This window comes from Noviherbaspirillum soli (genome assembly GCF_015352955.1).
Lineage (GTDB): Bacteria > Pseudomonadota > Gammaproteobacteria > Burkholderiales > Burkholderiaceae_D > Noviherbaspirillum_A > Noviherbaspirillum_A soli.
In genome coordinates, this window is sequence record NZ_JACYOX010000026.1 from 1 (window position 1) to 57,671 (window position 57,671).

Consider the following 57,671-nt stretch of genomic DNA (forward strand, 5'->3'; position numbering starts at 1 on the left):
TAGCCGCGCCCCGCTCCGGGTACCGCTGACACGGGAACCCCGCGCAGCGGGGCGCGATCACCGGGTCGCCTTTTTTTGGTTACTTTTTTTGGCGAAGCAAAAAAAGTGACCCGGCCGCCGGGACGGACTCCCGGCTTGCCTCCACGGCAGTGCAAGCGTGTTGCGTCATCCGGCAACGCCCGGGCAGCACTGTCGGTTTTGTCGTTCAACGTGTTTTAAGCAAAACCCTTAACGTCAAAATCAACTGCTGCTTCGCAGTGACGCTTTACCCCTGGTGACCCAAGGCGACAGCCCTGCCGTCATGACCAGGCCGGGTGTTCGCCCCGGCGGGCGAGTCACTTTTTTTGCTTCGCCAAAAAAAGTAACCAAAAAAAGGCGACCCCGACTGTGCCGCCCCGCTGCGCGGGGTTCCCGTGCCGGCGATGCCCGGAGCGGGGCGCGGCTAAACTCGCTGCGCTGCGCTGCGCTGCGCTCAGACAGACGCCGCACCTTTTCCCGCTCCGGGCATCGCCGACACGGCGGTACACAGACGGGGACCCTAACCGCAACTGCAACGGCCACTTCAAAAGCAACTGCAACGGCAACGGCAACTGCAACTGCAACTGCAACTGCAACTGCAACTGCAACTGCATCATGCCCCGATGCCCCCCATCTCCCCTCCCCCTGCGCCACCCGCGCCAGACTGCTATAGTCTCCCCCTCCCCCATCCCGTACCCTACGCAACATCCATGACCATCAAGCTCAAGAACGACAAGCAGATCGCCCAATTGCGCGTCGCCGGAAAACTCGCCGCCGAAGTGCTGGCCATGATCAAGCCCCATGTGGTGCCGGGCGTGACCACGGAAGAACTGGACCGGCGCTGCCATGACTACATCCGCCAGGTACAGAAAGCCACGCCGGCCAATGTCGGCTACCACGGCTTTCCCAAGACGCTGTGCACCTCGGTCAATGGCGTGGTCTGCCACGGCATACCGAACAGCCGCGAGGAATTGAAGGACGGCGACATCATCAATATCGATGTCACCGTGATCAAGGATGGCTGGCATGGCGACACCAGCCGCATGTTCCATGTCGGCCAGCCCGGCGAGGCGCAAGCGCGGCTGGTGCAGACCACCTATGAAGCCATGATGGCCGGCATCGCGGCGGTGCGTCCCGGCGCGCGGCTGGGCGATGTCGGCCACGCAATCCAGACGCTGGCGGAAGCGGCCGGCTATACGGTGGTCAGGGAATACTGCGGCCACGGCATCGGCCGGGTGTATCACGAGGAACCGCAGGTGTTGCACTACGGCCGGCCCAACACCGGCCTGCTGCTGAAGAAGGGCATGACCTTCACCATCGAGCCGATGATCAATGCCGGCGCCGCCGGCGTGCGCCAGCTCGGCGACGGCTGGACCGTGGTCACCGCGGACGGCTCGCTGTCGGCGCAATGGGAGCACATGATCGCCGTGACCGACGACGGCGCCGAGATTCTCACTCCCTGGCCGGACGCGGCATAAGCCCGCCGCCAGCGCCCCCACACTCTTACGCCTGCCACCATGATCACACTGCACCACCTCGAAACCTCGCGCTCCCAGCGCGTGCTCTGGCTGCTCGAAGAAATGGGCCTTCCGTATGAGATGGTGCGCTACCAGCGCGACTCGAAGACGCGCCTGGCGCCGCCGGCGCTGAAGGCGATCCACCCGCTGGGCAAGTCGCCGGTGATTACCGACGGCGGCATCACGGTGGCGGAATCGGGCGCGATACTGGAATACCTGGCTGAAACCTATGGCGCCGAGGCGGCCGCCACGTTGCCGGGCCTGCTGCCGCGCCCCGGCACGCCGGAACACCGCCAGTGCCGTTTCTGGATGCACTATGCCGAGGGCTCGCTGATGAACTGGCTGGTGATGAAGCTGGTCTTCACCACCATCCCCACGCAGCCCATGCCTTTCTTCGTGCGCCCCATCGCCCGCGCGCTGTGCGGCAAGGTACAGGCCGCCCTGATCGACCCCAACCTGAGCACCGCGCTGGACTTCATGGAACAGCACCTGGCGCACCATGCCTGGTTCGCCGGCGACCAGCTTACGCTCGCGGATTTCCAGATGAGCTTCGCGGTGGAGGCAGCGCTGTCGCGTGCATCGGGCATGGGCAGCCATCCCCATCTGCAGGCCTGGCGCGACAAGGTGACGGCGCGGCCGGCATGGCAGCGGGCGCTGGACAAGGGCGGCCCGGTGATCATGCAATAAGCCAGATGCCAGGATGGAAATGTTAAAAAAGCACGTTCAAAAAGTTATTTTCCTCAAAGAAATTTAGCGCTACAATTTCCACATGGAAATTTAGCGCTGCCGGATCCCTGGCTGCGCTGCAACCGCAACAGAGATCCGAACGTGAATTCCCTTCATTCCCATGCGGGCGCCCTGCCCGCCCTGCGCCTTGCCGCGATCACCGCTGCCGTCCTGCTTCTCGCCTCCTGCGGCGGTGGCGGAGGCGGCGATTCCCAGACCAGCGTCGCCAGCGGTTCCGTGGCCAACATCGGCAACAGCATCAGCAGCAGCGGCGGTACCAGCGGCCTGCTCGTCGCCGCCCCGGCCGCCGCCGACGGCTGGACACAGTGCGCCGCCGAAGGCGAAGTCTGCACCGTGCCCGGTGCGCGCCAGGTGCGCTACGGCATCGACGGCAGCTATACCTATCAGAACGTCACCGCCGACATCCCGTGCAACAACGCCACTTTTGACGATCCTGCACCGGGCGCCGGCAAGTCCTGCCAGTACGCGCCGGCGGGCGTGACGGTGGCCGGCCGGGTCTACAGCCGCGCGGTTTCCGGCCGCACGCTGTCGGTCGGCCCCGGCCGCGACTATGCGCGGCCCTGCGACGCGCTCAGGGCGGCTGGAAATGGCGACCTGGTGGAAATCGACGCCGCCGGCAGCCGCACCTATGACGGCGACACCTGCGCCTTCCATGCCAGCGACCTGACCATACGCGGCATCAACGGCCGACCCAAGATCGGCGCGTTCGGCAATTACGCCTGGGGCAAGGGCACCTGGGTGATTACCGGCAGCCGGGTGGTGGTCGACAATGTCGAGCTGTGGGGCGCCCAGGTCCCGGACGGCAACGGCTCGGCGATCCGCCTGGACGGCAAGCACCTGACGGTGAAGAACAGCTTCATCCATGACAATGAAAGCGGCATCCTGACCAGCAACGACGGCGAGAGCGATATCCTGATCGAGAACACCGAGTTCGGCCACAACGGCAACGACGGCGGCGGCACCCACAACCTGTATGTCGGCCGCGTCGCCAGCCTGACCTTCCGTTCGAGTTATTCCCATGACGCCCGGGTCGGCCACAACCTGAAGTCGCGGGCGCGGGTCAACAACATCAGCTACAGCCGCTTCTCCAGCACGCCGCCGGGCCAGTTCGAGACCACAGCGCCGGCCCAGCCGAGCTACGAGATCGACCTGCCCAACGCCGGCACCGCCTACCTGATCGGCAACGTGATCGAGCAGCCGTCGGCCAACCAGAATTCCAACATGGTGTCCTATGGCGTGGAAGGCGCGACCAACCCCGGCAAGCACCTGTACGTGGTCAACAATACCTTCCTCAACGATGACAGCAGCAACGGCATGTTCATCCTGGTCGGCTCCGACGTGACCACGCCGCTGCTGGCGCAGAACAACATCTTCGCCGGCACCGGCAGCCTTACCGGCCAGGGCAACGCGCTGCTGCAGACGAATTACCGCTCGCTCGCGCCGGCCTTCGTCAACCGCGCCGCCTACGACCTGCGGCCTGCCGCCGGCGCGCCCTTCATCGGCGCCGGCAGCGCGGCCGGCTTCAGCCCGAGCGGCGTGGCGCTGACGTCGCTGCGGGAGTATGTGCATATCGCGGGCAACCGGCCGCGCAACGGCGGCGCGCTGGATATCGGCGCCTATTCGGCGCAGTAAAACTGGCGCGACCAGGCCGGCGATGCAACGGCGACGGCTTGCCGCGGCGCCTGCGCCAAGGCGCTTGCTGCATTGCGGGATTGCTCGCGATCCATGATCCTGCCTGGCGCCGTCCATGGCCGGGCGCGGGATGTGCTACACACAAGGCCTGTCCCTTCGCATCGCACAGCCATCATGAAATCCCTGCCCAAGACCGCTGCCAGCATCGCACCCGCTCCCTCGGAGGACGCGCCGGCGGTTGCCCGGAAAGTCGGCCTGCGCTATGTCGACGACGGCAAGCCCGGCATCACCCGCCGCAAGGCCCGCGCCGGCTTCCGTTATGCCGGGCCGGATGGCAGGCCGGTGCGCGACGAGGAGACGCTCAAGCGGATCCGCGCGCTGGCCATCCCGCCGGCCTGGACCGAGGTATGGATCTGCCCGCTTGCCAACGGCCATATCCAGGCCACCGGCCGCGACGCGAAACGGCGCAAGCAATACCGTTATCACGCGCAATGGCGCAGCGTGCGCGACGAATCCAAGTACGAAAGAATGCTCAGCTTTGGCCGCGCGCTGCCGCGCATCCGCGCCAGGGTCAATGAAGACCTGGCGCGGCCGGGGCTGCCGCGCGAGAAGGTGCTTGCGACCGTGGTGCAGCTGCTGCAGGACACGATGATCCGCATCGGCAACGAGGAATATGCGCGCACCAACAAGTCGTTCGGACTGACTACGCTGCGCAACCGGCATGTCGACATCAGCGGGCGCGAGGTGGAGTTTCATTTCCGCGGCAAGAGCGGCGTCGAGCACACGATACGGCTGCGCGACCCCAGGCTGGCGCGCATCATCAAGCGCATCCGCGACCTGCCCGGCCAGGAACTGTTCCAGTACATCGGCGAGGATGGCGAGCGCCACACCATCGACTCGGCCGACGTCAACGACTACCTGCGCAGCCTGACCGACGCGGACTATACGGCCAAGGATTTCCGCACCTGGTCGGGCACCATGCTGGCGGCGCTGGAACTGCAGGGGCTGCGCGCGGCGGAGTCCGAGGCCGACGCGAAGAAGAACATCGTGCAGGCCATTTCCAGCGTCTCCAAGCGGCTCGGCAATACGCCCGCGGTCTGCCGCAAATGCTATGTGCATCCGGCGGTGCTGGACTGCTACCTGCAGGGCATCATGCATGAAACCTGGGACGAGCTGATGAAGTCGATGAAGGCGCCGGCTGATGATCCGCATGCGCTGAAGATGGAAGAGCTGGCGGTGCTGGCGCTGCTGGAAAGCCGGCGCGAGGCGGCGTAGGGTGCAATCCCCGAAGGGCATTGCACCACGGGTCGCAGACCGGGCGGCCGATACCGGCTGATGCCTTCATCGACGGCCTGGCGCAATGCCCCTCCGGGGTATTGCGCCCTACGAATCTTGCAGTTGGAATGGGCTTTGGGCCCGCCATTCAAGCAAAAGGCGCCGACCGCGCACCACCACCTAGAACGTCCCGCTGTAGACCGCGCAGCTGCTGCACACCTGCGGCGGCATGTCCGAAGACAGTGCCTTGCGGAAGGCGGCATAGGCCGCATTGTTCCAGATCGCCGCCACGCCTTCCTCGGCCATGTTGCCGAAGTGGATGCGGTCCGGCGTGGCCACCATGCAGCAGGGCATGGCGCGGCCGTCGTAGCTGATGTAGGCGCCGCGCCAGGGCCAGTCGCAGCGTTTCCTGCCCGGCACGTCGGAGGCTTGGCGGCGCGGTGTCAGGTTGGGCAGGCGCAGCGCGACACCCAGCCGTTCGGCCACGGCGCGGGCCACGGCGAATACCGCATCAACCCTGGCCCGTTCATTCCCAACAGCGTCTGGCCATTGATGAAGGCGCGCATCGGCTGATACTGCGCCGGCGGGCTGTCCTCGCCGAAGTCATGGCACCGATGCTGCACCGACAGGCTCTCCACGCCCTCGTCGCCAGCCAGCCGCACTAGGGCCGGCAACTCGTCCAGGTCCAGGTTCATGCGCATCACCACCGCCACCAGCTTCACCTGCGGCAGCATGCCCCCGGCTGCCCGCCGGGCCGACATCAGCCGCCGCAGGTTGCACATCACCTTGTCGAACGAGGCCCGCAGGCGGATCGCCGCCGGCTACGGCATATCGGCCGGCGCAGCTTTTGCTATTGAGCAGGCAGGGTCACCGGCACTGCCCGGCTGGCGTAAAAAAACACCATTTCCACTGAACTGATTGAAAAAGATGATTAAAATCAGTGCATTCCGCACCAAAAAATTGCATTTGACCCTGCCATGCACTGCCCTGGCGCTGCTTGCCACGCCCGCCATGGCGCATGACGGCATGCATGCCGCGGGATTGCTGGCCGGCCTGCTGCATCCGCTTTCCGGAGCAGACCATCTGCTGGCCATGCTGGCGGTCGGCCTGTGGGCAGCGGCGCAGAACCCGACCGCCAGGCGCTGTCTGCCGGGGCTGTTTCCGCTGGCCATGCTCATGGGCGCGCTGGCAGCCGCCGGCGGCGTGGCACTGGCCGGCATGGAAAGCCTGATCGGCCTGTCCGTGATCGCCCTGGGCATGCTGACCGTGTTTTCAGTGCGCATGCCGGCGTGGGCCGGCGGCCTGCTGCTGGCCGCGTTTGCGCTGGCCCATGGCCAGGCGCATGGCCTGGAAATGCCGGCCGATGGCTCCGCCCTTGCCTACTTCCTGGGTTTTTCCGCGGTCACCGCCCTGCTCCACCTGGCCGGCATGCTGGCCGCCAACCGCGCCGGCCAGTTCGCCAGCCGTGCCGCCGGACTGGGCATTGCGCTGGCGGGAACGTGGATGATGCTGGCCTGAGGCCAGGCCCATGCAGCTGGCGGCGCCGGCGATGGGTACGGAATGTATCCGGGAATTCACTGGCCGGATGATTGATCCCGGCCGCACCTGAACCAGTCTGACCGGAAGTCCTCTCCTTCCGCAACAGCCGCAGCAATCTCAGCACCCGCGGCAGACCGGCCGGGCCCGGCGTCAGCAATACATGCCCTCGTTGCCTGATTCCCGTCACGGGCATGCCGCTTCCGGCTTTCCCTGCAGCGACCAACTGATATGGCAGCACTATTGCAGACGCCAGGGCATGCCGAGAAATCTTCCCCTGTAGGAAAACTCCCACAGGCGTATGCGGCCCCCGCCGATAGCGAAGTGGCAATATTCTCAATAGAGTGGCGAGTCTGCCAGGCATACGACCGATATCAACAAGCGGCCAACCGCCACCTGCCGGCAACCATTCAATCAACCAAGGGGAGTCACATGGGGAGAGCGCGGGTCTTGCTCGTTGCATCGGAAGCGGTACCGCTGGTCAAGACCGGCGGCCTGGCGGACGTGATCACGGCGCTTGGCGCCGTGCTGATCGAACACGGCGTGGACGCTACCATCCTGATGCCCGGCTATCCGGCTGCGCTTGCCAGTGCGATCGGCCTGCGCCAGATCGGCCCCGTGCTCGACGACCTGCCCGGCGGCGCCGGCCGGCTGCTGCTGGGCCGCATGCCCGGCGCCAATGTCCCGGTGCTGCTGCTCGACACCGAGCGCTTCCGAAGCCGCAGCGGCGACCCCTATGTGAATGACGACGGCCTCGAATATGACGACAATGCGCTGGCATTCGGCGACCTCGCCCATGCCGCCGCGCGCATCTGCGCCGGCCGGACCATGCTGCCCGCGCCGCATGTGGTGCATGCCAACGACTGGCATGCCGGCCTGATTCCGCTGCTGCTCAAGACGCAGGGCATCGATAGCGTCGGCTCGGCGCTGACCATCCACAATCTCGCCTTCCAGGGCAATGTCGACATGACGCACGCCGACAGGCTGGGCGTGCCGGCCGACATGCTGCATGCCGACGGCGTGGAGTTCTGGGGCAAGCTGAGCTTCATGAAGGCCGGCATCCTGTGCGCCGACCGCATTACCGCCGTCAGCGACACCTATGCGCAGGAAATCCTGACGCCGCGCTTCGGCCACGGCCTGGACGGCCTGCTGAATGCGCGGCGCGACGCGCTGCTGGCCATACCCAACGGCGTCGACACCGGCGCCTGGAACCCGGCGCACGACCCGCTTGCGGCACGCGCATTCAGCGTCGACGACCTGGCCGGCAAGGCCGCCTGCAAGCGCGACCTGCAGCGGCTGTGCGGCCTGCCGGTCGAACCGTTCGCGCCGCTGGTGGCGCTGGGCAGCCGCATCACCCACCAGAAGATGGCCGACGTGGCGCTCGATGCCCTGCCGCGCCTCCTGGCCGACCACAGCCGGCTGCAGGTGGTGGTGCTGGGACGCGGCGACCATGCCTATGAAGCGCGCTTCCGCCAGCTGGCGGCCGATTGGCCGGGCCGGGTGGCGGTGCAGATCGGCTATGACGAGAAAATGGCCCATGCGCTGCATGCCGGCGCCGACATGCTGCTGCATGGCACCCGCTTCGAACCCTTTGGCCTGACGCCAATCTATGCGATGCTGTACGGCACCATCCCGGTGGCATCCAGGGTGGGCGGCCTGTGCGACACCGTGTCCGACGCCGGCGAGCCGGATGCGCCGCATGAGCTGGCCAACGGCGTGCTGTTCGACGGCGAAAGCGCAGACGACATGGTGCGGGCGATGGAACGCGCGCTTGCGCTGTACGGCCAGGGCAGTTGCTGGCAGCGCCTGCAGCGCAATGCGATGCAGGCCGACTTTTCCTGGTACGGCCCGGTGCGCAAGTACATCCGCATGTATGCCGACATCGCGCCCGGCCATGCCCGCGCACTCTTTGAGAACACCTTGCTGCCGCGCAGTGCGGCCGCCGGTGAAGCGGCGACGCTGTACAAGCGGGCCTGAAGGGGAAGCGCATGGCGCCATCGCATCCGCATGCCGGTGGCCCGGTTTTTGCGACGCAGCAACCAGATCATGTCGAGGAATTCATGCAGCAAGAAATTGAACAGGAAAGGCGGGCCGCGGTGCCGCCTGCCGAAAACCGCATTCCTACCCATCTGATCGATGCGCTGGCCGAAGGCCGGCTGCAGGACCCGTTCTCCTTGCTCGGCCCGCACCAGGTCGGGCGCCGGCTGCAGATCCGCACCTGGCAGCCGGGCGCGCTGCGGGTGCAGGCGATCGGCCTGCGCGGCGGCCTGCTGGCCGACTTCACCCAGGTCGATGCGCGCGGCATGTTCGTCGGCACGCCGGCCCGCATGCGGCCGGGGCAGGCCTACCGGCTGCGCATCTGGTGGCCGGATGCCAGCGGCAATGAAACCGTGTTCGAGACCGAGGACCCGTATTCCTTCGGTCTCTTGCTGTCCGACCATGAACTCGGCCTGCTTTCCGGCGGCGTGCATTACCGCCTGGGCCGCTGCCTGGGCGCGCAGCCGATGACGGTCAACGGCGTGGCCGGCACCCGCTTCGCGGTCTGGGCGCCGAGCGCGCAGCGGGTATCGGTGGTGGGCGACTTCAATTTATGGGACGGCCGCCGCCATCCGATGCGGCTGCGCCATGAGGCCGGCGTGTGGGAACTGTTCATTCCGCGCATCGGCGTCGGCGAGCGCTACAAGTACGAGCTGCTGTCGGCCTCCGGCCACCTGCTGCCGCAGAAGGCCGACCCGGTCGCCCGCGCCACCGAGGTGCCGCCGTCCACCGCGTCCATCGTCGCGCCGCTGCAGGTGCATGTGTGGAACGACGAGGCCTGGATGGCCTCCCGCGCCAGCCGCGACACCCCCGACACGCCGATCTCCATCTATGAAATGCATGCCGGCTCCTGGCAGCGCGACGCCAATGAGTCCAACCGCAGCCTGACCTGGGACGAACTGGGCGACCGCCTGATCCCGTACGTCACCGACCTCGGCTTCACCCATGTGCAGATGCTGCCCGTGATGGAGCATCCGTTCGGCGGCTCCTGGGGCTACCAGCCGCTGGCGCAATATGCGCCGACCGCGCGCTTCGGCCCGCCGGAAGCCTTCGCCCGCTTCGTCGACCGCTGCCACGCGGCCGGCCTGGGCGTGCTGCTGGACTGGGTGCCGGCGCACTTCCCGTCGGATGCCCACGGCATTGCCCGCTTCGACGGCAGCGCGCAGTACGAGCATGAAGACCCGCGCGAAGGCTTCCACCATGACTGGAACACCCTGATCTACAATTTCGGCCGCAACGAAGTGCGCGACTTCCTGATCTCGGGCGCGATGGAATGGCTGGAGCAGTACCACATCGACGGCCTGCGGGTCGACGCGGTGGCCTCCATGCTGTACCGCGACTACAGCAGGAAGCCCGGCGAATGGATACCGAACATCCACGGCGGCCGCGAGAACCTGGAGGCTGTTGCCTTCCTGAAGGAACTCAACACCGTGGTGCAGCAGCGCTGCCCCGGCGCGCTGATGATTGCCGAGGAGTCCACCTCCTGGCCAGGCGTGACCGCGCCGGTGGACCAGGGCGGCCTGGGCTTCACCTACAAGTGGAACATGGGCTGGATGCACGACACGCTGCAGTACATCGAGCGCGATCCGCTGTACCGCCAGTACCACCACGGCGAACTGCTGCACAGCATCAGCTACGCCTGGAGCGAGCGCTATGTGCTGCCGGTGTCGCATGACGAGGTGGTCTATGGCAAGCATTCGCTGCTGTCCAAGATGCCGGGCGACGAATGGCAGAAGCGCGCCACGCTGCGCGCCTACCTCGGCTTCATGTGGACCCATCCCGGCAAGAAGCTGCTGTTCATGGGCAGCGAGCTGGGCCAATGGGAAGAATGGGACCATGACGGCGCCCTGCCCTGGCACCTGCTGGACGACGAGCGGCACCTGGGCATCCATACCCTGGTGCGCGACCTGAACCGGGTATACGCCACCGAGCCGGCCATGCATACCGCCGACGCCGACCCGCGCGGCTTCGCCTGGGTGGTGCGCGACGATGCCGTCAACAGCGTGCATGCCTATCTGCGCCAGGGCGACGCCGCGGTCGGCGACGAACCGCTTTTGGTGGTGATCAATCTCACGCCCGTGGTGCGCCACCACTACCGGCTCGGCGTGCCCGGCATCGAAGGCCAGGGCCCGTCGGCCTGGCAAACCATCCTGAACACCGACGCCGCCGTCTATGGCGGCAGCAACACCGGCAACCCGGAATTCATGACGGCGCAGCCGCATGGCAGCCATGGCCATGACCAGTCGCTGGAACTGACCCTGCCGCCCCTATCCGCAATGATCTTGAAGAGGAGTACCTGACCATGGCGCTTGCCAGAACCCCTGCCCGCATGAGCGCGGGATCGCCCTATCCGCTGGGCGCTACGCCTGACGGCTCTGGCACCAACTTCGCCGTGTTTTCCGCGCATGCGGAAAAGATCGAGTTGTGCCTGTTCGACCCCACTGGCCGGCGCGAGATTGCGCGCCACGTGCTGCCGGAATGCACCGATGAAGTCTGGCACGGCTACCTGCCGCGGGTGCAGCCCGGCCAGCTCTACGGCTACCGCGCCTACGGCCCCTACCAGCCCGAACAGGGCCACCGCTTCAACCATAACAAGCTGCTGCTGGACCCGTACGCCAGGCAGGTCGCCGGCGCGCTGCGCTGGAGCGACGCGCTGTATGGCTATCGCCTCGAATCATCGCGCGCCGACCTGTCCTTCGACCGCCGCGACAGCGCCGCCTTCATGCCCAAGTCGGTGGTGGTGGACGACTACTACAACTGGGGCAACGACCGTTCGCCCGAGATCCCCTGGGACCGCACGGTGTTCTACGAAGGGCATCTGCGCGGCATGACCATGCGCTGCGAGAACATCGAGCAGGAAGCGCGCGGCACCTTCGCCGCGCTGGCCGACCCGTACATGATCGACCACCTGGTCAAGCTCGGCATCACGTCCATCGAGCTGCTGCCGGTGCATGCCTTCCTGCAGGACCGGCGACTGCTGGAAAAGAAGCTGCGCAACTACTGGGGCTACAACACCATGAGCTTCTTCGCCCCCGAGCCGCGCTATCTGTCCGACGGCTCCCTGAACGAGATGCGCCTGGCGATACGCCAGCTGCACAAGGCCGGCATCGAAGTCATCATGGACGTGGTCTACAACCACACCTGCGAGGAAAGCGAACTGGGACCGACGCTGTCCTTCCGCGGCCTCGACAATGCCAGCTACTACCGGCTGCTGCCGGACAATCCGCGCCACTGCATCAACGACACCGGCTGCGGCAACACCGTCAACCTGTCGCATCCGCGGGTGCTGCAGATGGTGATGGACTCGCTGCGCTACTGGGTCGAGAAGGTGCATGTGGACGGCTTCCGCTTCGACCTCTCGGTCACGCTCGGCCGCGAGGCGCATGGCTTCGACCCCGGCAGCGGCTTCTTCGACGCGGTGCGCCAGGACCCGGTGCTGTCGCGGGTGAAGATGATCGCCGAGCCGTGGGACATCGGCCCCGGCGGCTACCAGGTCGGCCAGCATCCGCCCGGCTGGGCCGAGTGGAACGGCGCCTACCGCGACGACGTGCGCCGCTTCTGGAAGGGCGACGCCGGCGTGCGTCCGGCGCTGGCGGCGCGCCTGATGGGTTCGGCCGACCTGTTTGGCCACCGGCGGCGCCGGCCATGGGCCTCGGTCAACTTCATCACCGCCCATGACGGCTTCACGATGAACGACCTGGTCAGCTACAACGAGAAGCACAACGAAGCCAACGCCGAGGACAACCGCGACGGCGCCAACGACAACCAGAGCTTCAACTGGGGCGCCGAAGGCCCGACCGACGACCCCGGCATCATCATCACCCGCGAGAAGGTCAAGCGCGCGATGCTGATGACGCTGTTCTTCGCCAACGGCACGCCGATGCTGCTGGGCGGCGACGAGTTCGGCCGCACCCAGCATGGCAACAACAACGCCTACTGCCACGACGACGAGATCGGCTGGTTCGACTGGAGCGCGCTGGAGAGCGACGCCGGCCAGGCCATGGTCAGGTTCACCCGGCGCTGCGTGGCCGCCCGCGCCGCCCATCCGACGCTGCGCCAGACCCATTTCTATACCGGCGGCACCGAAGTGCTGCCGGGCCTGATGGACGCCAGCTGGTTCGACGAATCCGGCAACCCGATGACGCCGGAGATGTGGCAGTTCGCCGAAGGCCGCATGCTGACCCTGCGTCGCGTCGGCCGGGCCGAGCCCGGCGGCCCGGTGTCGGCCACGATGCTGCTGATGAACGCCTATTCGGAAGACCGGGAATTCATCCTGCCCGAGCCGGTGCTGGAATGGGAACTGCTGGCCGACGCCGCCGAGCCGATCGAGGTGGGCGACTATGCGGCCGAGGCGGTGGCCAGCGCCGAAGCCCAGGCCGAGGTCGCGATCGCGCAGGCGATGTCGGCAGCGACCGACACCACGGGCGGAGGCGAAGGCGGCGCCGCCGCCATCGAGGCGCTGGCGCGGCTGGCGACCCGCGACGAACCAGTCGTGCGGGCCGTGATCAACAATCGTATCGTGGTTGCCGCGCACAGCGCGGTACTGCTGGGCGTGTCCCGCATCGCCAGCTGAGCCGCACCTGACACCGGAGGACTATCTTGAGCAATGAAGCACTGCTGGCCCTGGCCGAAATGGCCGGCATCTCGCCAACCTGGATCGACGCCTTCGGTGCACCGCAAACCGTGGCGCCGGAGTCGATGCGCGCCATGCTGCGCGCGCTGGGCATGCCCGGCGACACCGACGCCGACTGCGAAGCCAGCATCGCCGCGCTGGCCACCGAGAAGGCCACGCGGCCGCTGCCGCCGCTGCTGACTGCCCAGGTCGGCATGGCGATACCGCTGGGCCGCCATCCCATCCTGCGCAGCAAGCCCTACCGGGTGGAACTGGAAGACGGCAGCGTGATCGAGGGCCGTTTTTCCGACGACCCGGAACAGGCGCTGGAAATCACGCCGCTGCATACGCCCGGCTACCATCAGCTGCAGGTGGCCGACTACCAGGTCACGCTGGCGGTGGCGCCGGCGCGCTGCTACAGCGTGGCCGATGCCGCCGCCACCCTGCCCGGCACCCCGGTCACCGAGCCGCGGCTGTGGGGCATCGCCACCCAGCTGTATTCGCTGCGCCGGCCTGGCGACGGCGGCATCGGCGACTTTGGCGGCCTGGCCCGCTTCGTGCGGCAGGCAGCGCGGCGCGGCGCATCGGCGGTGGCCATCAGCCCGGTGCATGCCATGTTCGCCGACGACCTGCACCGCTTCAGTCCGTACGGCCCGTCGAGCCGGGTGCTGTTCAATGCGCTGCACATCGACCCGTCCGCGGTGATGGGCGAGGAAGTGCTGGCCGAGGTGCTGCGCGAGCATGGCCTGGTGGAAGAAGGCGAGCGGCTGGAAGCGCTGGAACTGATCGACTGGCCGGCTTCCTCGGCCTGGAAATTCAAGGTGCTGCGCGCGCTGTACGGTCGCTTCAGGCAGGCCGGCGGCAGCGCTTACGCCGCCTTCACCGCCTTCCGCGAGGAGCAGGGAGACACGGTGGAAGACCATGCCCGCTTCGAAGCGATGCATGCCTGGCTGCGCAGCCAGGGCAGGAACGGCGACTGGCGCAGCTGGCCCGAAGAATACCGCGACCCGCGCGGCGCAGCCATCGAACAGTTCGCGCATGAACACGCCGACGAGGTGGGCTTTCATGCCTTCCTCCAGTGGCAAACCGCGCTCGGCCTGCAGCAGGCGCAGATCGCCGCCCGCGAAGCCGGGATGGCGATCGGCCTCATCAGCGACCTGGCGGTGGGCGCCGACCCGGCCGGCAGCCAGGCCTGGAGCCGCGGCGAGCAGATGCTGGGCGGCCTGTCGGTCGGCGCGCCGCCCGACGTGCTGGCGCCGCTGGGCCAGAACTGGGGCCTGGGCGCATTCTCGCCGGTGGCGCTGCGCCGCCACGGCTTCCAGGCCTATCTCGAAATGCTGCGCTCGGCCTTCCGCCATGCCGGCGGCGTGCGCATCGACCATGTGCTGGGCCTGACCCGGATGTGGCTGGTGCCGGACGGCTTTTCCTCGACCGAGGGCGCCTACCTGCGCTTTCCGTTCGACGACCTGCTGCGCCTGATCGCGCTGGAAAGCTGGCGCCATCGCGGCATCGTGATCGGCGAAGACCTGGGCACGATACCGCCGGGCTTCGGCGAGCGGCTGGCCGGCGCCGGCATCCTTGGCATCCGGGTGCTGTGGTTCCAGCGCCGCGACAGCCGCTTCCTGCCGCCCAATGCCTGGTCGCAGGAAGCGATGGCCACCACCACGACCCACGACCTGCCGACCATTGCCGGCTGGTGGCAGGCGCGCGACATCGACTGGCGCGCCCGGCTCGACATGCTGGGACCGAATGCCAGCGAAGCCGGCGAGCGCGAGATCCGCAACGGCGAACGCATATCGCTGTGGCAGTCGATGGCCGAGGCCGGCGTGCTGGCCGAGCATGAAGGCCTGCAGCCGCCGCCGCCCGAGCATCCGCCGATCGAGCATGCGATCGCCTATGTCGGCATGACGCCGGCGCCGCTGGCGATGATCCCGATCGAGGACCTGCTGGGCCTGGCCGAAGCGCCCAACCTGCCCGGCACCACCGACCAGCACCCGAACTGGCGCCGCCGCATGCCGGGCAGCGTCGACACCATGCTCGACGATGCCGCCGTGATCGCGCGCACCGACATTCTCAACCAGACCAGGCAAGCGCCGGAGCGAACCGAATGAGCATCCCCCGCGCCACTGCGCGCCTGCAGTTCAACAGCGACTTCACCCTGACCGATGCTCTCGGCGTGGTCGACTACTACGCCGACCTCGGCATCAGCCACCTGTATGCATCGCCGCTGCTGTCGGCCCGCAAGGGCTCGACCCATGGCTACGACATCGTCGACCCGACCCGCATCAGCCCCGCGCTGGGCGGCGAGGAAGCGCTGAAGAAGCTGGTAGCCAGGCTGCGCCAGCGCGGCATGGGCCTGCTGCTGGACATCGTGCCCAACCACATGGGCGTGGGCGGCCCGGAGAACCCGTGGTGGCTGGACGTGCTCGAATGGGGCGCGGGCAGCCGCTATGTCCACTGGTTCGACATCGACTGGAACTCGCCCGACCCGGCGCTGAAGGGCAAGATCCTGCTGCCCTTCCTCGGCGCGCAGTATGGCGACGCGCTGAAGGACGGCCAGATCGAACTGCGCTTCGACGACGCCACCGGCGGCTTCTGGTTTGCCCATTACGACCATCGCTTCCCGATGGCGCCATCGACGTACTCCCAGGTGCTGGCCTCGGACCCGGCGCTGCGCGAGACGGCCGCGTCGATGCGCGACGCGCAGGACGACCAGGCCGGCGCCGAGGCGGCGCTGCGCCAGCATGAGGCCAACCGCGCGTTGCTGCGCAGCCTGTGGACCAAGCCCGACGGCCGCGCCGCGCTGGAACGGGTGCTGGCCCACTATGCGGTCGACACGACGGACGGCCTGCAGCGGCTGCATGCATTGCTGGAGCAGCAGCATTACCGCCTGACCTGGTGGCGCAACGCGGCCGAGGAAATCAACTGGCGGCGCTTCTTCGAGGTCAGCGACCTGGCCGGCGTGCGGGTCGAGGACGATGACGTGTTCGACGCCACCCATGCCTGCATCCTGCGGCTCTACGCCGAGGGCGTGATCGACGGCGTGCGGGTCGACCATGTCGACGGCATGGCGCGCCCAGCGCACTACTGCCGCAGGCTGCGCGAGAAGCTGGAAGCGCTGACTGACCAGCGCCCGCCCGATGCGCCCGGCGGCGCGCCCTACATCGTGATCGAAAAGATCCTGACCGGCGACGAGACGGTGCGCACCGGCTGGAAGGTGCATGGCACCACCGGCTATGAATTCATGGACCAGGTCAGCGGCGTGCTGCACGATGCGCGCGGCGCCGATGCGCTGCAGCACCTTTGGGTGGAAGTCAACGGCGACGCCCGCGACTTCGACACCCATGTGCAGACCGCGCGCCGCCAGCTCCTGGCCGAGAACTTCGTCGGCGAGACCGACGCGCTGGTGCGCGCGCTGCATGCGGTGGCGCGCAGCGACCTTGCCACCCGCGACGTGTCGGCCTCGTCGATACGGCGGGTGCTGACCGAGCTGCTGGTCACCTTCCCGGCCTATCGCACCTATGTGCATGACGACGGCCGCGACCACGAAGACCAGGCCCTGCTGCAGACCGCGCTGGACGAGGCCCGCCCGCGCGTGCGCGCGGCCGACCAGCCGCTGCTGGACCTGCTGGCGCGCTGGCTGGGCGGCGAAACCCCCTCCTCCATCGCCGACGCCGACGCCCGGGCGCTGCGCCTGCGCGCCATCACCCGCTTCCAGCAGCTGACGCCGCCGCTGGCCGCTAAGTCGGTGGAAGACACTGCCTTCTACCGCTATGGCCGCCTGCTGTCGCGCAACGAGGTCGGCGGCGACCCCGGCCGCTTCGCGTTCAGCGTGGACGCCTTTCACAGCGCCAACCTGCAGCGCCTGCGCGACTTCCCGCATACCCTGCTGGCCACTGCCACCCATGACCACAAGCGCGGCGAGGATGTGCGCGCCCGCCTGGCCGTGCTGTCTGAACTGCCGCAGGCATGGAGCGAATCGGTGCGCAAGTGGATGACGCAGCACCAGCCGCTGCGCGTGGACCTCGGCGCCGGCCAGTTTGCGCCGTCGGCGCCTGACCAGGCCATGCTGTACCAGATGATCATCGGCGCCTGGCCGCTGGAACTGGCTCCGGAAGACCATGACGGCCTGAAGGCCTATGCCGAGCGCGTCGCCGACTGGCAGGAAAAGGCCAGTCGCGAAGCCAAGCGCCAGACCAGCTGGGTCATGCCCAACGCCGCCTATGAACAGGGCAGCCGCGACTTCCTGATGCGCCTGATGGATGGCGGCAGTTGCGCGCCCTTCATCCGCGACCTGCGCACCTGGGTCGACCGGCTGGCCTTGCCAGGCGTGTGCAACAGCCTGACGCAAACCGTGCTGCGCCTGACCTCGCCCGGCGTGCCCGACCTGTACCAGGGCGCCGAGTTCTGGGACCTGAGCCTGGTCGACCCCGACAACCGCCGGCTGGTCGACTACGACGCCCGCCGCAGCGCCCTGGCCGCCGCCGATACGCAGCAGGACTTCGACCGCATGCTGTGGCAGAAGGCGCAGATCAAGCAGCCGCTGATACAGCGGGTGCTGCAGCTGCGCGCTGAACAACCGGCGCTGTTCGACGAGGGCGACTACATCCCGCTGCAGGCGCACGGCGCCAAATCCGGGCACGTGGTGGCCTTCCTGCGCCGGCACCAGGGCCGCACCCTGCTGGTAGCCGCCCTGCGCCTGCCCGCCCAGGGGCCGCAGCCGGGCGCCGGGGAATGGGGCGATACCGAGTTAATGCTGCCCGAGGCCGGGGCGCAGTGGACCGATGCGCTGTCGGATCGCATGGTGCCGGGCGGTGGGGAAAGCCTGTCGCTGGCAACGCTGCTGGGCGAGCGGCCGGTCGCGGTGCTCATCAGCCAATAAGCATCCTTCGCTGCAATACCCGTTGCATTCGACGCCTTCGGAGGGCGGAATACCCCGAAGGGGCATTCCGCCAGCCCGTCCACCAGCCAACACCGGTGTATCAGCAAGCGTAGCCTGGATGAGCGAAGCGAAATCCGGGTTACGTTCAACAACTGGCGCCGTGAGGGTCTACCGTAACGGCGATATCACCGCCCGCTCGCCCCTGCAACAACGAAAATTGAAAAGGCTTGCAAGCGCTATTGGCGCCTGTTACGCAAATGCTCGGCCCGGCACCGGCCACGATGTCACATCGCCTTGCCGCAATGAACCGCGTCCCCGCCGGTCTTGCAGAAGTGCTTTGAATTAGTCAACGGTGCACCCCCGGGTTTCGCTTGCGCTCAACCCAGGCTACGCCTGCTGCTGAAGCCACCTTGACCTCGGCCCTAACCCAAAGCAGTTCCTCCTCCAATGCGATTGCGACAAGCCAGGCGCTTGCCCCGGCGGCAAGATCCGCCGAAATTTGCGAGAATGGCGGCACTTGCAAGATTGCCTTTATTCACCTGAGCCGGCCCGTACGCCGCCTTCCTTGATGCAGATGCGCTTTTCCCATGACTCCCCCATCCTCATCGAACGGCATTGACGTTACCTCCTGCGACCGCGAACCGATCCATATTCCGGGCGGCATACAGCCGCATGGATTCCTGATCAATGTCAATCCCGAAGACTTCAGCGTGCGCCAGGCCAGCGAGAATGCGACCGCGCTGTTCGGACGCGACATTTCCGCCATACTCGGCCGCCGGCTCGATGACCTGATCGGCAGCGAGCATGCCGACCTCGTGGCGCGCGCCCTGCTCAATGCCAGCGCGCTGGCGCAGCCGATCTACGTCGGCGCCATCGAAGTGGGCAAGGTCGGCTACTTCGACGTCATCGCCCACCGCTGCAACCATGCCACCCTGATCGAATTCGAGCCGGTGCAGCGCAGCGGCGCCGCCGATTTCCGCCTGCTCTATACCCTGATGGGCCGCTTCCTGAAGACCCTGTCGCATGTCGATTCGGTCGATGCGATCTGCGAGTATGCGGTGCGCACCATCAAGGAAATCACCGGCATGGGCCGGGTGTTCCTGTACAGCTTCGACCAGAACGACGATGCCCGCGTGCTGGCCGAAACGCTGGATGAGGGCTATCCGTCCTACAGCGGACAGCGCTTTCCGGCTTCCGACATTCCACAGCAGGCGCGGCGCCTGTACCTGGCCAATCATGTGAGGCTGATCGCCGACGCCAACTATCAGCCGGCGCGGCTGGTGCCGGAAATGGACCCCGACACCAGCCAGCCTACCGACCTGAGCTTCTCCGGGCTGCGCGCGGTGTCGCCGGTGCATGTGCAGTACATGAAGAACATGGGGACGATTGCCTCCATGTCGATCTCGCTGGTGATCAAGGGCCGGCTGTGGGGCATGATCTCCTGCCACGACAAGGCGCCGCAGTTCGTGCCGTTTGAAGTGCGCACCGCCTGCGAGCAGTTGGGCCAGATCCTGGCGCTGCGCATCGAATCCATCATCGAAGGCAATGAATACGCCTACCGGCTGGAATTGCGCAGCAAGCTGGTCTCCATCCTTGCCGCGCTGAGCCTGGGCGAAGAATTCGTGCACAACATGAGCACGGTCTCGCATGACCTCCTGCTGCTGATGCGCGCATCCGGTGCGGCGCTGGTATTCGAAGGCAACACGGTGCTATTCGGCGATACGCCCAGCCATGAGCAGATAGCGCAACTGGTGGAGTGGCTGGCTGCCAGCGGCAACGGCGAGCTGTATCACAGCAGCGCGCTGCCGAAAGACTTTCCGCCGGCCGCCGATTACGCCGCCCGCGCCAGCGGCATCCTGGCCATGTCGATCTCGCGCAACTACCGTCACTACGTGCTCTGGTTCCGGCCCGAGGTGGTGCAGACGGTGGAATGGGCCGGCAATCCGGCGCACAAGGCGGAACAACTGGAAGAGGCGCGTCCGCTGACGCCGCGCCAGAGCTTCGACACCTGGCGCGAAACCGTGCGCAACACCTCCGAGCCGTGGCAAAAGAACGAACTGGAAGTGGCGCTGGAATTTCGCAGCGCGATCCTGGGCATCGTGCTGGCGCGGGCCGAGGAAATGGCCGGACTGGCCGACGAGCTGGGCCGCGCCAACAAGGAGCTGGAATCGTTCTCATATTCGGTGTCGCATGACCTGCGCGCGCCGCTGCGCCACATCGTCGGCTTCACCGACCTGCTGATCGAATTCGAGGGCGCCAATCTCAACGAGCGCGCCAACCGCTACCTGAGAAACATCGCCGATTCGGCCCGCTTCGCCGGCAAGCTGGTCGATGATCTGCTGAGCTTCTCGCAGATGGGCCGCTCGGCGCTGCATGCGGCCGCCACCGACATGAACCAGGTGGTGCAGGCGGCAATCAAGCGGGTGCGGCAGGATACGCAAGGGCGCAGCATCGAATGGAAAGTCGGTACGCTGCCGGTGATCCGCTGCGACGCCACCTTCATCGAGCTGGCTGTCTATAACCTGGTGGCCAATGCCGTAAAATACAGCCGCAACCGGCCCGTCGCCGTCATTTCCATCCAGGCAGAGCAAACCCCGGACGAGTTCATTTTCCATGTCGCCGATAATGGCGTCGGCTTCAGCATGGACTACGCCCACAAGCTGTTCGCTGTATTCCAGCGGCTGCATCGCATGGAGGAATTCGAAGGCACCGGCATCGGCCTGGCCAATGTGCGCCGCATCGTCGAGCGCCATGGCGGGCGGGCCTGGGCAGAAGGCGTACCCAATGAGGGCGCCGTTTTTTCATTTTCGATACCGAAGCGATTACCTGTTTAAGAATGACCGCCATGCTCAAACCCATCCTGCTGGTTGAAGACAATCCCAAGGACCTTGAACTGACGTTGATTGCGCTGGAACGCAGCCAGCTTGCCAATGACGTCATCGTCGTCGAAGACGGCGCCGAGGCGCTGGATTATCTGCACCGGCGCGGCAAGTATGCCGACCTGCCGCCGGGCAAGCCGGCGGTGGTGCTGCTGGACCTGAAGCTGCCGAAGGTGGACGGGCTGGAAGTGCTGAAGGAAATCCGCGACTCGGCGGAGCTGCGCAGCCTGCCGGTGGTGATGCTGACCTCGTCCAAGGAGGAACAGGACCTGGTGCGCAGCTACGAGCTGGGCGTCAATGCCTATGTCGTCAAGCCGGTGGAATTCCGGGAATTCGTCAAGGCGATCGCCGACCTCGGCATTTTCTGGGCGGTGCTCAATGAACCGCCGCCAGGCCATACCAAGGTGCTGCGCCGGGTGTGATGCCCGTTCACGCGGCGGCGCGGGCTGCCGTCTTCTGCAGCAGGCCTTCCTCGACCACGGCCTTCAGGTCCATCAGCTGATACGGCTTCTTCAGGTAATGCACGTCGGTGCCGTCGAGCTCGGACGAGCGTCCATAGCCGGAGGCCACCGCGACCGGCATCTGCGGATAACGCTGGCGCACCCGATGAACGAGCTCGATGCCGGACATCTTGGGCAGCGTGACGTCGGTAACCAGCATCGCATACGGACCGGCTTCAAGCAGTGCCAGCGCTTCCTCCGCGGTCGGCACGCCGACGGCGTCATGTCCGAGTTCTTCGAGCATCATCAGCGTCAGGTCGAGCAGATCGGCATTGTCTTCCACCAGCAGCACCCGCGGCGCGATGGCGGCGGGCGGCGCTTCCGGCCCCGCGCCAGCGCCATTGCCGGCGCCCGATGGCGGCATGGCGCGCCGGTCCAGTATCTGCCTGACCTTGTTGGCAAGCTGCTCGCGGCGATAGGGCTTGGACAGCAGGTTGACGCCGGGGTCGAGACGGCCGCCATGCACGATCGCATTTTCCGCATAGCCCGAGGTGTAGAGCACCTCGATGGCCGGGGATAATGCGCGCGCGCGGCCGGCCAGCTCGGTGCTGCGCAGCGGGCCGGGCATCATCACGTCCGAGAACAGCAGGTCGAAGCGCTGTCCGGATTCAAGGATGGCCAGTGCGGAAGCGGCATCCTGCGCCTGCACCACCTGGTAGCCCAGTCCTTCCAGCATTTCAACGACGGTCGCGCGCAGCGCCGGATCGTCTTCCACCGCCAGGATGCGTTCGCTGCCGCCGGCGGCACTCACCGGCAAGGCGGCCGGGACCTGCTCGACATCGGCCATGCTGCGCGGCAGGTAGACGCTGACCGTGGTGCCTTCGCCGGGCATGCTGTCGAGCAGGATATGGCCGCCGCTCTGCTGCACGAAGCCGTAGGCCATCGACAGGCCCAGGCCTGTCCCTTCGCCGGGCAGCTTGGTGGTGAAGAAGGGTTCGAAGACCCGGCTGATCAGTTCGGGCGACATGCCGCAGCCGGTGTCGGAGACGGTGATCCGGATGTATTGCCCTGGCCGCGCTTCGGGATGCGCCGCCGCATAGCGATCGTCGAGCTCGACATTGGCGGCCGACAGCGTCAGGCGGCCGCGGCCGCGCATGGCGTCGCGCGCATTGAGCACCAGGTTCAGGATGACGTTCTCGAACTGGCTGGTGTCGACCAGGCTGTTCCACAGGCCATCCGTGATCTCGGTGCGCACTTCGATATCGTCGCCCAGGGTATGGTGCACCATCTGATGCATGTTGCGCAGGATGTCGTCCAGCCGCACTACCACCGGCTGCAAGGGCTGCTGGCGGGCAAAGGCCAGCAGCTGGGAAGCCAGGTTGGCGCCCCGGTCCACCGCGGCCATCGCCACCTTGATGCGGTTGCTGTCGGCTTCATGCGACTGGCATGACTGGCTCAGCAGCTGCAGGTTGCCGCCGATGATCTGCAGCACGTTGTTGAAGTCGTGCGCTACCCCGCCGGTGAGCTGGCCGATGGCTTCCAGCTTCTGGGCCTGGTGCAGCGCCGCCTGGCTCAGTTCGAGCTCGCGGGTACGCTGCAGCAGCTGTTCCTGGCTGGTCTGCAGCGAGGCATAGGCTTCGTCGCGCTCGGTGCGGGCGCGGTGCGCTTCGGCGTGGTAGCGCACCCTGGCCACCAGCTCGGCCCGCGCCGGCCACTTGACCAGATAATCATTGGCGCCGGCGGCGAAGCCGCGCACTTTCTGCTGTGGCGCGTCCTCGGACGACACCAGAATGATGGGGATTTTCGCCGTCAGCGGTTCTGCGCGCAGCTGCGTGATGACTGAAAAGCCATCCATGGTTGGCATGCACAGGTCGATCAGGATCACGCCTGGCTGGAACCTCGTGGCGCGCGCCAGCGCCTCCCGCGAGTCATACAGGCAATCCACCTCGATGTCCGGCTCGGCACTCAGCATCTCGCACGCCAGACTGGCGGCGACTTCCTGGTCGTCAATGACCAGCACGCGCAACTGGCGCTGTGATGCAATCATGGAATCAGCCATGGGCGGCTGGGCAGACTGACATCATTTTCTTACGATCCCGATCATCGGTAGCCTTCTTCATTGCATTGCTTTCTTTTATCGCGGATTTCCCCAGCCAGATATGGTCATGGCTGCATAACATGGCCGTCAATGCAACTTTTGGTTTGATTTGGTTTAACGAGGAATCTTTTGACGAAATCGATGTCCTGAGAACCATGTTCTTTTTAAAGGCATTGCAGATGATCAGAAAACTCCTTCTTTCTGCACTATGCAGCGTATCCGTCTCGGCGACGGCTTTTTCAGGGGAAGCCCAGGCGCAGGGCGAAGCCAGCCAGCAGTATTGCGGCAAGCTGGCGCAGATCGGCGCCAGCGCATTCCGCACCCGCGCCGACGGTTATCCGATGGACCGGGTATTGAACGAGGTCAAGACCATTCTCCAAAGCAAACCGGAAACACTGGAAGACGCAGAGGAGGCTATTGTCTCGATCTATGACGACCGTTCCGTCAGTTCCTCCCAGCAAGCCTATGCCAAGGTCTACGACCATTGCCGCCAGTAAGCACCGGCGGCCGCAAGCGCGCAGCGGGTCAGCCGACCTCGCTGCGCGTGGCGCCGATGCGTTTTTCCCGTTCCAGTTGAATCACCTGCGCGGCGGCCGACGCCGGGAAGCCCAGGCTGTGCAGCACGAACTCCGACAGCTGCAGGCCTGACTCCAGGGTTTCAGGCACCACCAGCGTCGCGCCGGCGCGCAGCAGGGCCTGCGCATGCTGCTCGTCGCGGGCGCGGGCAAACAGCCGCACCTGCGGGTAATCGCGCCGGATCGCCCGCGCCGCATGCAGCACCGATGCCGGATGGTCCATGGTCAGCACGATCGCCGCCGCATGCTGGGCGTGAACCTGGCGCAGCAATTCGCCGCGCGCGGCATCGCCGTAATGCAGGCGGCCGGCATGCTCCTGCAGCTGCGCCACCAATTGCGGGTTGTTGTCGATGGCGGCATAGGCGATGCCCTGCCGGTCCAGGATCTGGGCCAGCATGCGGCCGATGCGGCCGAATCCGACGATCACCACATGCCCCTTCTGCGACTCGGCCGCCTGGCCTGCGGCGGCAGGCAGCGGATGCCGTTTCTGCCACCAGTCGCCGAAGGCGCGGCCGAGGCGCGCCATGGCCGGCGTGGCGAACATGCTGCAGGCCACCACCAGCGTCATGAACTGGCCCACATCCGGCGCCAGCAGCCGGCTGGCGACTGCCTGTCCCACCACGATGAAGGCGAATTCGCCGCCCTGCCCCAGCAGCAATCCGCCTTCCACTGCCCGTCCGGTGGAAAAGCCGCCCAGCCGCAGCACGGCGCCCGTCACCAGCGCCTTGATCAGGAACAGGCCTGGCACCGATAGCGCCAGCCAGAGCGGCGTGCTGGCCGCTTCCCGCAAATCGACCTGCATGCCGACCGACATGAAGAACAGTCCCATCAGCAGGCTGCGAAATGGCGCGATGACTACCTCCACCTCATGCCGGAATTCGGTTTCGGCCAGCAGCAGGCCGGCCAGGAAGGCGCCCAGCGCGAGCGACAGCCCGGCGGCGGCGGTCAGTGCGGCAATGCCCAGGGTGATCAGCAGCGTCAGCGCCATGAAGATTTCCGGCTGGCGCTGGCGCAGGAACATGTGCAGCAAGGGCCCGATCGCGCGCCGGCCAAGCAGGTAGATCAGCACCACCGCGCCGAGCGACTTGGCCAACGCCAGCAGCACCATGGGCAGCCAGCCGGCGGCGTCGCCGCCCGTGGTCAGCACGCCCAGCAGGATGAAGATGGGCACGACCGCCAGGTCCTGCAGCATCAGGATCGCGAACGCGGCCTGTCCCAGCGGATAACCCAGCGCCTGACGTTCCGTGAGCAACTGCATCACCACCGCAGTGGACGACAGGGACAAGACCAGTCCCAGCACCAGCGCCGCTTCCATGCGGTTGCCGAAAAGCCAGGCCAAGAGGCCGATGGCCAGCGCCGACAGCAGCACCTGGGCGCCGCCGGCGCCGAATACCCAGCGCCGCATGGCCCACAGCCGCGAGGCCGACAGTTCCAGTCCGATCATGAACATCAGGAACAGCACCCCGAGTTCGGCCAGCGGCGCAATGCCTTCCGGACGCTGGAACACGAGGTAGGACAGCCAGGCATGCTGCTGCGCCCATAGTCCCAGGCCGTAAGGGCCGACCAGCGCGCCCACGGCAAGGAATCCAAGGACCTGGTTGATTTTCAGGCGCTGCAGCAGCGGCATCAATATGCCTGCCAGCGCGAGAAACAGCAGCGCTTCGCGCAGGAAAGGCAATCCGTCGTTATGGGGCACGTTCTTGCATCCTGATCTGATGGGTATGGCGACGCGCTGGGCTGCGCGTCAGGTCAGGAATTATTGCATCCCGTCGCCCATTGCGATCCGCTACGGCGCCAGCTCCGGATACATGCCGCCGGCAGGATGGCGGTCATTCAGCCGGCAGACTTGCCGCGCGTGGTGCGTATCAGGATGCGCACCACTTCCCGCACGATCTGCCTGTGCGGCTCGTCGAGCAGCTGCATGTCGGCAATCAGCTTGAGGTCGACCGAACTGGCGTGCGCCGCCGGATTGGGAACCTCCTTGCGGCTGGCGTCGGCGCCAAAACGCAGCCAGTCGATCGGCACCATCAGCCAGTCGGCCAGCGTGCGCATCTTGTCCTGCGTGGGTATGGCCTCGCCGATCAGCCATTTGCGCGCCGCGTGCACGGTGATGGGCGTGCCCGGATACCGGATGTTGAATTCCCGGGCAAGTTCGGTGGGACTGTCCGGAGAATGATGCGTATTCCGCAGGAGTTGTTGAAGCCGCAGGCTGAACTGCTCACGCTCGCTAGAAATCTTGACCATTAAGCAACTCCATGAACTACCAGTTACAAGCAGCAATTCGCTTTGTTAATTTGATTGGCTTTGCCTGAATCGAAAAAACCTGACATTTCAGGCTGTTTTCACTCGCAATCCATCTGAAGAAACATTTACATTTTGAAACAATATAACATGAGAGCATTGTTAAAAAAAATACAACTATAGCTCGCAGCGGAAAATTTACTAAAAGTAATATTTGCAATTCCGTCATTATCACCCTGCCCTCTGGACCGCCTTGGATATTCGATTTGCGCAAGCATTTTTCGATTAGCCTTTTCTTTGCCGCCTTGAACCCTTGTAAATCGCAAGGATTTTCTGTCCAAAAGCGCGACCATTTGAGCAAGTGCAGTTCTATGCACGAACATTCGTAACAGAACTTTTCCGACCGATAATACAATGACAAGTGTTGTAAATATGTTGAATATGTGAAAGATTGATAGGTAGAAATTTACTTTGGAGTAAGGAAAGTTGATACTTGGTATATGTAATTAACATTTGCCAAACTTATTAACACTTCCAATGCCATGAGAATTGCCGTACTTGATAACGATCGTAGCCAGAGCGAACTGGTATGTCAGGTTCTCTCCGCGGCGGGACATGCCTGCCACACTTATGCGTCAGGCAAGGAGCTGATGGCGCAAGCCAAGCGCGACAGCTTCGACCTGCTGGTGCTGCACTGGCAATTGGCCGACAACAACGGCGCCGAGATCATCAAGTGGGTCAGGGAGAAGATGTCGCCCACCCTGCCGGTGCTGTTCATCACCGGGCGCTCGAACGAGGATGACATCGTGGCCGGCCTGGCCGCGGGCGGCGATGACTACATGATCAAGCCGATCAGGCGCGGCGAACTGGTGGCCCGCGTGCAAGCCCTGCTGCGACGGGCCTATCCCACCCAGAATGCGGTGGAACAAATCCAGTTCGGCTCCTATGTGTTCCAGGCCCGTACCGGCCGGGTGACGATGAAGGGCAAGCCGATCGACGTGACGCAGAAGGAATTCGACCTGGCCCTGCTGTTCTTCCGCAACCTCGGCCGGCCGCTGTCGCGCGCCTTCATTCTCGAAGCGGTCTGGGCGCGCGATGTGCAGATTCCGTCACGCACCATGGATACCCATGTGTCGCGGGTACGCAGCAAGCTGCAGCTGCGGCCGGAACACGGCTTCCGCCTGGCGCCCGTTTACAGCTACGGCTACCGGCTTGAGCAGATGTCGCAGAACAATGGCAATAGCAGCGACAACGGCGGCTGAGCATGCCTATCAGGGGCGCGGCAGAAGCGTTTCGGCGTTATCGCATAGCTTGCCGTAGTACCCGCAGCGCCCGCACTGCCTGCGTCTACGCGTTGGCAACGACCGTTATGCGCATTCGTCAGATGCTTGAAGTTCGTTAATCGAACCCCAAAAAGATGGATATAGAGCGACACGGTATAATAACGGCTCAATTTTTCGCCATTTTTCAATGCAACTCCTTGCCGTCGGGCTTAATCATCACACTGCGCCGCTCGCGCTGCGCGAGAAGGTGGCTTTCCCCGCTGACCGGATAGGTCACGCGGTTGCCGCCGCGCGCAACTGGTTTGGCGGCAGCGTGCCCGGTGGCGGCGAGGCGGCGATACTTTCGACCTGCAACCGCACTGAACTGTACTCGGCCAACCGGCTCAATGCCGGCGTCGATCACTCCATCGACAGCACTGCCCGCTTCCTGGCCGATTACCACCAGCTTCCCTACGCCGAACTGCGTCCCTATCTGTACACATTGCCGCAGGACAATGCAGTGCGCCACGCCTTCCGTGTCGCATCCGGGCTGGATTCCATGGTGCTGGGCGAGCCGCAGATCCTGGGCCAGATGAAGGATGCGGTGCGCCAGGCCGAAGCGGCCGGCGGCCTCGGCACCTATTTGCACCAGATGTTCCAGCGCACTTTCGCGGTGGCCAAGGAAGTGCGCAGCACCACCGAGATCGGCGCCCACAGCGTATCGATGGCGGCGGCGGCAGTCAGGCTGTCCCAGCGCATCTTCGACCGCATATCCGACCAGAATGTGCTGTTCATCGGCGCCGGCGAAATGATCGAACTGTGCGCCACCCACTTCAGCGCACAGAATCCCAAGACCCTGACGATTGCCAACCGCACGCTGGAGCGTGGCGAATTGCTGGCCCACCGCTTCAACGGCAAGGCCATCATGCTGGCCGACCTGCCCGAGCAGCTGGCCAATTTCGATATCGTGGTCTCCTGCACCGCGTCATCGCTGCCGATCATCGGCCTGGGCCTGGTGGAGCGGGCGATCAAGGCGCGCCGCCACAAGCCGATCTTCATGGTGGACCTGGCGGTGCCGCGCGATATCGAGGCCGAAGTCGGCCGCTTGGACGACGTGTTTCTCTACACCGTGGACGACCTCGGCGCGGCAGTGCAGACCGGCATGGAAAACCGCCAGGCCGCGGTCAGCCAGGCCGAGGCCATCATCGAGACCCGGGTCCAGGCCTTCATGCACTGGATGGACGGCCGCGCGGTGGTGCCGGTAATCCAGGAACTGCATGAGAACAGCGAGCAGATTCGCCTGGCAGAACTGGACCGGGCCAGGCGCATGCTGGCGCGCGGCGACAGCGCCGACGCGGTGCTGGAAGCGCTGTCCCGCGGCCTGACCGCCAAATTCCTGCATGGCTCGCAGCAGGCGCTGCACCATGCCCAGGGCGACGAGCGCGCCCGCCTGGCAACCCTGCTGCCGCAACTGTTCCGTACCCGTCGCTAGCGACGCCATCCCGTCGCCGTTCCCGATCGTCCGCGGCCCCGCCGCTCCCCTGTGTTGCCCTAGCCGGAAAATGCCATGAAGCCATCCATGCTCGCCAAACTCGACCAGCTCGCCAACCGGCTGGAAGAAGTCAATACGCTGTTGATGCAGGAAGGCATCACCGACAACATGGACCAGTACCGCAAGCTCAACCGCGAGCATGCCGAACTCGGTCCGCTGGTCGAGCTGTACCAGCAGTACACCCAGGCCGACCGCGACATCGCCGCCGCGCAGGAGATGCTGGCCGACCCCGAGATGAAGGAATTCGCACAGGAGGAAATCGCAGGCAGCAAGGCGCGCATGGAAGCGCTGGAAGTCGACCTGCAGAAGCTGCTCCTGCCCAAGGACCCGAACGACGAACGCAACATCTTCCTCGAGATCCGCGCCGGCACCGGCGGCGACGAGTCGGCGCTGTTCGCCGGCGACCTGCTGCGCATGTACACCCGCTATGCCGAACGCCAGCGCTGGCAGGTGGAAATGGTGTCGGAATCGCCGTCCGAGCTGGGCGGCTACAAGGAAGTGATCGTGCGCATCGTCGGCCTCGGTGCCTATTCCAAGCTGAAGTTCGAGTCCGGCGGCCACCGGGTGCAGCGGGTGCCGGCCACCGAGACCCAGGGCCGCATCCATACCTCGGCCTGCACGGTGGCAGTGATGCCCGAGGCCGACGAGATCGAGGACGTGGACATCAACCCGGCCGACCTGCGCATCGATACCTATCGCGCTTCCGGCGCCGGCGGCCAGCACATCAACAAGACCGACTCGGCGGTGCGCATCACCCACCTGCCGACCGGCCTGGTGGTGGAATGCCAGGATGACCGCAGCCAGCACAAGAACAAGGCCTCGGCGCTGAAGGTGCTGGCGGCGCGCCTGAAGGATGCCCAGCTGCGCGAGCAGCAGTCCAAGGAGGCGGCGACCCGCAAGTCGCTGATCGGCTCGGGCGACCGCAGCGAGCGCATCCGCACCTATAATTTCCCGCAAGGCCGGATGACCGACCATCGCATCAACCTGACGCTCTACAAGCTCGACTTCATCATGGACGGCGACCTGGACGAACTGACCGGCGCGCTGGTCGCCGAACACCAGGCCGAGCTTCTGGCCGCGTTGGGTGACGACGAATAATCCTTCTTTCCTGGAACAAGCAATGAATCCTTACCGCCCCGTATTGCTCGCCGTTGCCCTGGTCTCGATGATCCTGCTGGCCGTGGCGCTGTACCTGCAGCATGTGATGAACATGCTGCCCTGCCCGCTGTGCGTCCTGCAGCGCTATGCCTTCGCCGCCGTGGCCATCATCTGCCTGATCGCCGCCGGCCGCCGCAGTGCCGGCGCCCAGCGCACCGGCACCGGCCTGGCGGCGGTCGCCGCGCTGGCCGGCCTGGGCGTGGCCGGCTACCACCTGTGGATCAAGGCCAACCCCACGATTTCCTGCGGCATCGACCCGCTGGAAACCTCGCTCAACACCATCCCCACCGCGCGCCTGCTGCCTTTCCTGTTCCAGGCCGACGGCCTGTGCACCACCGAGTACGAACCCATTCTCGGCCTGTCGATACCGCAGTGGTCCTTCATATGGTTTGCGATCTTCGCCATCGCGCTGGGCTGGACCGCCTGGCGCCGCGTTGCGCGCGGATGAGCAGTCCCCTGGCCGGACGTTCGATTGCCGAAGTGCTGGCGCAATCGCCGCTCGACGCGCTCGATACCCGCGTGCTGCTGTGCCATGCGCTGGGCCTGACCCGGGTGCAGCTGATCACCCGCGCCGACCACCTGCTGAATGACACCGAAGCGGCGCGCCTGGAAGCCGTGCTGGCGCGGCGCGCGGCCGGCGAGCCGGTGGCTTACCTGACCGGCGAGCGCGAGTTCTACGGCCTGCCTTTCCAGGTCACCCCGGCGGTTCTGATTCCGCGTCCCGATACCGAACTGCTGGTGGAACTGGCCTGCGAGCGCCTGCCCCGTGGCGGCAGCGTGCTCGACATGGGCACCGGCTCCGGCGCCATCGCCGTGGCCATCGCCCATGCCAGGCCGGATGCACAGGTCAGCGCGCTCGACGCCAGCGCCGCCGCGCTGGAGGTGGCCCGCGGCAATGCGGCGCGCAACGGCGTCCAGGTCGAATTCCTGCAAAGCGACTGGTATGCGGCGCTGTCGCTGCCGCCGCGGCGCTTCGACATGATCGTCTCCAACCCGCCGTATATCGTCGCCGGCGACCGACACCTGTCCGAGGGCGACCTGCGCTTCGAGCCGGTGGACGCACTGACCGACCATGCCGATGGCCTGTCGGCGCTGCGCGCCATCGTCGCCGGCGCGCCGGCCTTTCTGGCGCCGGGTGGCTGGCTGCTGATGGAGCACGGCTACGACCAGGCGCAGGCGGTGCGCGCGCTGCTGCAGGGCTGGGAACAGGTGCAGAGCTGGCGCGACCTGGCCGGCATCGAGCGCGCCAGCGGCGGCGTCCTCGCGGATCGCTGACAGCATTCGCCCACAGGGTTCGCTAACAGCCGCACTTTGCGTATCATCCAACGCTTGATTTTCCCTATCCGACATGATGCTGCCTTCCATTGAACAACGCCTGGCCAACGAACTGGCCGCCCGTCCGGCGCAGGTTGCCGCCGCCATCGCCCTGCTCGACGAGGGCGCCACCGTGCCCTTCATCGCCCGCTACCGCAAGGAAGCCACCGGCGGCCTCGACGACATCCAGCTGCGCCTGCTGGAAGAAAGACTGCGCTACCTGCGCGAACTGGAAGACCGGCGCGCCGCGGTGATCGCCTCGATCCAGGAGCAGGGCAAGATGACGCCGGCCCTGCTGCAGGCGGTCAGCCTGGCCGAGGACAAGACCCGGCTGGAAGACCTGTACCTGCCCTACCGCCAGAAGCGCCGCACCAAGGCGCAGATCGCGGCCGAGGCGGGCCTCGCGCCGCTGGCCGACGCATTGCTGGCCGACCCGGCGCTGACGCCGGAACAGGAAGCCGAAAAATACCTGAGGCCGGCCTTCAAGACCGATGGCGCCGACAATCCCGGCGTGCCCGACGTAAAGGCCGCGCTGGACGGCGCCCGCCAGATCCTGATGGAGCGCTTCGCCGAGGATGCCACCCTGCTCAGTTCGCTGCGCGAGTACCTGCAGGAACACGCGGTGGTGGAATCCAAGGTGGTGGAAGGCAAGCAGGATGCCGGCGAAAAGTTTGCCGACTATTTCGACTATGCCGAGTCCATCGCCACCATCCCGTCGCACCGGGCGCTGGCCCTGTTCCGCGGCCGCCGCGAGGAAATGCTGACGGTGACGATGCGCCTGGACAGCGAAGAGGAAAAGCCGAAATGGGATGCGCCGCACAACCCCTGCGAAGGTCGCATCGCCAGCCGCTTCGGCATCAGCAACAAGGGTCGCCCGGCCGATAAATGGCTGGCCGACACGGTACGCTGGGCCTGGCGGGTCAAGCTGATGATGCACCTGGAAACCGAGCTGATGGGCGCGCTGCGCGAAAAGGCGGAACTGGAAGCGATCAACGTCTTTGCGCTGAACCTGAAATCCCTGCTGCTGGCCGCACCCGCCGGCCCGCGCGCCACCATGGGCCTGGACCCGGGCCTGCGCACCGGCGTGAAGGTCGCGGTGGTCGACGCCACCGGCAAGGTGGTCGACACCGCCACCATCTATCCGCACCAGCCGCGCAACGACTGGGACGGCGCGCTGCATACGCTGGCGCAGCTGGCCGCGAAGCATCAGGTCGCGCTGATCTCGATCGGCAATGGCACCGCCTCGCGTGAAACCGACCGCCTGGCGCAGGACCTGATCAAGCGCCACCCGGAGATGAAGCTGACCAAGATCGTGGTGTCCGAAGCTGGCGCCTCGGTCTATTCGGCTTCCGAATTCGCTTCACGCGAGCTGCCTGACCTGGATGTGTCGCTGCGCGGCGCGGTGTCGATCGCGCGCCGGCTGCAGGACCCGCTGGCCGAACTGGTGAAGATCGATCCGAAATCGATCGGCGTCGGCCAGTACCAGCATGACGTCGGCCAGTCACAGCTGGCGCGCACGCTGGACGCGGTGGTCGAGGACTGCGTCAATGCGGTCGGCGTGGATGTCAACACCGCGTCGGCGCCGCTGCTGGCGCGGGTGTCGGGCCTGAATGCCAGCGTGGCCCAGGGCATCGTCAGCTACCGCGACATGAAGGGCATGTTCACCTCGCGCGCGGCGCTGAAGTCGGTGCCGCGCCTGGGCGACAAGACCTTCGAACAGGCTGCCGGCTTTCTGCGGGTGATGAATGGCGACAATCCGCTGGATGCGTCCGCGGTGCATCCGGAATCGTATCCGCTGGTTGAAAAAATCGTGGCGGATTTGAAGAAGGATGTGAAATCGGTGATCGGCGACAGCCGGCTGTTGAAATCGCTGAATCCGGCAAAATATTCGGATGACCGGTTTGGCGTGCCGACCGTCACCGACATCCTGAAGGAACTGGACAAGCCCGGCCGCGACCCGCGCCCGGAATTCACCACGGCCACCTTCAAGGAAGGCGTCGAGGAAATCAGCGACCTGCGGCCCGACATGGTGCTGGAAGGCGTGGTGACGAACGTGGCGGCCTTCGGCGCCTTTGTCGACATCGGCGTGCACCAGGACGGGCTGGTCCATATCTCGGCGCTGTCCAACAGCTTCGTGAAGGATCCGCACACGGTGGTCAAGGCGGGCCAGGTGGTCAAGGTGAAAGTGCTGGAAGTCGACGCCAAGCGCAAGCGCATTGCGCTGACCATGCGCCTGTCCGACAGCGCGCCGGCAGCCGGCAGCAAGCCTGAGCAGCGCGGCGACCGCACCGATGGCAAGCGCCTGGCGCAGCACCAGCGCCAGGAAAAGGCGGCGCCTGCCGGTGCGATGGCGGCGGCATTTGCGAAGCTGAAGGGCTAGCGCGTTGATGACTGCGAGGCCGGACCGAGAAGTCGGGCAAGTCAGACCGAGAGGTCAATCAGCGCACAAAGGCGGTTTTTCCTATAATGAGCAATCTCTTAAAAAGCGAGGCAGCAATGAGCGATGTACAAAACTGGATTAAAGAAACGGTGACCGGCAATCCGGTCGTGTTGTTCATGAAGGGCACTGCGCAATTCCCGCAATGCGGTTTCTCGGGCAAGGCGATCCAGTTGCTCAAGGCCAGCGGCGCCGAGAACATCGTCACCGTCAACGTGCTGGAAGACCCGGAAGTGCGCCAGGGCATCAAGGACTATTCCAACTGGCCGACCGTGCCGCAGTTGTATGTGAAGGGCGAATTCGTTGGCGGTTCGGACATCATGACCGAGATGTATGAGTCGGGCGAACTGCAAACCCTGATCAAGGGCTGAGTTCCTGTTTCCTGCCAATGGCGGCTGACCGGTCTGTCCGGTCAGCCGCCATTTTTCTTCCCAGGCACGCCAGCGCAAATCCTGGCGTACTGGACTCCCGCGTTCCTTGCCATGCAAGCTGGTAACGACTGTCTCTGACTATCCGATTACCGTACAATCATTCCTCCCAGGAAATGACCCGCAGTGCAAGGACGACCATGACCCCGCCTTTTCCCAAGCAACTCTGCATTGCCGGCATTCGGCTGCTTCACAGCGCGCTTCTCGCTCCCGCACTGCTTGCCCTGCCCTCTATGGCGCAGGCCGCGCCGGCGCCGAAGGCTGCGCAGGCCGAGCCGACTCCAAAGGCTGCGCAGCCCGAGCCGGCCGCGTCGACCGGCAGGATCATCCAGGTCGGCGGCAACAGCGAAGTCCGCACCATCGCCCAGGCTGCCGCAATGGCACAAGACGGCGACACGGTCGTCATCGCACCCGGCGAGTACTACGGCGACGTCGCCAGCTGGCGCCAGGACCGGCTGACCATCCGCGCCGGCGCCGGCGGCAGGGTCAAGCTCATTGCCGCCGGTTCCCACGCCGCCGGCAAGGGCATCTGGGTCGTCAGTGGCGGCCGCGTGACGGTGGAAGACATCGATTTCGTCGGCGCGCGGGTGCCCGACCGCAACGGCGCCGGCATCCGTTTCGAAAAAGGCCATCTGGTGGTCAAGCGCTGCTCGTTCAAGGACGGCGAGAACGGCATCCTGACCGCCGGCGATCCGACCGCCACCCTGGAAATCGAGAACAGCGAATTCGGCAACAATGGCGACGGCAGCGGCAGCACCCACAATCTGTACGTGGGCGACATCGGCATGCTGAAAGTCACCGGCAGCTATTTCCACCATGCGCGGCAAGGCCACCTGCTGAAGAGCCGGGCCAGGGAAAACCTGATCTTCTACAACCGGCTGACCGACGAGGTGGGCGGCCAGGCCAGCTACGAGCTTGAATTTCCCAACGGCGGCATGGCTTACGTGGTTGGCAACATCATCGAGCAGTCGGCCACCACCGACAATTCCACCGTCATTTCCTTCGGCGCAGAAGGCTACCGTTCGCCGCTCAACGCGCTCTACCTGGCCAGCAACACCATCGTCGACGACCGTCCGCAGGGCGGCATCATGCTCAAGGTTGCAGATGGCGACCGGCAGGTGCATGCGGTCAACAACCTGCTGGTTGGGCAGGGCAGGATTGACGGCGGACAGGTCAAAGGCTGGCGCGACCGCCTGCGTGACCTTGCCAAGGCCGCCTACTACCAGGACAGCAAGCTGCTGTGGACGAAAACCGGCATCGACGGACGTTTCATCAACAACTTCAATGTCGACTGGAGCGCTTTTGCGTTGCCGGTGCGCTACGACTACCGCCTGCTGCCCAAGTCCGGCCTGGATGGCAAGTTCGTGTTGCCTGAAGAAGTAAAGGGCATCAGCCTGGTGCCGAAAGGGGAATATGTGCATCCGGCCAGGTGGCGGATGCTGGACGTGAAGCCGATCGTGCCGGGAGCGCTCCAGGCAGTGGCGGCAAGCGAATCGGGCGGCAAATAGCTATTGACACCGAGCGACTGTTTGGTTTCTTTTAGATAATATTTTTTTGAAGAATATTGCCGTCGGGATTTCTTACATTGACCAAACGGCTGCAATATCGGCCGTCTGAGCCATTACACGCTCTTTAACAACGTCTCTTTAACAACGTCTCTTTAACAACGTCAAAGCAACGTCAAAGCAACGTCAACGGCGGCGGTAATGGCAATGGCGAAGTCACCGAACTGGCAACCACCGCCCTGCTCGGTCTGGGCCTGCTCGGCTTCGCAGCGTCACGCCGCAAGCTGAAGTCGAAATAACAATCCGCTACAACCGAAAACAAAAAGCCTGCTCGTCGAGCAGGCTTTTTTATTTCCCCCCGATGAAAGTTTTCAGCGCCCCGCGGCAGGAACCGCAGGCGGCGCCCGCCGGATGAAGGAAAGCGCATGCTGTGTAAGCGGTTTTTCCACAAGCAGGTGCATCAGCACGCCAGCGATGGCCGACACCGTCAGGTAAATCGCAAAATTGGCAAGAATTTGCCAAGCGCTCGTCGCCGGCAGACCGGACAGCCTGATGAGTTTCGTAGTGAGCACCAAAGCAGGTATATGGAACAGGTAAATCGCGTAGGAAGCATCTCCCAGCAGGCGCAGCGACGGCAGCCTGATGCCGTCAAACAGGAAAACAGCGGCAAACACGATCATTGAAGACGTCAGGAGCAGCGAGATATCGCCCATCAGCCGCGGCAGGACAATCAGGCCGGCAAAGCCCGCCAGCAGCAGCAACAGCATCGTCCAGCGCGCTGGCTGCCATGCGGCCTTCCTCAGCATTTCGACCACGTAATACAGCAGCACGCCCGCCAGAAAATGCAGCATCACCGCGGATGTATAGAAGTGAAAGGCCGCTGATTGCCCTTCTACCGCGGGGGGCAACAGGCAAAGGCCGAACAAGCTGATGGCCATAAAGGCAATGCTGAACCGGCCAAGGAAGAGCGACAGGCCGAAAAGAAAGTAAAAGAACATTTCATAGTTGAGCGACCATCCTGGCACCAGCGTGGGCCAGATCTGGTCGGGATAGGCCTGGTTCCAGTGTGGAATGAAGAAGGCATCCATCAACAGTACCGGATCGGTCAGCGATGTTTTGTACACCAGCGCGGCGGACAGGAACAGCGCAATCCAGTACATCGGCACAACGCGTACGATGCGCCGCTTCCAGAACAGCATGGCTTCTCCCAGGCGCTCCCGCAACGACTGACCGGCCGCCAGCTGCCCGCCTCGGGTCGAATACATCATCACCAAGCCACTGATCACGAAAAAGATTTCCACGCCGCGCGCGCCGAAAATGATGGTCATCGCGCCGCCGAACTCATGCCGCGCATGGTGAAAAACCACCATCATGGCCGCGATGCCGCGCAGGTATTGAACACCTTCAAGCAGACGTTGCTGGCCCATTGCCGCATGTTTCATCCCAATCCCCTCCATGCTGCATAGCAATACGAAGTCGTTACGTTAGCACTTTGGCCATAAAAGAATCTGCGCGAATCGTGACCGTGGCGCCTTTCTATTTCTTATCGGAATTCATTTTGAAAAAATGCGGCAAGGGCAGCGGAATGCTCCGTTGCCCTTGCCGTTTGCTCCGACTGCCGGCGCTACCGTGCCGGCAATCCACTTATGCCGTCAATCAGGCACGTTGACGATCGTACCGGTAGTGACGATGCGGTTTTCTGCGGCCGGACTGATCGCAATCGGCGGGAGATTGGCATCGGTCACCGTCGTCGTTGCGCTGGCACGCGGCACCGTCCGGACCACTTGGCTGGCCGGCAGCGCAGCCGAGCCATTCAGGTTGGCATAGACCGCATCGAGCGCCCGGAACAGGTAGACGTGCATGGGCACGATGGTTGCGGGAACAACGGAACTGAACACGTCGAAGTGGTTGGCATTGGTCACTTCCACGTAGCGCAGCTTGCTGGCGGCCCCTTCCACCGTGCTGTTGAGCCCGAGGTAGGCGCGGGAGGCATGATTCACCGGCACCAGATGGTCGCTGCGGCCGGCGACGATCACTGCCGGCTTGCCGCGCAGATTGCCGCTTGCCAGCACCTCCGCGACGCCGGCGCGCACCCGGCTGCTCTGCTCGGCCAGGGCGCCGGTCAGCGCAGCGTTGGTGACCGGATCGCGGCCCGTCATCAGGGAACGCAGGCACAGTACGCCGTCGAGCGACTGGTCGGCGCGGCCGGTGGAAGGCGATATGCCAACGGCGTAAGCCTTGGCGCCGCCCACCGAGTCCTCATAGACCGGGTTGCCGATGATGCCGTTCTGGGATGCGAAGCTCTGCGCCCGCTCCTCGGCCGTCAGGGCTGCCGGTGTGCCGGCGCCGTCGGTCTTGGCGAAGGTAAAGCCGCATACCTTGTCGGCTGGGGTGAACCGGCCGTAGGCATTGGCATAGGTGACGGTCACCAGGAAATTGGTGTTGGCATTGAAGCCGGCGAACGCGCCGCTCGCTGCAGCCGCCAGGGCGGTCTGGAAGGCATCGCTGTCGGCGGTCCAGCCGTAGTCACGCAGCCGCTTACGGGCATCCGCCTGCTGGCTGGCAAGATCGCTGCCAGTCAGCAAGCCTTTCTGTACCAGGCTGGTGCAGCGTCCGGCGTTGCCTGCAATGCAAGGCTGGTAGATCGCGGCGAAGCTGGAGTAGTCGTACAGCGGCTTGCCCGGCGCGACTACCGCCGCGCCTGCCTGCTGGATGGTGTAGCCATCCGGCTTGCGTGGCTGGATCTGCGGCTCGTTGGCGGCCACGCCATCGATCAGGCCCAGCCTGTCCTGTTCGGCTGCCAGCAGCGCAGCGCCGCCGCCATTGGAAATCGAGGAGGCGATAACGGTCGTGTTGGCCGGGGTGATCACGCGGGCTTTCTGACCGGCCGCACCGCTTCCGTATTCCTCGTTGAGCGCATAGAAAGCGAAGGCCACCGCGTCCAGGGTGCTCCTGCCCCAGTCCTTTTCCGGATTTTCCCGGGAATAGGCATGCTTGAAGGCGATCCGGTTGGGCAACTGTGCGTTGAGGGCGGCTGCCGTCGTGCCCGGCAATGCGGCAGTAAACAGCGATTCCTTGCCGGCAACGGCAGCAGTGGCGCGCAGGCCATTGCGCAGGTTGACGGTATCATCATTCAGGGTATGCAGGCCGGTGCCAGTGCCCTTGTCCGTGTAGGCAACGGCGCAGCCGTTCTTCAAACCCCACTCGCCGGCGGTGCCGATGGCACCGTACACGCCACGCGAACCGGACGACGCGCCGGTGACGATGCAGGGTTTGGCCTTGTCGAAGGTGGTCGGGATCTGCACCATCAGGGTGACATTGCGGCGGCCGCTGCTGTCGCCGACGTAGGTGATGTATTCCTTGCCGGCGATCTTGCCCTCGCCTTCCACGCCGGCCTTGGTCACGTTGGGGCCGTACATGGAACCGAAGCCGCTTGCGGTGGAGGCATCTATCACTGCGCGGTAATTGTTATAGATTGCATTTTTCCGCAGTTCGGCGGCGGTGGGATTGGCCTTGTCGGCATAGCCCGGTGCAGCCGCCAGCAGGCCGGTCTTGCCAAGGCCGCCGGTCAGCAGGTCGTCGCTGGCGCCATCGTAGCTGGCCACGATGATGTCCCGTATGAATTCCGGCTTGCCGTTCAGCGACAGCAGACTGTTGCTGTTGCCACGCTGAGGCTTGAACAGTGTCAGCATGCGATCGACCTCATCGCCATCCTGGTTTTTGCTAGCTGGCACAAAGACAACCGTGCGCGGGCTGGTATCGGTCACGCCGGCGATCGTACCCAATTCCTGCTTCATCAGCTTCTTGAATGCCTCTTCGGCTTCAGCCACCTTGCTGGCAGAGACGCTGCGGAACTCGCCGCTGCTGAAGCTGGCCTCCAGCGCAGAGTCGTCGGCTGCATTCAACGCCAGTTGCGCGATGGATCGGGTGAAGTTGGTCAGATTGACGCGCTTGTCTACATCATCAGCGGTCAACAGAGTGTAATAAGTACCGCTGGCGCCGGCCACCTTCAGCATGAGAGGAAACCGCAGGCCGCTGGTGGAAAAACTGAAATTGCCGTCGTCGTCGGTTGTAGCGGTGCGGCTGTTGCCGTCGACATCGCGGATTGCGATTTTCGCATTCGCAATCGCCGCGCCTTCTGCAGCCACACCCTTTATCGTCACGCCGGCCGAGGCATCATTCCCGCCGCTGCCGCCGCATCCAAACAGCGACGCGGTAACTAATGAAATGGCAAGAAGCTCGCTTATTAGTACTGTTTTTCTGGGCATACCTGTCTCCTGAATTGAATGGTCTTTCGCCTTGGATGCTTATTGCTGACATTTCGATACGCCTTGACCGGTATGCTTTTCCACCCCCAATAAACCCCGGCAATCGCAAAGGATTGCCTGCGTTAACATCAGGCATCAGCCGTTAAAGGTTGGCTGAGGCAGCTCTGACCATGGCGATACACGAGCATATTTATCGAATGACAACATTGTTAGAAATAAATCAATTGTTATAATTTGTCAACGCTTATTAACCTTTCGAAAGGTTAAAAATCTGAAACTCGAGAGATGGGAATGGGAATGAGGATGGGGATGAAAATTCCTCCCAGCTTTGTTTCAAAAGTGAAACTCACGCAGGTGAGCGATGCATCGCCCCCAACGGAGAAAAGAGGGCGGCTTATTAGGGAGTGTTATGCCAACCCCAACCCATAATGCGCCATGAAACTGTGGCTTTTTCCGCCTGGCTGCGTTCGGATCGTTGTCAATAGCTGGGCTAATGACTCTTCGCCCGTCTTGCTAGGCGAAAAAATCCATCAGTTTCATCTGGCACGTCATGGTTTGTGATTGGTATTAGAAATCTCGGGACGGTTGCTGGAAGCCTCCCCCACTGGCCATCTGCGGCGTTGCGACTGTACGCCGAAAACCCGTTACGGCCTCGTTGCCGGGCTTTCGGCGCGCGCACTGACTGGCAAGCCAATGCCGGTCTACAGGCGAATAGCATCCGATCCGCCCGTGGAAACCTTTCAGCTGGCGGGTTCCGACAACTCCCTACCCTTCTGAGATCCATAGGCTGTTTCGGCTGGGCACACCGTTGGGATCGCTGGACGTCAGCGGATCCGCCCCTATTAATTGCAGCGTCCGAATCATAAGGGCGTCGCTCCCAAGTACGATTCGGAAAGGAAAAATTGCAGTTGTTGCGCGGGCGTCATCTGCGCCTGGACCAGCGGCTTGGCGCCGGCTAATGCCATGAATATCTGGCGCAGAGTTTACGTCTCCAAGAGGCCGTTCACGGCAACGGCGTTACCTGGACCTTGGTCACCCGGACGTTGGCATCTTCAGAATACAAGCCGATGGAACCTGCAACATCCAACACCGCGCCCGTATAGTTGGCCACTTGTCGCCCATTTATCGATACCGTGACATGGTTGCCAACTTTTTCGATATCGTAAGTATTGAACATGCCTATGGCTTGCGCATTGCTTGGACCGGTGTACAGGAAAGTCTGGCCGTTTGCATCCATCGCGGTTCCTAGTTCCACGCCATTCGGTTTCAGTATGAAATAGTTCGTGGACTTGCCGGAAGCGGTGGGCAGATAGTTAAAGAAAATCCAGAAGGTTTCCCAGGAATTGGGAGCGCTATTCAATCTGATTTGCTTATCGGTGATCGCCGTAATCGTCAAATGGAAATTGCGTAACTGCAGATTGTTTGCCAGGGTTAAAGCGGCATGAGTCTCGCTCGGGATAGTTGGCGCTTTTGGATTAAGGCCGACGCCGGCGGTGGCGTCGTAGGTCACGGAGCCATAGCCATTGTATTGAGTTGTCCAGTACCCCGATGTCGTCGGCACGGTTTGCACCGTGCTGTCGGTACCCGATAAGGATGTGGTACTCGTGCTAGTGCTTGATGTCGTGGCGGAAGTCGTCGAGGTTGAAGTCGTCGTGGAGGTTGTGCTGGTAGGCGTGGTAGAGCCATCAGGCACGCTAGCGATTGCCGAATTCAGGGTTTGCAGCAGGGGCTGGGTATTTGGAATCATGTCCGGGTGAAAGTACCACCAGAAATAACCACCCACGTAGTTCGGGACGCTCAATTGTTTGCTGTAATAGCGGGTAATATATTCTGCCTTTTTTGAACTAATAGTTGTACCTGTCTCACCAAATCCGATCTTGGAATTCGGGAACATCGCATGGAGCTTGGTGAAAACCTGGTTCCAATCCGGCTTTATCCCGTTGCAATCGTCCTCGTAAAAACTTACTAGGACATAGTCCAAGCCCTGCTTCATGCGATCCGGGATATTAGTCTGCGCCCAAGTAAACATTTCATTTGCCGGCTTGGACCAGCAATCCTGGTTGTAATACAGCGTCAATTCCGTAGTTTTACCTTGGGATTTCACATAGTCATAGGCCCCTGTCATTTTCGCCACGACATCAGAAGTATTCCCGAGCCATTCGCCATTGATTTCATTACCGACCTCCCATATATCGACGTTATCTCCCAGCACGGTGACGTATTCCTTGGTCCGGTCAATATAAGCTTGTACCGAATATTGTTTTACATACATTGAATCCAGTAATTCGCCCATTACATAACTGACATCGCGAATTTTCTGAGTGGCATTCTGATAATAACTAGCCGCTACGAATTCATCGAAAACGATACGCGTGGTCGGTACTTTGCTTATGCTTTTCAACGAAGTAACGGCAGCCGACAGATTACCGATGCTATCCAGGGTGACGCCAGTCATTGGCGTAGGAATCGGCAGCGCCGGACGCGGACGACTATACACGGTCGTGGCGGCAAGCTTGGTTTCCGTTGCGGTCGGTATCGACGCAGTCCCGGACGAGGCTGTGTCTCCTGAGCCGCCACAGGCCGAAAGCATTACGACGGCGGATAGCGCGCATGGAAACCAGCTCGCAATAGAAATTTTCGAACCCATTTTTGCAATCTCCGACTAACTAGTGTTAAGAAAATTTTCTTGAAAACAAGAGCAGGGTCAGAGAATGGTGCTAAGCAATGGTTCCGAGGATAAATTAATTTCCAGTAAAAAAGAACATTAGATCCGGCAGATGGCCTTCCCATAGATTTTTGGTGCTGCATTTCCCGTTACACACATGCAAATACCAGTTTTTTCACTTTACGAATCTTTCTTCACGTATTATTCCTGGCAGAAACCAGAAATCCGCATGGAAGGTTGGATTGCACATTCTTTCTTCCATCTCCATTAAATCGTGACAAAGCTGTCAATATAAGAAAATCCTTCCCAAGCCAAAAGGGGAATGCCGAAGAGACTACACATTGTCAGTGTTCAAGACAATGCGAGCGCACCATTGAATTGCATAAATAACAGCGATTTTTCCAGGCGGGTATCCCCTACCACAAGATAGTGTCGAGCCGACTCAGTATTGATGTTCTGGCCGAACCGCACCTTGCCGGGTTTCGGCTTGAGCTGGGTTTCGGCCATCTTCATGCGGCTCCCTTGACAACGTTCAGCCCGCGCGCATTGTCGACCGCTTAATCATTTAGAGAAATCGCTCAATGTTTCCTTTTCCATGTGTAAGGCGCTTTATGTATCCCGCTGCCAAATGCGGAAAAATTGGTAGCTCATCGTGATTTCGCTAATGATGAAAAGGCACGTATGGAAATGGTATCGTGCAATAAATGGTTCTCTAACCTGGAATGGCCTTCAACTGCCTGTGCTTGCGCATGCTAAATCGGGCGCTTAATGGCTTTGCGGTCATATAAAGAATCTCTCCTTATGCGGTTTTTTGTTATCTGTTCGCTCTCATCGATAACAATATGCGCTAAACCATTTACTTTGTGGGATGAGAAAGCATTAGCAGCAGGATTAAACAGCGATACACAATCTTCAAAAACAAACGCAAAAGAAAAAGCCCAACCTTGTGGGCTGGGCTGATTGCTGGAATTGATTGGTGCCGGCTGCAGGACTCGAACCCGCCACCCCATGATTACAAATCATGTGCTCTACCTGATGAGCTAAGCCGGCAAAGAGCGAAATTATACGTTATTTGATACGTGTCAGGGTCGGGCGGCCGCCCTTTTTCGGTGGCTCCGGCGTGTCGTCCGGGGCCGGCTTGATTTCCGTCTCGGCGCTTTCCGCTTGCGATGAAGGCACCGCAGTGAGTGTCGGTTGCTCGGCTTGTGGCACGGCCGACTGTTCGCCGGAATCCGGTTTGCGGGTGACTTCAAATGCCATGCCCTGCCCGTTCTCGCGTGCGTAGATGGCTACCACGTTGTCGACAGGCACAAAGATTTCCCGCGACACGCCGGCAAAACGCGCATGAAAGTGAATGAAGTCATTGTCCATCTTCAAACCACTGGTTGCGCTGAAGCTGATGTTGAGTACGATTTCGCCATTCTTGACGAATTCCATCGGCACCTGCGTCTGGCTGTCCACCATCGCGGCCAGGTAGGGCGTGTAACCGTTATCGGTACACCATTCGTAGATCGCGCGTAACAGATAGGGTTTGGTTGACGTTTCTGACATGGTTCAGGGTTACCGGCTGACACGAAAAAGGATGTCTGTGGGCAGATGGCGCTGCTTACGCAGGCGCCATCTGCACCATAGGACAGGAACAGACTGAGAGCAACAGCAATTACCGGCGCATGACCTTCTCGGACGGCGTCAACGCCTCGATATAAGCCGGACGCGAGAAAATGCGTTCCGCATATTTCATCAGTGGCGCAGCGGTCTTGGACAGCTCGATGCCGTAATGGTCGAGACGCCAGAGCAAGGGCGCGACTGCGACGTCCAGCATCGAAAACTCGTCACCCAGCATGTACTTGTTCTTCAGGAACAGTGGCGCCAATTGCGTCAGACGGTCGCGGATTTCATTGCGCGCCTTGTCCAGGCTCTTGTCGCCCGCCTTGGTCTTTTCGTTTTCCAGCGTATGCACGTGGATGAACAACTCTTTTTCAAAGTTGAACAGCATCAGGCGCGCGCGTGCCCGCATCAGCGGATCGGCCGGCATCAGTTGCGGATGCGGGAAACGCTCATCGATGTACTCATTGATGATGTTGGACTCATAGAGCACCAGTTCACGCTCGACCAGAATCGGCACCTGGCCATATGGATTCATCGTGGAGATGTCTTCCGGCTTGTTGAACAGGTCGACATCACGCACTTCGAAGTCCATGCCTTTTTCAAACAGGACCAGGCGGCAGCGTTGGGAAAATGGGCAGGTTGTGCCCGAATAGAGAACCATCATTTTTGCAGTTCCTTAAAAACAAATAGGGTGAGGCCGGAACGCCTCACCCCTGGATCACCTGTCGCCTGCCGGAAAAAGCAGGTGACAGGCCAGACTCTTTATTTGACGCTCTTCCAGTAGCTTGCGCTCAAACGCCATACCAGCACCAGCAGGATACCCATGAACAGCAGCACCCAGACGCCCAGTTGACGACGCTTGTTCTGCGCCGGCTCGGCCATCCAGCTCATGTACGACACCAGATCGGCTACCGCGGTATCGTAATCGAGCGCAGACATGGTGCCTGGCTTGACCTGTTCGAAACCGGCAAACTTGTGTACGACCTCGCCAGTGTGCTCATCCTTCTCTTCGACAAACTTGGCATTGCGGATACCCTGCAGCTGCCACAGCACATGCGGCATGGCGACGTTCGGATAAACCAGGTTGTTCCAGCCGGTTGGGCGGCTGTTGTCGGCGTAGTAAGTGCGCAGGTAGGTATAGATGTAGTCGGGGCCGCTGCCGGCTTCGGATGCCTTGGCGCGCGAGATGACCGACAGGTCCGGTGGCGCGGCGCCAAACCAGGCCTTGCCGTCGGCCGGCGTCATTGCCGACTTCATCAGGTCGCCCACCTTGTCCGTAGTGAACAGCAGGTTGGCCTTGATCTGGTCTTCCGACAGGCCGATGTCGCGCAGGCGGTTGTAGCGCATGGCCGACGCCGAGTGGCAGTTCAGGCAGTAATTGACGAACAGCTTCGCGCCGTTCTGTAGGGAAGCCAGGTCGGTGCGCTCAGGCGCGTGGTCCAGCGGAAAACCGCCTTCGCTTGCCAGCGCGAACGCTGGCAACAGGACCAATGCCGCAATCAGTTTCTTGAAAAATTTCATTCTTGTGATCCTTTGCGGCTTAGTGCGGATGGAACGTAACGCGGCTCGGGACCGGCTTGAACTGGCCGGCGCGGCTCCACCATGGCATCAGCAGGAAAAAGCCGAAGTAGATGAAGGTGCAAACCTGCGACAGCAAGGTACGGCCGGCGGTCGGCGCCTGCACGCCCAGGTAGCCCAGCACGACGAATGTGATGCCGAAAAGGATCAGCACATATTTGTGCCAGGTGGGGCGATAACGGATGGAACGCACCGGGGAATGATCGAGCCAGGGCATGCCGGCCAGGATCACGACCGACGCACCCATCAGCACCACGCCCCAGAACTTGGCGTCAAACACCAGCATGCCGATGATCACGGCCAGGCCAACCACGGCCGCCACCATTTTCATCGCGCCGGACAGGCGGGATTTCAGGATCAGCAGCGCGACATAGGCAGCCACACCTGCGATCAGCGCATACATGAATTGCGAGGTGGTGGCGCGCAGCACCGAGTAGTACGGCGTGAAGTACCAGACCGGGGCAATATGCGGCGGCGTCTTCAGCGAGTCAGCCGGCAGGAAGTTGTTGTATTCCAGGAAATAACCGCCCATTTCCGGCGCAAAGAAGATCACTGCGCTGAAGATCGTCAGGAAGATCACGACGCCGAACGCATCATGCACGGTGTAGTACGGATGTGAAGGGATCGCGTCGACCGGATGGCCGTCAGGACCGAGGTTGTCCTTGACTTCGATGCCGTCCGGATTGTTCGAGCCCACTTCATGCAGCGCGATCAGGTGGGCGGCAACCAGGCCCAGCAGCACCAGGGGAATCGCGATCACATGGAAGGCGAAGAAGCGGTTCAGGGTGGCGTCGGACACCACGTAGTCGCCGCGGATCCACAGCGACAGGTCGGGACCGATGAAGGGAATGGCCGAGAACAGGTTCACGATCACCTGCGCGCCCCAGTAGGACATCTGGCCCCATGGCAGCAGGTAGCCGAAGAAGGCTTCGCCCATCAGCGCCAGGAAGATGCCGACGCCGAACAGCCAGATCAGTTCTCGTGGCTTGCGGTACGAACCGTACAGCAAGGCGCGGGTCATGTGCAGGTAGACCACGATGAAGAAGGCGGAAGCGCCGGTCGAGTGCATGTAGCGCACCAGCCAGCCCCACGGCACATCGCGCATGATGTATTCAACGGAGGCGAAGGCCAGGTTGGCATCGGGCTTGTAATGCATTACCAGGAAGATGCCGGTGACGATCTGGATCACCAGCACCAGCATGGCCAGCGAACCGAAGATGTACCACCAGTTGAAATTCTTGGGCGCGTAGTACTGGCCCCACTGGTCATTCCACAGTTTGCTCAGCGGAAAACGAGAATCGACCCAGTTCAGTGCCTTGGCGCTGACTGGCGCATCGGCCGGCAACTTCTTCTCCACGAATCCCATGATTTATGCCTCACCTTTCTCGTCCTTGCCGATGACGAGCTTGGTGTCGCCGGCATACATGTGACGTGGCACCTGAAGATTGTCAGGCGCCGGCTTGTTCTTGTAGACGCGGCCGGCCAGATCGAAGGTCGAGCCGTGGCAGGGGCACAGGAAACCGCCCTGCCAGTCGTCGGGCAGCGATGGTTGCGGTCCCGGCTGGAGCTTGGTGGTCGGGGAGCAGCCCAGATGGGTGCAGATACCGACCGCCACCAGGATCTCTGGCTTGATGGAGCGGTATTCGTTACGCGCATATTCCGGCGTCAGTTCGTCCGGATTGCGCTGCGATTTGGGGTCGGCAAGCTGATCGTCCAGCTTGGGCAGCGCCGAGACCATTTCCTGCGAGCGCTTCAGGATCCATACCGGCTTGCCGCGCCATTCGACGGTTCTGAGTTCGCCCGGCGCCATGCCGGCGATATCGACTTCAACCGGCGCGCCGGCGGCCTTCGCGCGCTCTGACGGCTGGAAGGTGGACACAAAGGCCCCTGCCGTAGCCAGCCCTGCAACTCCGCCAGCCGCACATGTGGCAGCAAGCAGGACACGTCGACCGGAGTCGACCTGTTTATCGTTACTCATACCAACCCCAATCAGTCAAAATGCGAAATCTGAACGAAACTTCTAGCAACCTTAAATTATATCGGACCGTCGACCTGATTTAAAGAAAATACATCTTCCGTTGTGCAATAAACATGCACAGAGGTTGATAAACGCACCAATGAGGTGACATGTTTGGTCCTGTGGGATACTGGCGCATGACAATCTGATAAAACCAGCTTCCTTATCGACGAGGGTTTCCGTCACTACCTTCTTTAACACCCATCAGGAGATTTGCAATGAGCATGCTGCAGGAATTCAAGGCATTTGCAGTCAAGGGCAATGTGGTTGACCTTGCGGTCGCCGTCATCATTGGCGCCGCATTCGGCAAGATCGTCGATTCCCTGGTGCAGGATGTGATCATGCCCATCGTGGGAAAAATTTTCGGTGGCCTGGATTTTTCCAATTATTATTTACCGCTGAATAATCAGGCCATGAACCTCACCCTGGCCGAAGCCAAGAAGGCCGGCGCCGTTCTGGCCTACGGCAATTTCGTGACCATCCTGCTGAACTTCGTCATCCTGGCCTTCATCATTTTCCAAATGGTCAGGCTGATCAACAAGGCGCGCACCCTGTCCTTCCGCAAGCAGCAGGAAGTCGAAGATGCTGCACCGGCCGCGCCGCCGTCCGAGGACATTCTGCTGCTGCGTGAAATCCGTGACGCCCTGCGTCGGCCGGAAGACCTGCGCTGATCAGGCCGGATCGGCAGCACGTCGAATCCTCGCGCCAGCAATCCTGGAAGACATTGTGGGCCGCTAGAGCGAATTTGGCCAGACTAGCCTCATGCCGCAGACCCAGGCGCGGCGCACCTCGCATCCTGCGCCCTTGGCATGCCCCTGATGCTGTAGGGCGGAATACCCGAAGGGGCATTCCGCCATGCGTGGACCAGCGAAGGTCCTGAGATGATCTTTACGGTATGCGACCGCGGTGCAATGCCCTTCGGGTATTGCACCCTACTCACCCCTAGGCGAATCTTCCAAAGGCAATCTTGCTTGGCCGGCTGATGCCAGTCAGGTTAGAAATGCGCTAAACCAGCGGCCCACAATGTCTTCCAGCCATTCCGCCGTCCGGAAGGGCGCGGCTTCAGCCCGGTTCGCGCGCTTTCAATGTCGCCATATGGAGCAAGCCGCGGCGCTGCGCCTCGAATACCGCTTCTCCGCGGGAATGCACCGACAGCTTGCCGTAAATGTTCTTCACATGGGTCTGCACCGTGCCAACCGACACCGACAGTGTCCGCGCCACCTCGCCATAGCTGTCGCCGCGCGCAATCAGGTTGAGAATCGCCGCCTCGCGCCGTGTGAGCAGCGAAGGCGCATGCGCATTGCCGGGTGGCGAGGACGATGCCGGCATGGCGTCGCGCATACGGCCGAGTACTTTCCTGGCGATCAGCGGGCTGATGGGCGAGCCGCCCGAGTGCAGGTCCAGCAATGCACGCACGATGTCCAGCCTTCCGGCATCCTTGAGCACATAGCCGGCGGCGCCGGCCTCGATGCAGGCCAGAACGCTATCCTCGTCGCTCGACATGGTGATGACCAGAATGCCGCAGTTCGGCCAGCGGTCGACGCAGGCGCGGATGACGTCCACGCCCGATCCGTCGGGCAGGCCAAGGTCGGTCAGCAGCAGGTCGACCGGAGTGGACACCAGCCAGGCCAGCGCCGGCTGAACGCTATCGAAGGCGGCAACCAGCTGGAGCGCTGGCTCGGACTTGATGGCCGCTGCGAGATACTTGCGGGTAACGTTATCGTCCTCGACGATCATGACGTTGATCGGTTGCCGGGCTGCCGCTTGCGACATCATGGTTTTCCTGTCCTTGCCGTGATTGAGCGCCGTGGTAAGCGCCCGGATGAGCGCCTTGGTCAGCGCCTCGCTGCGAACTGTCGAACGATTACCGGTAGGCGCATGCCGAAGTTACGCAATCTGGATGAAGCCGGGCCTTCGTAACATCCGGCCAGGAAAAATGCGGAGGCGACGGAGATTTCTGGCTGGTCACGGCCTTCATGGTTGCAGACGCGTTGCCACGGCAAAAGCGACACGACGGAAAACGGGCTGTTCTTAGACCGGATTATCGATATCGATGAAGCGATGCCCGATGCCGAACCGACCGGCGAGATGCTGGCCGAGCGCCTGTATGCCATAACGTTCGGTTGCATGATGGCCGCAGGCCAGATAGGCGACGCCGGTTTCGCGCGCCAGGTGCACGGTCTGCTCCGAGATTTCCCCGCTGAGATAGGTGCCGGCCCCCGCGGCGATGGCATCGTCGAGATAGCCCTGCGCGGCGCCGGTGCACCAGCCGACTTGGCCCAGAGGCTGCCCGGCGTCACCGATGACCATGGGCGATCGCCCCAGCCGCTGCCCGATCAGGCGGGCCAGGTCGCCTACCGTGCTTACCGCGGCGTCTTCCGGCACGCCCAGCCAGCCAAGGTCGTTTTCGCCGAACCGGGACTGCGCGCTCAGGCCGAGTTGCCGTCCCAGCTGGGCGTTGTTGCCCAACTCCGGATGCACATCCAGCGGCAGGTGATAGGCAAACAGATTGACGTCGTTGGCCAGCAGCCGCTTGAGGCGCTGGCGCCGGATGCCGGTAATCCGGCCGTCCTCGCCGCGCCAGAAATAGCCGTGATGCACAAGAATCGCATCGGCGCCTTCCGCCAGGGCGGCGTCGATCAGCGCCGCGCTGGCGGTGACGCCGGTGACGATGCTGGCGATGCGGTCGCGCCCCTCGACCTGCAAACCGTTTGGGCTAAAATCACGGATGCGGTTGATATCAAGCAGACAAGCCAGATAATCCGACAGCGCCCGGCGATCCACGGATGGCTCACTCAATTCATTCACCCTTCTCTCTTTATGCAACGTCTCTGGTTATTGTTTGCCCAAACCGTCACGGTCGGTCTGGCGCTGTGGTTCATTGTAGCGACACTCAAGCCGGACTGGGCGCCGCGCATCCAGGGCGGCGCCCAGCCGGTGACTCTGAATAATGGGAATGTCCCGATGCATGAAGCCACTGCGCCACCCAGGGTGCAGCAGGGCAGCAGCTATCGTGACGCGTCGCAGCGGGCCATGCCCGCGGTGGTCAACATCTTCACCAGCAAGGGCGTGCGCCCGGCGCGCAATCCGCTGCTGGACGACCCCTTCCTGCGCCGCTTCTTTGGCGAGCGCCAGGGCGAGCAGGAAGAAAAGCAGTCCAGCCTGGGCTCGGGCGTGATCGTCAGCTCCGAAGGCTACATCCTGACCAATAACCATGTTGTGGAAGCGGCCGACGAGATCGAGATCGCGCTGGCCGATGGGCGCAAGGCAGCGGCACGCCTGGTCGGCACCGATCCGGAAACCGACCTGGCAGTGATCAAGGTGGATCTGAAGGATCTGCCGACAATCACGCTGGCCCAGATCGAGCAGACCCGCGTCGGCGACGTGGTGCTGGCCATCGGCAATCCGTTCGGCGTCGGCCAGACGGTCACCATGGGCATTGTCTCGGCGCTGGGCCGCAACCACCTGGGCATCAACACTTTCGAGAACTTCATCCAGACCGACGCCGCCATCAATCCCGGCAATTCGGGCGGCGCGCTGGTAGACACCAACGGCAACCTGCTGGGCATCAATACCGCGATCTATTCCCGCACCGGCGGCTCGCTGGGCATCGGTTTCGCCATTCCCGTCACCACGGTAAAGACGGTGATGGAATCCATCATCAAGACCGGGCAGGTAGTGCGCGGCTGGATAGGCGTGGAGCCGCAGGACATCACGCCCGAACTGGCGGAAAGCTTCGGCCTGCAGCGCAAGTCGGGCACCATCATCGCCGGCGTGCTGCGCAACGGTCCCGCCGACCGCGCCGGCATGCGGCCGGGCGACATCCTGGTGGAAGTCGACGGCCGGCCGGTGGACGACACCACCTCGATGCTGAACCTGATCGCCCAGCTGCAGCCTGGCAGGAAAGCCAGCATGAAGGTGCTGCGCAAGAATGCCGAAACCAGCCTGGATGTGACGGTGGGCGTCCGTCCCAAGATGCAGACACGTCCCGCGGAGTGAGCATGCATGTACGCGACCTGAGGCAATACCTGGCCGAGCTGGATGAGAACAACCAGCGCGCCTGGTTCGTGATGAACAAGCCGCGCTACGATATCCTGCGCGCCGAGTTCCTCGAACTGACCACGCGCCTGATCAGGAGCATCTCCCGCTTCGATCCGGCGGTGGCGGCCTGCAACCCGAAGAAGGCGCTGTTTCGCATCAACCGCGACCTGCGCTTTTCACGCGACCCCAAGCCCTACAAGACGCACTTTTCCGCCGCCATCACCGCCAGCGGGCTGAAGAAACCCAGCCAGGGCGGCGGTCCGGCCTATTACTTTCACGTCGATGAAAAGGGCCAGCTGCTGATCGCCGGCGGCGAATACCTGCCGCCGCCCGACCGGCTGCGCCAGATCCGGCGCCAGGTGATTGCCGACGCCGACGGCTTTTCAGCGGTACTCAAAGACCGCAAGCTGCGCGCCGCCTTTGGCGACCTGCAGCAGGAAGGCAAGCTGACGCGGCCGCCCAAGGGTTTCGATGCGGATACGCCGCATGCAGAGTATGTGCGCCACAAGAGCTTCATCGTCTGGAACGAGCGCAGCGTGGACGGCATGACCGGCGACGAACTGGAACAGGTGGTGCTGAGGAATTTCAGGGATGCGCAGCCACTGGTGCAGTGGCTGCGGCAGGTGCCGAACGCGTAAGGAAGCTGCTTTATTGCGGACAGCGAAGCTAGACCGTTTCAGCTGCCGGTGCTGCTGGGATGCTCTTCCGGCGCCTGGGTGGCCCGCACGAACATCGGCGCCAGCAGCAGGCCCAGTTCGAACAGCAGGCACATCGGTACCGCCAGGAACAGCTGGCTCATGATGTCCGGCGGCGTCACCACGGCAGCCACGACGAAGGCGCCGACGATCACATAGGGGCGGATCGCCTTCAGCTTTTCCACGGTCATCAGGTTCATCCGCACCAGCACCACCACCACCACCGGCACCTCGAAGGTGATGCCGAAGGCCAGGCACATGGTCATCACGAAATCGAGATAGTTCTCGATGTCGGGCGCCACGGTAATCGAGCTGGGTGCGAAATCGTAGATGAAGCGGAACACCTTGCCAAACACCAGGAAGTAGCAGAACGCCACGCCCACGATGAACAGGAAGGACGAGGAAATGACCAGCGGCGCAATCAGCCGCTTCTCATGCGCATACAGGCCAGGCGCAACGAAAGCCCAGGCCTGGTACAGCACCCACGGCAGCGAAATGATGAAGGCTGCCAGCAGCGTGACCTTCATCGGCACCATGAAAGGCGTGATCACGCCGGTGGCGATCATCTTCGCGTCGCCGGGCAGCGCGATCATCATTGGCCGGGCAATGAAGTCATAGACCGCGCCCGGACCGGGCCAGACGGCAACCAGCACCAGGAAGACCGCCAGCACCACGGCGACTGCCCTGACCAGGCGGTTGCGCAGTTCGACCAGATGGGAGATGAAGGTGTCCTGCGCGTCGGCTTGTGTGTCTTCAGCCATTTAATGGAACGATTGGGTGGGTTTGCGGCTGCCCGAAGGGCGATACCGGGCGACGCGGGCCGCGCCTGACAGCACGCGCGACCGGCGGCCGTTCTGCCGCTTGTACCAGGACGGCACGGCCGAGGTGCGCGCCAGCTTCTTCCTGCGGAAATCCTTGGCCTTGACCGCATGCTGGTCAGGCGTGGGCGGCTCCATCAGCGGATTGGACGCGCTGGTGAAGTCGTCATTCCAGCCGGTACTGACGGCGTCGCGCACTTCGGCGGCATTCTGCGAGATCGATTGCTCCACCGTGCTGGCTGCCTCGCGCACATCCTGCTGCATCTTGCGGAATTCCTCCAGGTCGATTTCCCGGCTGACTTCCTGCTTGACGTCATTGATGTAGCGCTGGGCGCGGCCAAACAGCGAGCCCGCCATGCGCGCCACGCGCGGCAGTTTCTCCGGCCCGATGACGACCAGCGCCACGACGCCGATCAGGGCAATCTTGGTCAGGCCGAGATCGATCATGCGGCGCTACCGTGCAGAATGCGCATCGGCTCAGGTCCGGTTCTTTTCTTTGGTCTCGACGTCGATGGTGCCCTTGTCGGCCACTGTCGGCGGCGCGCCGGCGACGCGGTCTTCCTCGCCCTTGACGCCATCCTTGAAGCCCTTGACCGCCTTGCCGAGGTCGGAACCCATGTTGCCGATCTTCTTGGTGCCGAATACCAGCATCACGATGACCAGAACGATCAGCCAGTGCCAGACGCTAAATGAACCCATTTGTTTCTCCTTGCGGAACGCTCTGTTCCAGGTTGAATTTGTCCGGAGCGGTCCGGACCTACCGTTGGCCGCGCCAGGGGCGCGGTCCGCCGATCACATGCAGATGAAGATGGTATACCTCTTGTCCACCATCCGGACCAGTATTGAACAGGGTCTTGAAGCCGCCGGAGCCATTGTCGCCGTCATCGGCTTCGTATCCGCAGCCTAATTGTTGCGCCAGCCTTGGCGCGAGAAGCATCATTTTACCCAACAAAGCGGAGTGCTGTTCCGTGCAGTCGGCCAGGGTCGGAATGTGTTGCTTCGGCACAATAAGAACATGCACGGGCGCCGCCGGATTGATGTCATGGAAGGCGATCAGATCCTCGTCTTCATGCACCTTCTTCGAGGGAATCTGACCTGCGGCGATCTTGCAGAAAATACAGTTGTCCAAAACCAGTCTCCGTTGATATTGATGTGCTCGTTCCCGTTCTGTACTGCCGTCTTCCTCAGGCCTTCTGGCCGCGGCTGGCCTTTTCCTCGATGCCCGAGATGCCTTCACGCCGCGCCAGTTCCTTCAGCACATCGTCCGGCGTGAGATTAAACTGCGCCAGCATGACAAGCGTATGAAACCAGAGGTCGGCGCACTCATACAGCACCTTGGAGGCATCGCCGTCGACGCGGGCGTCCTTGGCGGCCATCACGGTTTCGGTGGCTTCCTCGCCGATCTTCTTCAGGATCGCGTCGTCGCCCTTGGCGAACAGCCGGCTGACATAGGATTTCTCCGGGTCGCCGCCGTTGGCCGGCTTGCGTGACTCGATGACTTGCGCCAGGCGGTTCAGGGTGTCGCTCATTGTGCCGCTTTGCCTTTACTTGTAGATGCTGTCGGGATTCTTCAAGACCGGATCGACCGCGACCCACTCGCCTTCGGCCGCGCTGCCCTCGAATTTCTGGAAGAAGCAGGAATGGCGGCCGGTGTGGCAGGCAATGCCGTCCACCTGCTCGACCTTGAGCAGCACCACGTCCTCGTCGCAGTCCAGGCGCAGTTCATGCACCTTCTGCACGTGGCCGGACTCCTCGCCCTTGTGCCACAGCTTCTTGCGCGAGCGGCTCCAGTAAACTGCCTGGCCCGACTCCACCGTACGCGCCAGCGCCTCCCGGTTCATCCAGGCAAACATCAGCACGTCGTTGCTGCCGACTTCCTGGGCAATCACCGGCACCAGGCCGTGCTCGTCCCAGCGCACCTTGTTCAGCCATTTCGCCTTGACGCTCATGCCAGCCTCATCGGTATGCCCTGGCCCGCCATGAACTGCTTGGCTTCCTGCACGGTGTGCTGGCCGTAATGGAAGATGCTGGCTGCCAGCACCGCGTCGGCATGGCCTTTTTTCACGCCGTCGGCCAGGTCCTGCAGGCCGCCCACGCCGCCGGAGGCAATGACCGGGATGGTGATCGCATCCGACACCGCCTGGGTCAGCGCCAGGTCGAAGCCGGAACGGGTGCCGTCGCGGTCCATGCTGGTGAGCAGGATCTCGCCCGCGCCCAGCATCTGCATCCTGCGCGCCCATTCGACCGCGTCCAGGCCGGTGGCCTTGCGCCCACCGTGGGTATAGACCTGCCACTGGTTGTCGCCGGAGCGCTTGGCGTCGATCGCCACCACGATGCATTGCGAGCCGTACTTGTCGGCCGCATCCTGCACCAGCTGCGGGTTGGTCACGGCCGAGGTGTTGATGCTGACCTTGTCGGCGCCGGCGTTGAGCAGCCGCCGCACGTCTTCCACCACGCGCACGCCGCCGCCCACCGTCAGCGGAATGAAGACCTGGGAGGCCACCGCTTCGATGATGTGCAGGATCAGGTCGCGCTCGTCGCTCGATGCGGTGATGTCCAGGAAGGTCAGTTCGTCCGCGCCCTGCTCGTCATAGCGGCGGGCGATTTCCACCGGGTCGCCGGCGTCGCGCAGCTCGACGAAATTGATGCCCTTGACCACCCGTCCGGCGGTGACATCGAGGCAGGGGATGATGCGTTTTGCAAGAGTCATGATCAGTCGGTTTCGCGCTCTTCCACGCCGGAAAGCGCATCCGCCCTTTCCTGCGCCAGGCGCAGGTCCAGCGTGCCTTCGTAAATCGAACGGCCGCAGATCACGCCCTCGATGCCTTCGTCCTGCACCGCGCACAGCGCTTCGACGTCCTTGATGTTGTGCACGCCGCCGGAGGCGATCACGGGGATCGTCATGCTGCGCGCCAGGCGCACGGTGGCATCGATGTTGACGCCGCCCATCATGCCGTCGCGGCCGATGTCGGTGTAGACGATGGCTTCGCAGCCGTAGTCCTCGAACTTCTTGGCCAGGTCCAGTACCTCATGGCCGGAGAGCTTGCTCCAGCCGTCGGTGGCGACCTTGCCGTCCTTGGCATCCAGGCCGACGATGATCTGGCCGGGGAAGGCGCTGCAGGCATCGTGCAGGAAGCCCGGATTCTTCACCGCGGCGGTGCCGATGATGATGTAGGACAGGCCGCCGTCCAGGTAGCGCTCGATGGTGTCGAGATCGCGGATGCCGCCGCCCAGCTGGATCGGGATTTCGTCGACATCGTTGTCGATCGCAAATTCGCGCACCGCCTTGATGATGGACTTGACCGCCAGTTCGTTCTTGGGCTTGCCGGCGAAGGCGCCATTCAGGTCGACCAGGTGCAGACGGCGCGCGCCCTGGGCCAGCCAGTGCCGCGCCATCTCGGCCGGGTCGTCGGAGAATACGGTGGCTTGCTCCATGTCGCCCTGTTTCAGGCGTACGCAATGACCGTCTTTGAGATCGATAGCAGGTATAAGCAGCATGGCTACAGTGAGTGGGACGTTAAGGTTGGTGGTTGGATAAACAAGGGCTGAGCTGGCTCAGGGCTTCCAGTTGGCAAAGTTTCTGTAGAGCTGCAGGCCGGCGGCAGCGCTTTTCTCCGGGTGGAACTGGGTAGCGAAAATATAGTCGCGTCCGACCGCGCATGCAAACGGGCCGCCGTAATCGGTCTCGCCCAGCACATGCGCCGGATTGGCGGGCGCGGCATGGTAGCTGTGGACGAAATAGAAATAATCGTTGTCGGCCACGCCTTCCCACATGGGATGCGGGGCGGTCTGATGCACCCGGTTCCAGCCCATCTGCGGCACCTTGAAGCGCGAGC

At 63.2% G+C, this 57,671-nt stretch carries 51 protein-coding genes and 1 tRNA gene (1 of these 52 running past the window's edge); 25 read left to right on the forward strand and 27 right to left on the reverse strand.

Annotated elements, in window-relative coordinates; all coding sequences use genetic code 11:
• The first annotated feature begins 728 nt into the window (after positions 1 to 728).
• The 4 genes from map to IGW04_RS17205 all read left to right on the forward strand — a co-directional run bounded on the left by map (position 729) and on the right by IGW04_RS17205 (position 5,189).
• Positions 729 to 1,496: a type I methionyl aminopeptidase gene (gene map / locus IGW04_RS17190; protein WP_194714312.1), complete on the forward strand. Its 768-nt coding sequence runs from the start codon at positions 729 to 731 to the stop codon at positions 1,494 to 1,496.
• A 39-nt stretch (positions 1,497 to 1,535) separates the two neighbouring features.
• The gene (locus tag IGW04_RS17195) at positions 1,536 to 2,222 is read left to right on the forward strand and encodes a glutathione S-transferase family protein (protein WP_194714313.1); all 687 of its coding nucleotides are present in this window, start codon (positions 1,536 to 1,538) and stop codon (positions 2,220 to 2,222) included.
• Between the two features lie 141 nt (positions 2,223 to 2,363).
• The gene (locus IGW04_RS17200) at positions 2,364 to 3,914 is read left to right on the forward strand and encodes a right-handed parallel beta-helix repeat-containing protein (protein ID WP_323744873.1); all 1,551 of its coding nucleotides are present in this window, start codon (positions 2,364 to 2,366) and stop codon (positions 3,912 to 3,914) included.
• Between the two features lie 174 nt (positions 3,915 to 4,088).
• Positions 4,089 to 5,189: a DNA topoisomerase IB gene (locus IGW04_RS17205; RefSeq protein WP_194714314.1), complete on the forward strand. Its 1,101-nt coding sequence runs from the start codon at positions 4,089 to 4,091 to the stop codon at positions 5,187 to 5,189.
• A 180-nt stretch (positions 5,190 to 5,369) separates the two neighbouring features.
• On the opposite strand, the gene IGW04_RS26145 is transcribed toward IGW04_RS17205, so the two are convergent.
• Positions 5,370 to 5,675: an SPASM domain-containing protein gene (locus IGW04_RS26145; RefSeq protein ID WP_194714315.1), complete on the reverse strand. Its 306-nt coding sequence runs from the start codon at positions 5,673 to 5,675 to the stop codon at positions 5,370 to 5,372.
• Positions 5,633 to 5,890, reverse strand: coding sequence for a hypothetical protein (locus tag IGW04_RS17215; RefSeq protein ID WP_194714316.1), 258 nt, complete (start codon positions 5,888 to 5,890; stop codon positions 5,633 to 5,635). Before IGW04_RS17215 ends, IGW04_RS26145 begins: the two co-directional genes overlap by 43 nt.
• Between IGW04_RS17215 and IGW04_RS17220 the strand changes: the two genes are divergently transcribed.
• The 9 genes from IGW04_RS17220 to IGW04_RS17260 all read left to right on the forward strand — a co-directional run bounded on the left by IGW04_RS17220 (position 5,883) and on the right by IGW04_RS17260 (position 21,557).
• Positions 5,883 to 6,107, forward strand: coding sequence for a hypothetical protein (locus IGW04_RS17220; protein WP_194714317.1), 225 nt, complete (start codon positions 5,883 to 5,885; stop codon positions 6,105 to 6,107). The genes IGW04_RS17215 and IGW04_RS17220 overlap by 8 nt on opposite strands.
• 48 nt (positions 6,108 to 6,155) lie before the next feature.
• Complete coding sequence (locus IGW04_RS17225) at positions 6,156 to 6,707, forward strand: HupE/UreJ family protein (RefSeq protein WP_228527165.1); 552 nt, start codon at positions 6,156 to 6,158, stop codon at positions 6,705 to 6,707.
• A gap of 468 nt (positions 6,708 to 7,175) precedes the next feature.
• A complete protein-coding gene (gene glgA, locus IGW04_RS17230) occupies positions 7,176 to 8,702 on the forward strand; it encodes a glycogen synthase GlgA (RefSeq protein ID WP_267253702.1) in 1,527 nt (508 codons plus the stop codon).
• 83 nt (positions 8,703 to 8,785) lie between these two features.
• Positions 8,786 to 11,062: a 1,4-alpha-glucan branching protein GlgB gene (glgB, locus tag IGW04_RS17235; protein WP_194714320.1), complete on the forward strand. Its 2,277-nt coding sequence runs from the start codon at positions 8,786 to 8,788 to the stop codon at positions 11,060 to 11,062.
• Between the two features lie 2 nt (positions 11,063 to 11,064).
• On the forward strand, positions 11,065 to 13,335 hold the full coding sequence (gene glgX / locus IGW04_RS17240) for a glycogen debranching protein GlgX (RefSeq protein WP_194714321.1): 2,271 nt from the start codon (positions 11,065 to 11,067) through the stop codon (positions 13,333 to 13,335).
• Between the two features lie 26 nt (positions 13,336 to 13,361).
• Entirely contained in the window at positions 13,362 to 15,485 is a 2,124-nt protein-coding gene (gene malQ / locus IGW04_RS17245; RefSeq protein ID WP_194714322.1) for a 4-alpha-glucanotransferase, read from the forward strand.
• Positions 15,482 to 18,256: a malto-oligosyltrehalose synthase gene (treY, locus tag IGW04_RS17250; protein ID WP_194714323.1), complete on the forward strand. Its 2,775-nt coding sequence runs from the start codon at positions 15,482 to 15,484 to the stop codon at positions 18,254 to 18,256. Before malQ ends, treY begins: the two co-directional genes overlap by 4 nt.
• Positions 18,257 to 18,843: 587 nt before the next feature.
• Positions 18,844 to 21,090, forward strand: a complete 2,247-nt coding sequence (locus IGW04_RS17255; RefSeq protein ID WP_194714324.1) for an ATP-binding protein — start codon at positions 18,844 to 18,846, stop codon at positions 21,088 to 21,090.
• Positions 21,091 to 21,101: 11 nt separating this feature from the next.
• Positions 21,102 to 21,557, forward strand: a complete 456-nt coding sequence (locus IGW04_RS17260) for a response regulator (RefSeq protein ID WP_194714325.1) — start codon at positions 21,102 to 21,104, stop codon at positions 21,555 to 21,557.
• 7 nt (positions 21,558 to 21,564) lie between these two features.
• Here the strand turns inward: IGW04_RS17260 and IGW04_RS17265 are convergent, their stop codons facing one another.
• A complete protein-coding gene (locus IGW04_RS17265; protein WP_228527166.1) occupies positions 21,565 to 23,622 on the reverse strand; it encodes a response regulator in 2,058 nt (685 codons plus the stop codon).
• On the opposite strand from IGW04_RS17265, the gene IGW04_RS17270 reads away from it, so the two are divergent.
• Positions 23,613 to 24,170, forward strand: coding sequence for a hypothetical protein (locus IGW04_RS17270; RefSeq protein WP_194714327.1), 558 nt, complete (start codon positions 23,613 to 23,615; stop codon positions 24,168 to 24,170). The two genes, IGW04_RS17265 and IGW04_RS17270, sit on opposite strands and share 10 nt — an antisense overlap.
• A 28-nt stretch (positions 24,171 to 24,198) precedes the next feature.
• Here IGW04_RS17270 and IGW04_RS17275 read toward each other — a convergent pair whose 3' ends face one another.
• Together IGW04_RS17275 and IGW04_RS17280 are read right to left on the reverse strand one after the other, a co-directional pair.
• Positions 24,199 to 25,944: a cation:proton antiporter domain-containing protein gene (locus IGW04_RS17275; protein WP_194714328.1), complete on the reverse strand. Its 1,746-nt coding sequence runs from the start codon at positions 25,942 to 25,944 to the stop codon at positions 24,199 to 24,201.
• Positions 25,945 to 26,081: 137 nt separating this feature from the next.
• A complete protein-coding gene (locus tag IGW04_RS17280; RefSeq protein WP_194714329.1) occupies positions 26,082 to 26,492 on the reverse strand; it encodes a hypothetical protein in 411 nt (136 codons plus the stop codon).
• Positions 26,493 to 27,031: 539 nt separating this feature from the next.
• On the opposite strand from IGW04_RS17280, the gene IGW04_RS17285 reads away from it, so the two are divergent.
• The 8 genes from IGW04_RS17285 to IGW04_RS17320 all read left to right on the forward strand — a co-directional run bounded on the left by IGW04_RS17285 (position 27,032) and on the right by IGW04_RS17320 (position 36,148).
• Positions 27,032 to 27,751, forward strand: a complete 720-nt coding sequence (locus tag IGW04_RS17285) for a response regulator transcription factor (protein ID WP_194714330.1) — start codon at positions 27,032 to 27,034, stop codon at positions 27,749 to 27,751.
• A gap of 208 nt (positions 27,752 to 27,959) precedes the next feature.
• Entirely contained in the window at positions 27,960 to 29,243 is a 1,284-nt protein-coding gene (gene hemA, locus IGW04_RS17290) for a glutamyl-tRNA reductase (protein WP_194714331.1), read from the forward strand.
• 75 nt (positions 29,244 to 29,318) lie between these two features.
• The gene (prfA, locus tag IGW04_RS17295; protein ID WP_194714332.1) at positions 29,319 to 30,401 is read left to right on the forward strand and encodes a peptide chain release factor 1; all 1,083 of its coding nucleotides are present in this window, start codon (positions 29,319 to 29,321) and stop codon (positions 30,399 to 30,401) included.
• 22 nt (positions 30,402 to 30,423) lie between these two features.
• Positions 30,424 to 30,909 (forward strand): disulfide bond formation protein B, encoded by a 486-nt coding sequence (locus IGW04_RS17300; protein ID WP_194714333.1) that lies wholly within the window; start codon positions 30,424 to 30,426, stop codon positions 30,907 to 30,909.
• Positions 30,906 to 31,736, forward strand: a complete 831-nt coding sequence (gene prmC / locus IGW04_RS17305) for a peptide chain release factor N(5)-glutamine methyltransferase (RefSeq protein WP_194714334.1) — start codon at positions 30,906 to 30,908, stop codon at positions 31,734 to 31,736. Before IGW04_RS17300 ends, prmC begins: the two co-directional genes overlap by 4 nt.
• 76 nt (positions 31,737 to 31,812) lie before the next feature.
• Positions 31,813 to 34,155, forward strand: a complete 2,343-nt coding sequence (locus IGW04_RS17310) for a Tex family protein (RefSeq protein WP_194714386.1) — start codon at positions 31,813 to 31,815, stop codon at positions 34,153 to 34,155.
• Between the two features lie 116 nt (positions 34,156 to 34,271).
• Positions 34,272 to 34,583 (forward strand): Grx4 family monothiol glutaredoxin, encoded by a 312-nt coding sequence (gene grxD / locus IGW04_RS17315; RefSeq protein ID WP_194714335.1) that lies wholly within the window; start codon positions 34,272 to 34,274, stop codon positions 34,581 to 34,583.
• A gap of 197 nt (positions 34,584 to 34,780) precedes the next feature.
• Positions 34,781 to 36,148 (forward strand): right-handed parallel beta-helix repeat-containing protein, encoded by a 1,368-nt coding sequence (locus IGW04_RS17320; protein WP_194714336.1) that lies wholly within the window; start codon positions 34,781 to 34,783, stop codon positions 36,146 to 36,148.
• Positions 36,149 to 36,516: 368 nt separating this feature from the next.
• Here the strand turns inward: IGW04_RS17320 and IGW04_RS17325 are convergent, their stop codons facing one another.
• The 11 genes from IGW04_RS17325 to petA all read right to left on the reverse strand — a co-directional run bounded on the left by IGW04_RS17325 (position 36,517) and on the right by petA (position 48,242).
• Positions 36,517 to 37,587 (reverse strand): acyltransferase family protein, encoded by a 1,071-nt coding sequence (locus IGW04_RS17325; protein WP_194714337.1) that lies wholly within the window; start codon positions 37,585 to 37,587, stop codon positions 36,517 to 36,519.
• Between the two features lie 210 nt (positions 37,588 to 37,797).
• Complete coding sequence (locus tag IGW04_RS17330; protein WP_228527167.1) at positions 37,798 to 40,413, reverse strand: D-(-)-3-hydroxybutyrate oligomer hydrolase; 2,616 nt, start codon at positions 40,411 to 40,413, stop codon at positions 37,798 to 37,800.
• Positions 40,414 to 41,416: 1,003 nt separating this feature from the next.
• Positions 41,417 to 43,060: a family 16 glycoside hydrolase gene (locus tag IGW04_RS17335; protein ID WP_194714338.1), complete on the reverse strand. Its 1,644-nt coding sequence runs from the start codon at positions 43,058 to 43,060 to the stop codon at positions 41,417 to 41,419.
• Between the two features lie 369 nt (positions 43,061 to 43,429).
• Positions 43,430 to 43,591, reverse strand: a complete 162-nt coding sequence (locus IGW04_RS17340) for a hypothetical protein (protein ID WP_194714339.1) — start codon at positions 43,589 to 43,591, stop codon at positions 43,430 to 43,432.
• A 239-nt stretch (positions 43,592 to 43,830) separates the two neighbouring features.
• Complete coding sequence (locus IGW04_RS17345; protein WP_194714340.1) at positions 43,831 to 44,088, reverse strand: hypothetical protein; 258 nt, start codon at positions 44,086 to 44,088, stop codon at positions 43,831 to 43,833.
• Positions 44,053 to 44,128 (reverse strand) — tRNA-Thr (locus tag IGW04_RS17350). Before IGW04_RS17350 ends, IGW04_RS17345 begins: the two co-directional genes overlap by 36 nt.
• A gap of 18 nt (positions 44,129 to 44,146) precedes the next feature.
• Positions 44,147 to 44,629 (reverse strand): ClpXP protease specificity-enhancing factor, encoded by a 483-nt coding sequence (locus IGW04_RS17355; RefSeq protein WP_194714341.1) that lies wholly within the window; start codon positions 44,627 to 44,629, stop codon positions 44,147 to 44,149.
• A 109-nt stretch (positions 44,630 to 44,738) separates the two neighbouring features.
• Entirely contained in the window at positions 44,739 to 45,350 is a 612-nt protein-coding gene (locus tag IGW04_RS17360; RefSeq protein ID WP_194714342.1) for a glutathione S-transferase N-terminal domain-containing protein, read from the reverse strand.
• A gap of 98 nt (positions 45,351 to 45,448) precedes the next feature.
• The gene (locus tag IGW04_RS17365) at positions 45,449 to 46,207 is read right to left on the reverse strand and encodes a cytochrome c1 (RefSeq protein ID WP_194714343.1); all 759 of its coding nucleotides are present in this window, start codon (positions 46,205 to 46,207) and stop codon (positions 45,449 to 45,451) included.
• A gap of 19 nt (positions 46,208 to 46,226) precedes the next feature.
• A complete protein-coding gene (locus tag IGW04_RS17370) occupies positions 46,227 to 47,630 on the reverse strand; it encodes a cytochrome b (protein ID WP_194714344.1) in 1,404 nt (467 codons plus the stop codon).
• Positions 47,631 to 47,633: 3 nt separating this feature from the next.
• Positions 47,634 to 48,242, reverse strand: coding sequence for a ubiquinol-cytochrome c reductase iron-sulfur subunit (gene petA / locus IGW04_RS17375; RefSeq protein WP_194714345.1), 609 nt, complete (start codon positions 48,240 to 48,242; stop codon positions 47,634 to 47,636).
• 257 nt (positions 48,243 to 48,499) lie between these two features.
• Here petA and mscL point away from each other — a divergent pair, with 257 nt between their 5' ends.
• Positions 48,500 to 48,952: a large conductance mechanosensitive channel protein MscL gene (gene mscL / locus IGW04_RS17380; RefSeq protein WP_194714346.1), complete on the forward strand. Its 453-nt coding sequence runs from the start codon at positions 48,500 to 48,502 to the stop codon at positions 48,950 to 48,952.
• 391 nt (positions 48,953 to 49,343) lie between these two features.
• Here mscL and IGW04_RS17385 read toward each other — a convergent pair whose 3' ends face one another.
• Together IGW04_RS17385 and IGW04_RS17390 are read right to left on the reverse strand one after the other, a co-directional pair.
• Positions 49,344 to 50,057 carry a response regulator gene (locus IGW04_RS17385; RefSeq protein ID WP_194714347.1) on the reverse strand — a complete coding sequence of 238 codons (714 nt, stop codon included), beginning with the start codon at positions 50,055 to 50,057 and terminating at the stop codon, positions 49,344 to 49,346.
• Positions 50,058 to 50,312: 255 nt separating this feature from the next.
• A complete protein-coding gene (locus IGW04_RS17390) occupies positions 50,313 to 51,065 on the reverse strand; it encodes a Nif3-like dinuclear metal center hexameric protein (RefSeq protein ID WP_323744874.1) in 753 nt (250 codons plus the stop codon).
• A 36-nt stretch (positions 51,066 to 51,101) separates the two neighbouring features.
• Here IGW04_RS17390 and IGW04_RS17395 point away from each other — a divergent pair, with 36 nt between their 5' ends.
• Both IGW04_RS17395 and IGW04_RS17400 read left to right on the forward strand, forming a co-directional pair.
• Complete coding sequence (locus tag IGW04_RS17395) at positions 51,102 to 52,280, forward strand: Do family serine endopeptidase (RefSeq protein WP_194714349.1); 1,179 nt, start codon at positions 51,102 to 51,104, stop codon at positions 52,278 to 52,280.
• Positions 52,281 to 52,282: 2 nt separating this feature from the next.
• Complete coding sequence (locus IGW04_RS17400; protein WP_194714350.1) at positions 52,283 to 52,960, forward strand: DUF2461 domain-containing protein; 678 nt, start codon at positions 52,283 to 52,285, stop codon at positions 52,958 to 52,960.
• Between the two features lie 38 nt (positions 52,961 to 52,998).
• On the opposite strand, the gene tatC is transcribed toward IGW04_RS17400, so the two are convergent.
• The 9 genes in view from tatC to hisH are tightly spaced (at most 58 nt apart) and all read right to left on the reverse strand, a layout consistent with a single transcriptional unit that may run on beyond the window.
• The gene (gene tatC / locus IGW04_RS17405) at positions 52,999 to 53,778 is read right to left on the reverse strand and encodes a twin-arginine translocase subunit TatC (RefSeq protein WP_194714351.1); all 780 of its coding nucleotides are present in this window, start codon (positions 53,776 to 53,778) and stop codon (positions 52,999 to 53,001) included.
• The gene (gene tatB / locus IGW04_RS17410; RefSeq protein WP_194714352.1) at positions 53,779 to 54,282 is read right to left on the reverse strand and encodes a Sec-independent protein translocase protein TatB; all 504 of its coding nucleotides are present in this window, start codon (positions 54,280 to 54,282) and stop codon (positions 53,779 to 53,781) included.
• A gap of 30 nt (positions 54,283 to 54,312) precedes the next feature.
• A complete protein-coding gene (gene tatA / locus IGW04_RS17415) occupies positions 54,313 to 54,534 on the reverse strand; it encodes a Sec-independent protein translocase subunit TatA (RefSeq protein WP_194714353.1) in 222 nt (73 codons plus the stop codon).
• A gap of 58 nt (positions 54,535 to 54,592) precedes the next feature.
• Positions 54,593 to 54,964: a histidine triad nucleotide-binding protein gene (locus IGW04_RS17420; protein ID WP_194714354.1), complete on the reverse strand. Its 372-nt coding sequence runs from the start codon at positions 54,962 to 54,964 to the stop codon at positions 54,593 to 54,595.
• Between the two features lie 55 nt (positions 54,965 to 55,019).
• On the reverse strand, positions 55,020 to 55,364 hold the full coding sequence (locus IGW04_RS17425) for a phosphoribosyl-ATP diphosphatase (RefSeq protein ID WP_194714355.1): 345 nt from the start codon (positions 55,362 to 55,364) through the stop codon (positions 55,020 to 55,022).
• A gap of 15 nt (positions 55,365 to 55,379) precedes the next feature.
• On the reverse strand, positions 55,380 to 55,784 hold the full coding sequence (hisI, locus tag IGW04_RS17430; protein ID WP_194714356.1) for a phosphoribosyl-AMP cyclohydrolase: 405 nt from the start codon (positions 55,782 to 55,784) through the stop codon (positions 55,380 to 55,382).
• Complete coding sequence (hisF, locus tag IGW04_RS17435) at positions 55,781 to 56,545, reverse strand: imidazole glycerol phosphate synthase subunit HisF (RefSeq protein WP_194714357.1); 765 nt, start codon at positions 56,543 to 56,545, stop codon at positions 55,781 to 55,783. The genes hisI and hisF overlap by 4 nt, the downstream gene beginning before the upstream one ends.
• Before the next feature lie 2 nt (positions 56,546 to 56,547).
• Positions 56,548 to 57,333, reverse strand: a complete 786-nt coding sequence (gene hisA / locus IGW04_RS17440) for a 1-(5-phosphoribosyl)-5-[(5-phosphoribosylamino)methylideneamino]imidazole-4-carboxamide isomerase (RefSeq protein WP_194714358.1) — start codon at positions 57,331 to 57,333, stop codon at positions 56,548 to 56,550.
• Between the two features lie 57 nt (positions 57,334 to 57,390).
• Positions 57,391 to 57,671: the final stretch of an imidazole glycerol phosphate synthase subunit HisH gene (gene hisH, locus IGW04_RS17445; protein ID WP_194714359.1), read on the reverse strand. The gene runs 358 nt beyond the window's last position; only the last 281 of its 639 coding nucleotides appear in the window; its start codon lies off the right edge, out of view; its stop codon occupies positions 57,391 to 57,393.

Bases quoted from the DNA above. Each gene is read 5' to 3' on its own strand.
- map (WP_194714312.1), top strand. From the start codon at position 729: ATGACCATCAAGCTCAAGAACGACAAGCAGATCGCCCAATTGCGCGTC.
- IGW04_RS17355 (WP_194714341.1), bottom strand. From the start codon at position 44,629: ATGTCAGAAACGTCAACCAAACCCTATCTGTTACGCGCGATCTACGAA.
- IGW04_RS17340 (WP_194714339.1), bottom strand. From the start codon at position 43,591: ATGAAGATGGCCGAAACCCAGCTCAAGCCGAAACCCGGCAAGGTGCGG.
- IGW04_RS17265 (WP_228527166.1), bottom strand. From the start codon at position 23,622: ATGATTGCATCACAGCGCCAGTTGCGCGTGCTGGTCATTGACGACCAG.
- IGW04_RS17300 (WP_194714333.1), top strand. From the start codon at position 30,424: ATGAATCCTTACCGCCCCGTATTGCTCGCCGTTGCCCTGGTCTCGATG.
- hisI (WP_194714356.1), bottom strand. From the start codon at position 55,784: ATGAGCGTCAAGGCGAAATGGCTGAACAAGGTGCGCTGGGACGAGCAC.
- glgX (WP_194714321.1), top strand. From the start codon at position 11,065: ATGGCGCTTGCCAGAACCCCTGCCCGCATGAGCGCGGGATCGCCCTAT.
- IGW04_RS17360 (WP_194714342.1), bottom strand. From the start codon at position 45,350: ATGATGGTTCTCTATTCGGGCACAACCTGCCCATTTTCCCAACGCTGC.
- prmC (WP_194714334.1), top strand. From the start codon at position 30,906: ATGAGCAGTCCCCTGGCCGGACGTTCGATTGCCGAAGTGCTGGCGCAA.
- IGW04_RS17385 (WP_194714347.1), bottom strand. From the start codon at position 50,057: ATGATGTCGCAAGCGGCAGCCCGGCAACCGATCAACGTCATGATCGTC.
- IGW04_RS17195 (WP_194714313.1), top strand. From the start codon at position 1,536: ATGATCACACTGCACCACCTCGAAACCTCGCGCTCCCAGCGCGTGCTC.
- hemA (WP_194714331.1), top strand. From the start codon at position 27,960: ATGCAACTCCTTGCCGTCGGGCTTAATCATCACACTGCGCCGCTCGCG.
- IGW04_RS17285 (WP_194714330.1), top strand. From the start codon at position 27,032: ATGAGAATTGCCGTACTTGATAACGATCGTAGCCAGAGCGAACTGGTA.
- IGW04_RS17330 (WP_228527167.1), bottom strand. From the start codon at position 40,413: ATGCCCAGAAAAACAGTACTAATAAGCGAGCTTCTTGCCATTTCATTA.
- petA (WP_194714345.1), bottom strand. From the start codon at position 48,242: ATGAGTAACGATAAACAGGTCGACTCCGGTCGACGTGTCCTGCTTGCT.
- IGW04_RS17335 (WP_194714338.1), bottom strand. From the start codon at position 43,060: ATGGGTTCGAAAATTTCTATTGCGAGCTGGTTTCCATGCGCGCTATCC.
- IGW04_RS17255 (WP_194714324.1), top strand. From the start codon at position 18,844: ATGACTCCCCCATCCTCATCGAACGGCATTGACGTTACCTCCTGCGAC.
- IGW04_RS17220 (WP_194714317.1), top strand. From the start codon at position 5,883: ATGCGCATCACCACCGCCACCAGCTTCACCTGCGGCAGCATGCCCCCG.
- IGW04_RS17205 (WP_194714314.1), top strand. From the start codon at position 4,089: ATGAAATCCCTGCCCAAGACCGCTGCCAGCATCGCACCCGCTCCCTCG.
- grxD (WP_194714335.1), top strand. From the start codon at position 34,272: ATGAGCGATGTACAAAACTGGATTAAAGAAACGGTGACCGGCAATCCG.
- IGW04_RS17320 (WP_194714336.1), top strand. From the start codon at position 34,781: ATGACCCCGCCTTTTCCCAAGCAACTCTGCATTGCCGGCATTCGGCTG.
- IGW04_RS17310 (WP_194714386.1), top strand. From the start codon at position 31,813: ATGCTGCCTTCCATTGAACAACGCCTGGCCAACGAACTGGCCGCCCGT.
- hisF (WP_194714357.1), bottom strand. From the start codon at position 56,545: ATGACTCTTGCAAAACGCATCATCCCCTGCCTCGATGTCACCGCCGGA.
- IGW04_RS17270 (WP_194714327.1), top strand. From the start codon at position 23,613: ATGCAATCATGGAATCAGCCATGGGCGGCTGGGCAGACTGACATCATT.
- IGW04_RS17370 (WP_194714344.1), bottom strand. From the start codon at position 47,630: ATGGGATTCGTGGAGAAGAAGTTGCCGGCCGATGCGCCAGTCAGCGCC.
- mscL (WP_194714346.1), top strand. From the start codon at position 48,500: ATGAGCATGCTGCAGGAATTCAAGGCATTTGCAGTCAAGGGCAATGTG.
- IGW04_RS17325 (WP_194714337.1), bottom strand. From the start codon at position 37,587: ATGAAACATGCGGCAATGGGCCAGCAACGTCTGCTTGAAGGTGTTCAA.
- tatC (WP_194714351.1), bottom strand. From the start codon at position 53,778: ATGGCTGAAGACACACAAGCCGACGCGCAGGACACCTTCATCTCCCAT.
- IGW04_RS17280 (WP_194714329.1), bottom strand. From the start codon at position 26,492: ATGGTCAAGATTTCTAGCGAGCGTGAGCAGTTCAGCCTGCGGCTTCAA.
- glgB (WP_194714320.1), top strand. From the start codon at position 8,786: ATGCAGCAAGAAATTGAACAGGAAAGGCGGGCCGCGGTGCCGCCTGCC.
- tatB (WP_194714352.1), bottom strand. From the start codon at position 54,282: ATGATCGATCTCGGCCTGACCAAGATTGCCCTGATCGGCGTCGTGGCG.
- IGW04_RS17345 (WP_194714340.1), bottom strand. From the start codon at position 44,088: ATGGGGTGGCGGGTTCGAGTCCTGCAGCCGGCACCAATCAATTCCAGC.
- IGW04_RS17400 (WP_194714350.1), top strand. From the start codon at position 52,283: ATGCATGTACGCGACCTGAGGCAATACCTGGCCGAGCTGGATGAGAAC.
- IGW04_RS17425 (WP_194714355.1), bottom strand. From the start codon at position 55,364: ATGAGCGACACCCTGAACCGCCTGGCGCAAGTCATCGAGTCACGCAAG.
- prfA (WP_194714332.1), top strand. From the start codon at position 29,319: ATGAAGCCATCCATGCTCGCCAAACTCGACCAGCTCGCCAACCGGCTG.
- IGW04_RS17365 (WP_194714343.1), bottom strand. From the start codon at position 46,207: ATGAAATTTTTCAAGAAACTGATTGCGGCATTGGTCCTGTTGCCAGCG.
- hisA (WP_194714358.1), bottom strand. From the start codon at position 57,333: ATGCTGCTTATACCTGCTATCGATCTCAAAGACGGTCATTGCGTACGC.
- IGW04_RS17395 (WP_194714349.1), top strand. From the start codon at position 51,102: ATGCAACGTCTCTGGTTATTGTTTGCCCAAACCGTCACGGTCGGTCTG.
- treY (WP_194714323.1), top strand. From the start codon at position 15,482: ATGAGCATCCCCCGCGCCACTGCGCGCCTGCAGTTCAACAGCGACTTC.
- IGW04_RS17260 (WP_194714325.1), top strand. From the start codon at position 21,102: ATGCTCAAACCCATCCTGCTGGTTGAAGACAATCCCAAGGACCTTGAA.
- tatA (WP_194714353.1), bottom strand. From the start codon at position 54,534: ATGGGTTCATTTAGCGTCTGGCACTGGCTGATCGTTCTGGTCATCGTG.
- IGW04_RS17215 (WP_194714316.1), bottom strand. From the start codon at position 5,890: ATGCGCATGAACCTGGACCTGGACGAGTTGCCGGCCCTAGTGCGGCTG.